The sequence below is a fragment of the Candidatus Nitrosopumilus sp. bin_7KS genome, from assembly GCF_054095835.1.
This window is the reverse complement of the sequence record NZ_JBSWSO010000004.1, coordinates 1-57,671: the sequence shown is the minus strand read 5'-3', so window position 1 is coordinate 57,671 and position 57,671 is coordinate 1. Positions and strand designations below refer to the sequence as shown.

Annotated in this window: 59 protein-coding genes, 2 tRNA genes and 1 pseudogene (1 of these 62 running past the window's edge); 24 read left to right on the top strand and 38 right to left on the bottom strand. The window is 33.0% G+C overall.

Annotation, left to right across the window (positions count from 1 at the left end; translation table 11 throughout):
* Positions 1–481 carry the 5' end (the start) of a redox-regulated ATPase YchF gene (locus tag ACW9W4_RS03560; protein WP_457761139.1) on the bottom strand. Its footprint begins 707 nt before the window's first position, so only the first 481 of its 1,188 coding nucleotides appear in the window; it begins with the start codon at positions 479–481; the stop codon falls past the left edge of the window.
* A gap of 73 nt (positions 482–554) precedes the next feature.
* Here ACW9W4_RS03560 and ACW9W4_RS03555 point away from each other — a divergent pair, with 73 nt between their 5' ends.
* Both ACW9W4_RS03555 and tgtA read left to right on the top strand, forming a co-directional pair.
* Positions 555–1,103 (top strand): adenylate kinase family protein, encoded by a 549-nt coding sequence (locus ACW9W4_RS03555; RefSeq protein ID WP_457761138.1) that lies wholly within the window; start codon positions 555–557, stop codon positions 1,101–1,103.
* A gap of 31 nt (positions 1,104–1,134) precedes the next feature.
* A complete protein-coding gene (tgtA, locus tag ACW9W4_RS03550; RefSeq protein WP_457761137.1) occupies positions 1,135–2,646 on the top strand; it encodes a tRNA guanosine(15) transglycosylase TgtA in 1,512 nt (503 codons plus the stop codon).
* Positions 2,647–2,684: 38 nt separating this feature from the next.
* Here tgtA and ACW9W4_RS03545 read toward each other — a convergent pair whose 3' ends face one another.
* Both ACW9W4_RS03545 and ACW9W4_RS03540 read right to left on the bottom strand, forming a co-directional pair.
* Complete coding sequence (locus tag ACW9W4_RS03545) at positions 2,685–2,987, bottom strand: ATP-binding protein (protein ID WP_007403030.1); 303 nt, start codon at positions 2,985–2,987, stop codon at positions 2,685–2,687.
* Positions 2,988–3,128: 141 nt separating this feature from the next.
* A complete protein-coding gene (locus ACW9W4_RS03540) occupies positions 3,129–3,341 on the bottom strand; it encodes a hypothetical protein (RefSeq protein ID WP_179362500.1) in 213 nt (70 codons plus the stop codon).
* A 113-nt stretch (positions 3,342–3,454) separates the two neighbouring features.
* Between ACW9W4_RS03540 and ACW9W4_RS03535 the strand changes: the two genes are divergently transcribed.
* The 4 genes from ACW9W4_RS03535 (at position 3,455) to ACW9W4_RS03520 (ending at position 6,062) form a co-directional block, all read left to right on the top strand.
* Complete coding sequence (locus ACW9W4_RS03535; RefSeq protein WP_457761136.1) at positions 3,455–4,720, top strand: MBL fold metallo-hydrolase; 1,266 nt, start codon at positions 3,455–3,457, stop codon at positions 4,718–4,720.
* A gap of 1 nt (position 4,721) precedes the next feature.
* Positions 4,722–5,564 (top strand): DNA-3-methyladenine glycosylase 2, encoded by an 843-nt coding sequence (locus ACW9W4_RS03530; protein WP_457761135.1) that lies wholly within the window; start codon positions 4,722–4,724, stop codon positions 5,562–5,564.
* Positions 5,565–5,597: 33 nt separating this feature from the next.
* A tRNA-Arg gene (locus tag ACW9W4_RS03525) sits at positions 5,598–5,672 on the top strand.
* Between the two features lie 39 nt (positions 5,673–5,711).
* Positions 5,712–6,062, top strand: a complete 351-nt coding sequence (locus tag ACW9W4_RS03520) for a hypothetical protein (RefSeq protein WP_457761134.1) — start codon at positions 5,712–5,714, stop codon at positions 6,060–6,062.
* On the opposite strand, the gene ACW9W4_RS03515 is transcribed toward ACW9W4_RS03520, so the two are convergent.
* The 8 genes from ACW9W4_RS03515 to ACW9W4_RS03480 form a co-directional block, all read right to left on the bottom strand.
* Positions 6,059–6,520: a cupredoxin domain-containing protein gene (locus ACW9W4_RS03515; RefSeq protein ID WP_457761133.1), complete on the bottom strand. Its 462-nt coding sequence runs from the start codon at positions 6,518–6,520 to the stop codon at positions 6,059–6,061. The genes ACW9W4_RS03520 and ACW9W4_RS03515 overlap by 4 nt on opposite strands.
* Positions 6,517–8,112 carry a cytochrome b gene (locus ACW9W4_RS03510; RefSeq protein WP_457761132.1) on the bottom strand — a complete coding sequence of 532 codons (1,596 nt, stop codon included), beginning with the start codon at positions 8,110–8,112 and terminating at the stop codon, positions 6,517–6,519. The genes ACW9W4_RS03515 and ACW9W4_RS03510 overlap by 4 nt, the downstream gene beginning before the upstream one ends.
* On the bottom strand, positions 8,096–8,701 hold the full coding sequence (locus tag ACW9W4_RS03505) for a twin-arginine translocation signal domain-containing protein (protein ID WP_457761131.1): 606 nt from the start codon (positions 8,699–8,701) through the stop codon (positions 8,096–8,098). Before ACW9W4_RS03505 ends, ACW9W4_RS03510 begins: the two co-directional genes overlap by 17 nt.
* Before the next feature lie 42 nt (positions 8,702–8,743).
* Positions 8,744–12,535: a S8 family serine peptidase gene (locus ACW9W4_RS03500; RefSeq protein ID WP_457761130.1), complete on the bottom strand. Its 3,792-nt coding sequence runs from the start codon at positions 12,533–12,535 to the stop codon at positions 8,744–8,746.
* 31 nt (positions 12,536–12,566) lie between these two features.
* Entirely contained in the window at positions 12,567–13,493 is a 927-nt protein-coding gene (locus ACW9W4_RS03495) for a methyl-accepting chemotaxis protein (protein ID WP_457761129.1), read from the bottom strand.
* A 159-nt stretch (positions 13,494–13,652) separates the two neighbouring features.
* On the bottom strand, positions 13,653–18,842 hold the full coding sequence (locus ACW9W4_RS03490; RefSeq protein WP_457761128.1) for a hypothetical protein: 5,190 nt from the start codon (positions 18,840–18,842) through the stop codon (positions 13,653–13,655).
* Positions 18,843–19,057: 215 nt separating this feature from the next.
* Positions 19,058–20,389, bottom strand: coding sequence for a ThiF family adenylyltransferase (locus ACW9W4_RS03485; protein WP_457761127.1), 1,332 nt, complete (start codon positions 20,387–20,389; stop codon positions 19,058–19,060).
* Positions 20,389–21,603: a threonine synthase gene (locus ACW9W4_RS03480; RefSeq protein WP_457761126.1), complete on the bottom strand. Its 1,215-nt coding sequence runs from the start codon at positions 21,601–21,603 to the stop codon at positions 20,389–20,391. Before ACW9W4_RS03480 ends, ACW9W4_RS03485 begins: the two co-directional genes overlap by 1 nt.
* A gap of 211 nt (positions 21,604–21,814) precedes the next feature.
* Between ACW9W4_RS03480 and ACW9W4_RS03475 the strand changes: the two genes are divergently transcribed.
* Positions 21,815–22,390 (top strand): hypothetical protein, encoded by a 576-nt coding sequence (locus ACW9W4_RS03475; protein ID WP_457761125.1) that lies wholly within the window; start codon positions 21,815–21,817, stop codon positions 22,388–22,390.
* 1 nt (position 22,391) lies between these two features.
* On the opposite strand, the gene hisI is transcribed toward ACW9W4_RS03475, so the two are convergent.
* From hisI to ACW9W4_RS03420, 11 genes are read right to left on the bottom strand one after another with little or no spacing between them, the layout of a single operon-like run.
* Positions 22,392–22,721, bottom strand: coding sequence for a phosphoribosyl-AMP cyclohydrolase (gene hisI / locus ACW9W4_RS03470; RefSeq protein ID WP_457761124.1), 330 nt, complete (start codon positions 22,719–22,721; stop codon positions 22,392–22,394).
* Positions 22,722–22,745: 24 nt separating this feature from the next.
* The gene (gene hisF / locus ACW9W4_RS03465) at positions 22,746–23,549 is read right to left on the bottom strand and encodes an imidazole glycerol phosphate synthase subunit HisF (protein WP_457761123.1); all 804 of its coding nucleotides are present in this window, start codon (positions 23,547–23,549) and stop codon (positions 22,746–22,748) included.
* Positions 23,546–24,253: a 1-(5-phosphoribosyl)-5-[(5-phosphoribosylamino)methylideneamino]imidazole-4-carboxamide isomerase gene (gene hisA / locus ACW9W4_RS03460; protein WP_457761122.1), complete on the bottom strand. Its 708-nt coding sequence runs from the start codon at positions 24,251–24,253 to the stop codon at positions 23,546–23,548. The genes hisF and hisA overlap by 4 nt, the downstream gene beginning before the upstream one ends.
* Positions 24,250–24,855: an imidazole glycerol phosphate synthase subunit HisH gene (hisH, locus tag ACW9W4_RS03455; protein ID WP_457761121.1), complete on the bottom strand. Its 606-nt coding sequence runs from the start codon at positions 24,853–24,855 to the stop codon at positions 24,250–24,252. The genes hisA and hisH overlap by 4 nt, the downstream gene beginning before the upstream one ends.
* Entirely contained in the window at positions 24,855–25,442 is a 588-nt protein-coding gene (gene hisB, locus ACW9W4_RS03450) for an imidazoleglycerol-phosphate dehydratase HisB (RefSeq protein WP_457761120.1), read from the bottom strand. Before hisB ends, hisH begins: the two co-directional genes overlap by 1 nt.
* Before the next feature lie 25 nt (positions 25,443–25,467).
* Positions 25,468–26,442, bottom strand: a complete 975-nt coding sequence (locus ACW9W4_RS03445; protein ID WP_457761119.1) for an HAD-IA family hydrolase — start codon at positions 26,440–26,442, stop codon at positions 25,468–25,470.
* Complete coding sequence (hisC, locus tag ACW9W4_RS03440; RefSeq protein WP_457761118.1) at positions 26,439–27,509, bottom strand: histidinol-phosphate transaminase; 1,071 nt, start codon at positions 27,507–27,509, stop codon at positions 26,439–26,441. Before hisC ends, ACW9W4_RS03445 begins: the two co-directional genes overlap by 4 nt.
* Positions 27,506–28,777, bottom strand: a complete 1,272-nt coding sequence (gene hisD / locus ACW9W4_RS03435; protein ID WP_457761117.1) for a histidinol dehydrogenase — start codon at positions 28,775–28,777, stop codon at positions 27,506–27,508. Before hisD ends, hisC begins: the two co-directional genes overlap by 4 nt.
* Positions 28,777–29,754 carry an ATP phosphoribosyltransferase gene (gene hisG / locus ACW9W4_RS03430; RefSeq protein WP_457761116.1) on the bottom strand — a complete coding sequence of 326 codons (978 nt, stop codon included), beginning with the start codon at positions 29,752–29,754 and terminating at the stop codon, positions 28,777–28,779. The genes hisD and hisG overlap by 1 nt, the downstream gene beginning before the upstream one ends.
* Positions 29,755–29,792: 38 nt before the next feature.
* On the bottom strand, positions 29,793–31,049 hold the full coding sequence (locus tag ACW9W4_RS03425) for a hydroxymethylglutaryl-CoA reductase, degradative (protein ID WP_457761115.1): 1,257 nt from the start codon (positions 31,047–31,049) through the stop codon (positions 29,793–29,795).
* Position 31,050: 1 nt separating this feature from the next.
* On the bottom strand, positions 31,051–32,142 hold the full coding sequence (locus ACW9W4_RS03420) for a PQQ-dependent sugar dehydrogenase (RefSeq protein WP_457761114.1): 1,092 nt from the start codon (positions 32,140–32,142) through the stop codon (positions 31,051–31,053).
* Positions 32,143–32,224: 82 nt separating this feature from the next.
* On the opposite strand from ACW9W4_RS03420, the gene ACW9W4_RS03415 reads away from it, so the two are divergent.
* Positions 32,225–32,299, top strand: a tRNA-Met gene (locus ACW9W4_RS03415).
* A gap of 1 nt (position 32,300) precedes the next feature.
* Here the strand turns inward: ACW9W4_RS03415 and ACW9W4_RS03410 are convergent.
* Entirely contained in the window at positions 32,301–33,629 is a 1,329-nt protein-coding gene (locus tag ACW9W4_RS03410) for a TiaS agmantine-binding domain-containing protein (RefSeq protein ID WP_457761447.1), read from the bottom strand.
* Between the two features lie 82 nt (positions 33,630–33,711).
* Here ACW9W4_RS03410 and dph2 point away from each other — a divergent pair, with 82 nt between their 5' ends.
* The gene (dph2, locus tag ACW9W4_RS03405; RefSeq protein ID WP_179362525.1) at positions 33,712–34,707 is read left to right on the top strand and encodes a diphthamide biosynthesis enzyme Dph2; all 996 of its coding nucleotides are present in this window, start codon (positions 33,712–33,714) and stop codon (positions 34,705–34,707) included.
* On the opposite strand, the gene ACW9W4_RS03400 is transcribed toward dph2, so the two are convergent.
* Both ACW9W4_RS03400 and ACW9W4_RS03395 read right to left on the bottom strand, forming a co-directional pair.
* Positions 34,708–35,307 (bottom strand): tetratricopeptide repeat protein, encoded by a 600-nt coding sequence (locus tag ACW9W4_RS03400; protein ID WP_457761113.1) that lies wholly within the window; start codon positions 35,305–35,307, stop codon positions 34,708–34,710.
* Positions 35,308–35,311: 4 nt separating this feature from the next.
* Positions 35,312–36,388, bottom strand: a complete 1,077-nt coding sequence (locus tag ACW9W4_RS03395) for a zinc-binding dehydrogenase (protein ID WP_457761112.1) — start codon at positions 36,386–36,388, stop codon at positions 35,312–35,314.
* Between the two features lie 87 nt (positions 36,389–36,475).
* Between ACW9W4_RS03395 and ACW9W4_RS03390 the strand changes: the two genes are divergently transcribed.
* The gene (locus tag ACW9W4_RS03390; protein ID WP_457761111.1) at positions 36,476–37,027 is read left to right on the top strand and encodes an exosome complex RNA-binding protein Csl4; all 552 of its coding nucleotides are present in this window, start codon (positions 36,476–36,478) and stop codon (positions 37,025–37,027) included.
* 3 nt (positions 37,028–37,030) lie between these two features.
* Complete coding sequence (pheA, locus tag ACW9W4_RS03385) at positions 37,031–37,846, top strand: prephenate dehydratase (protein WP_457761110.1); 816 nt, start codon at positions 37,031–37,033, stop codon at positions 37,844–37,846.
* Here the strand turns inward: pheA and ACW9W4_RS03380 are convergent.
* Genes ACW9W4_RS03380 through folP form a run of 3 tightly spaced genes read right to left on the bottom strand, consistent with a single transcriptional unit; the run spans position 37,843 to position 40,683 of the window.
* Positions 37,843–38,310, bottom strand: a complete 468-nt coding sequence (locus tag ACW9W4_RS03380; RefSeq protein ID WP_457761109.1) for a hypothetical protein — start codon at positions 38,308–38,310, stop codon at positions 37,843–37,845. The genes pheA and ACW9W4_RS03380 overlap by 4 nt on opposite strands.
* Positions 38,311–38,355: 45 nt before the next feature.
* Positions 38,356–39,786 (bottom strand): IMP dehydrogenase, encoded by a 1,431-nt coding sequence (gene guaB / locus ACW9W4_RS03375; RefSeq protein ID WP_457761108.1) that lies wholly within the window; start codon positions 39,784–39,786, stop codon positions 38,356–38,358.
* Between the two features lie 45 nt (positions 39,787–39,831).
* Positions 39,832–40,683: a dihydropteroate synthase gene (gene folP, locus ACW9W4_RS03370; RefSeq protein ID WP_457761107.1), complete on the bottom strand. Its 852-nt coding sequence runs from the start codon at positions 40,681–40,683 to the stop codon at positions 39,832–39,834.
* A 33-nt stretch (positions 40,684–40,716) separates the two neighbouring features.
* On the opposite strand from folP, the gene ACW9W4_RS03365 reads away from it, so the two are divergent.
* Genes ACW9W4_RS03365 through ACW9W4_RS03345 form a run of 5 tightly spaced genes read left to right on the top strand, consistent with a single transcriptional unit; the run spans position 40,717 to position 44,261 of the window.
* Entirely contained in the window at positions 40,717–41,454 is a 738-nt protein-coding gene (locus tag ACW9W4_RS03365; protein ID WP_457761106.1) for a 6-hydroxymethylpterin diphosphokinase MptE-like protein, read from the top strand.
* 35 nt (positions 41,455–41,489) lie between these two features.
* Positions 41,490–42,095 carry a hypothetical protein gene (locus tag ACW9W4_RS03360; protein WP_457761105.1) on the top strand — a complete coding sequence of 202 codons (606 nt, stop codon included), beginning with the start codon at positions 41,490–41,492 and terminating at the stop codon, positions 42,093–42,095.
* A gap of 4 nt (positions 42,096–42,099) precedes the next feature.
* Positions 42,100–43,623, top strand: coding sequence for a glutamine-hydrolyzing GMP synthase (gene guaA / locus ACW9W4_RS03355; protein ID WP_457761104.1), 1,524 nt, complete (start codon positions 42,100–42,102; stop codon positions 43,621–43,623).
* An 8-nt stretch (positions 43,624–43,631) separates the two neighbouring features.
* The gene (locus ACW9W4_RS03350) at positions 43,632–43,988 is read left to right on the top strand and encodes a hypothetical protein (protein WP_246275329.1); all 357 of its coding nucleotides are present in this window, start codon (positions 43,632–43,634) and stop codon (positions 43,986–43,988) included.
* A 12-nt stretch (positions 43,989–44,000) separates the two neighbouring features.
* Positions 44,001–44,261 carry a DUF2024 family protein gene (locus ACW9W4_RS03345; protein WP_457761103.1) on the top strand — a complete coding sequence of 87 codons (261 nt, stop codon included), beginning with the start codon at positions 44,001–44,003 and terminating at the stop codon, positions 44,259–44,261.
* An 87-nt stretch (positions 44,262–44,348) separates the two neighbouring features.
* On the opposite strand, the gene ACW9W4_RS03340 is transcribed toward ACW9W4_RS03345, so the two are convergent.
* The 3 genes from ACW9W4_RS03340 to ACW9W4_RS03330 are packed head-to-tail and all read right to left on the bottom strand — an operon-like array spanning position 44,349 to position 48,626.
* Complete coding sequence (locus tag ACW9W4_RS03340) at positions 44,349–45,215, bottom strand: ROK family protein (RefSeq protein WP_457761102.1); 867 nt, start codon at positions 45,213–45,215, stop codon at positions 44,349–44,351.
* 43 nt (positions 45,216–45,258) lie between these two features.
* Positions 45,259–46,866 (bottom strand): thermosome subunit beta, encoded by a 1,608-nt coding sequence (gene thsB, locus ACW9W4_RS03335; RefSeq protein ID WP_457761101.1) that lies wholly within the window; start codon positions 46,864–46,866, stop codon positions 45,259–45,261.
* A 44-nt stretch (positions 46,867–46,910) separates the two neighbouring features.
* On the bottom strand, positions 46,911–48,626 hold the full coding sequence (locus ACW9W4_RS03330) for an adenine deaminase (protein ID WP_457761446.1): 1,716 nt from the start codon (positions 48,624–48,626) through the stop codon (positions 46,911–46,913).
* 118 nt (positions 48,627–48,744) lie between these two features.
* Here ACW9W4_RS03330 and ACW9W4_RS03325 point away from each other — a divergent pair, with 118 nt between their 5' ends.
* A complete protein-coding gene (locus ACW9W4_RS03325; RefSeq protein WP_457761100.1) occupies positions 48,745–49,026 on the top strand; it encodes a 50S ribosomal protein L44e in 282 nt (93 codons plus the stop codon).
* Entirely contained in the window at positions 49,023–49,220 is a 198-nt protein-coding gene (locus ACW9W4_RS03320) for a 30S ribosomal protein S27e (protein ID WP_179362541.1), read from the top strand. Before ACW9W4_RS03325 ends, ACW9W4_RS03320 begins: the two co-directional genes overlap by 4 nt.
* On the opposite strand, the gene ACW9W4_RS03315 is transcribed toward ACW9W4_RS03320, so the two are convergent.
* The 5 genes from ACW9W4_RS03315 to ACW9W4_RS03295 are packed head-to-tail and all read right to left on the bottom strand — an operon-like array spanning position 49,203 to position 53,388.
* Positions 49,203–49,787 (bottom strand): NTP transferase domain-containing protein, encoded by a 585-nt coding sequence (locus ACW9W4_RS03315; RefSeq protein ID WP_457761099.1) that lies wholly within the window; start codon positions 49,785–49,787, stop codon positions 49,203–49,205. The genes ACW9W4_RS03320 and ACW9W4_RS03315 overlap by 18 nt on opposite strands.
* Positions 49,784–50,509 (bottom strand): adenosylcobinamide-GDP ribazoletransferase, encoded by a 726-nt coding sequence (cobS, locus tag ACW9W4_RS03310; protein WP_457761098.1) that lies wholly within the window; start codon positions 50,507–50,509, stop codon positions 49,784–49,786. Before cobS ends, ACW9W4_RS03315 begins: the two co-directional genes overlap by 4 nt.
* Entirely contained in the window at positions 50,502–51,473 is a 972-nt protein-coding gene (locus ACW9W4_RS03305) for a cobalamin biosynthesis protein (RefSeq protein WP_457761097.1), read from the bottom strand. Before ACW9W4_RS03305 ends, cobS begins: the two co-directional genes overlap by 8 nt.
* Positions 51,470–52,309 (bottom strand): cobyric acid synthase, encoded by an 840-nt coding sequence (locus tag ACW9W4_RS03300; protein ID WP_457761096.1) that lies wholly within the window; start codon positions 52,307–52,309, stop codon positions 51,470–51,472. The genes ACW9W4_RS03305 and ACW9W4_RS03300 overlap by 4 nt, the downstream gene beginning before the upstream one ends.
* The gene (locus ACW9W4_RS03295) at positions 52,306–53,388 is read right to left on the bottom strand and encodes a pyridoxal phosphate-dependent aminotransferase (RefSeq protein WP_457761095.1); all 1,083 of its coding nucleotides are present in this window, start codon (positions 53,386–53,388) and stop codon (positions 52,306–52,308) included. Before ACW9W4_RS03295 ends, ACW9W4_RS03300 begins: the two co-directional genes overlap by 4 nt.
* 83 nt (positions 53,389–53,471) lie before the next feature.
* On the opposite strand from ACW9W4_RS03295, the gene asd reads away from it, so the two are divergent.
* The 4 genes and pseudogenes from asd (at position 53,472) to cyoE (ending at position 56,019) form a co-directional block, all read left to right on the top strand.
* Complete coding sequence (asd, locus tag ACW9W4_RS03290) at positions 53,472–54,548, top strand: aspartate-semialdehyde dehydrogenase (protein ID WP_457761094.1); 1,077 nt, start codon at positions 53,472–53,474, stop codon at positions 54,546–54,548.
* 101 nt (positions 54,549–54,649) lie between these two features.
* Positions 54,650–54,712 (top strand): annotated as a pseudogene (locus ACW9W4_RS03285) (Lrp/AsnC family transcriptional regulator); the annotation flags it as partial.
* A gap of 15 nt (positions 54,713–54,727) precedes the next feature.
* Positions 54,728–55,087 (top strand): Lrp/AsnC family transcriptional regulator, encoded by a 360-nt coding sequence (locus tag ACW9W4_RS03280; RefSeq protein ID WP_425489622.1) that lies wholly within the window; start codon positions 54,728–54,730, stop codon positions 55,085–55,087.
* A gap of 2 nt (positions 55,088–55,089) precedes the next feature.
* On the top strand, positions 55,090–56,019 hold the full coding sequence (cyoE, locus tag ACW9W4_RS03275; RefSeq protein WP_457761093.1) for a heme o synthase: 930 nt from the start codon (positions 55,090–55,092) through the stop codon (positions 56,017–56,019).
* Here the strand turns inward: cyoE and ACW9W4_RS03270 are convergent.
* Positions 56,014–56,223, bottom strand: coding sequence for a hypothetical protein (locus ACW9W4_RS03270; RefSeq protein ID WP_457761092.1), 210 nt, complete (start codon positions 56,221–56,223; stop codon positions 56,014–56,016). The genes cyoE and ACW9W4_RS03270 overlap by 6 nt on opposite strands.
* A gap of 91 nt (positions 56,224–56,314) precedes the next feature.
* On the opposite strand from ACW9W4_RS03270, the gene ACW9W4_RS03265 reads away from it, so the two are divergent.
* Together ACW9W4_RS03265 and ACW9W4_RS03260 are read left to right on the top strand one after the other, a co-directional pair.
* Entirely contained in the window at positions 56,315–56,470 is a 156-nt protein-coding gene (locus tag ACW9W4_RS03265; RefSeq protein WP_457761091.1) for a hypothetical protein, read from the top strand.
* A 66-nt stretch (positions 56,471–56,536) separates the two neighbouring features.
* The gene (locus tag ACW9W4_RS03260) at positions 56,537–57,025 is read left to right on the top strand and encodes a hypothetical protein (RefSeq protein WP_457761090.1); all 489 of its coding nucleotides are present in this window, start codon (positions 56,537–56,539) and stop codon (positions 57,023–57,025) included.
* 26 nt (positions 57,026–57,051) lie between these two features.
* On the opposite strand, the gene ACW9W4_RS03255 is transcribed toward ACW9W4_RS03260, so the two are convergent.
* Positions 57,052–57,671 (bottom strand): DUF5679 domain-containing protein (locus tag ACW9W4_RS03255; protein WP_457761089.1); only part of this gene is annotated, 620 nt, incomplete at its 5' end.

Below are 57,671 nucleotides of genomic sequence, written 5' to 3'. Positions count from 1 at the left end.
GTTTTTGATCTATTTCTCTTGTAATTTTATCCCATTCTCTTTTTAAAATATCTGCAAACCATTGATCAAATTCATCTTGAACAAAGGCAACATCTTCTAATGGATCATGCGTTCCAACTGGAACTGGTTGTCCTTGAATATCGGTTGTTCCAGCAATATCTACAACATGAATTAAAACTTCAGCTTGTCGTGCATCATCAAGGAATTGATTTCCCAATCCTTTACCTTCATGAGCTCCTGGGACTAACCCTGCAACATCAATTAGTCTAACAGGAATAAAGCGTGTACCATTTACACATAATTCATTTTCATGTTTAATTTCAAAATGTTTGCAAGCACAATCTGCTTTAACATATGCTACTCCTACATTAGGTTCAATTGTTGTAAAAGGGAAATTTCCTGTTGCAACAGGTGTTTCAGTTGCAGCTGAGAAGAATGTGGATTTACCAACATTTGCTTTTCCTAGTAAACCAATTTGCAATACTGTCAAAAATCTAATTCTACTTATTAGTATTGCAGAAATCGTTTAATCTGGTTAATCATGATTTCATATCATGTCAATAGCAATTACAGGTAATCCAGGTGTAGGAAAGCACACAATCACACAACTAATTGCAGATAAAATGAAACTATCAATAATCGATATTAATAAAATTGCAAAAGATTCTGGACTATTTGAAAAAAATGGAAATACAAATGATGTAGATGTTGAAACGCTTGAAAAAATTCTTGAATCAAAAACTTTGGAAAATAGTATTATCGTCGGGCATTTGGCACCATATGTTTTAAGAAAAAACCAAGTAAAAATAATGATAGTATTACGAAGGAGTCCCTATGATTTGATTTCAGTTTACGAAGATAGAAAATATGATGATGATAAAATCAGAGACAATGCAGGTAGCGAAATTTTAGGAATTATAACAAATGATGCAATGGGTAAATTTCAAGAAAAAACATTTCAGATTAATGTCAGTGGGAAAACAGTTGCAGAAGTGTTTGAAAAAACTATGAGTGTAATTATGAATAAAAATGGAAATGAAGTAGTAGATTGGCTAGAAATAGTGAGAAAAAATAATGATTTAGGAAAATTTTTTGTTGATTGATTAAATAACGCCTTTGAATTTGTGTAATTACTTGTTTGAAATCTCTAAAACTGATTTAGCCGGAAGGATTGGGACCTTGTATACCAATCATGGTGAAATTGAGACTCCAGCTTTTGTACCAGTTATTCATCCAATCAAACAGACAATCCCATCTAAAAAAATTAAAGAGATTGGTTTTGATTTAGTAATTACCAATGCCTACATTACAAAAAATAGCTATGGTGATGAAGCAGTTGAGAAAGGAATTCACAAAATAATTAATTTCGATGGCGGAGTAATGACAGATTCTGGAGGTTATCAAGTTCTTGAATACGGAGATGTTGATGTGTTGCCACCAGATATGGCAAACTTTGAAAGAGGTATCTTAACTGATTTTGCAATTCCACTTGATAAACCAACAGGATATGGAATGCCAATTAAAAAAGCAGAGGCCTACGTAAAACATACTCTAGATGTTTGTAAACAAACTCTAAAGGATAGTGAAGACAATGGTCAAATTTGGATAGGTCCAATTCAAGGAGGAGAACATTTTGATCTTGTTGGAAAATCTACAAAAAGTTTAGTCAACATGGGATTTCAGATGCTTGCACTAGGAAGCCCAGTTGAATTTATGGAGTCCTACGAATATAGATTATTAGCACAGATGATAGTGGCTGCAAAAAAACAGATGCCACATTCAATTCCTTTACATCTATTTGGTGCAGGACATCCTCTCACCATACCATTTGCAATAGCTTTGGGATGTGATACTTTTGATTCAGCATCATACATGCTTTATGCAAAACAACTTAGATACATCACAGATGACGGTACACGATATTTATCAGATATTTCCACATTTCCATGTAATTGTGAAATATGTTCAAAATATACTCCAGCTGAATTTCGTCAATTAGAAGCCACTGAAAAGATCAATCAATTAGCAGTTCATAATTTGTATGCAATTAAACTAGAAGTTGACAAAGTAAAACAAGCAATCTATGAGGGAAGGTTATGGGAGTATGTGATTAAAAAGGCAAGAGCACATCCAAAGTTATTTGAAATGATTGAGGTTATGACTGAAAACTATCAGTTTTTAGGTTTAGGGACTCCCAAATTTAAAGAAAAGGCAATTTTCTTATTCAGTAAAGAGGATCAATATAGACCAGAAGTTCAATCATTCCATAAAATAGTTAGAAAATTCAAATCAAAGAAAAAGAAATTGATCATAACCAAAGAATCAAGTTCAAAACCAGGATATCTTTCACATGAATATGCTGGACTAAAAAAGAAAACTAAAGATTTTGAATCATTTCAAGTTTGCCAATACAATCCTCTTTTAGGATTAATACCAATTGAGATTTCAGATATTTTTCCAGCAGCACATCATGAAACTTCTAGAATAGATTTTGAACCAAATGAATTCCCTGTATTTGAAAAAACATGGAATGAGTTTTTTGCAAACAATAAATTTTCTGAAATTTATTTTGATAAAGAAGATAAATTTCTAAAATATTTTGTAAAGAGTTTACCAAAAGAGATCAAGAAAAAATCTCAAGAGTAATTAAAAATAAGAAAAAAGAATGTGCTAAAAGATGCTGCTTATAGAGCGGCGTCTTCTGCCCAACCTTTAATGAAGATACCGTTTTTGTGAAGAGGTACTGGTTGTCCAGCGGTGTAATTCATTGGTCTCATCCAAAAGATTGATTTTGTTGGACATACACCTATGCATGCACCATCAGAAATACATCTTTCTGGGTAGAAAACAAATGCTTTACCTCTCTTCCAGCCTTCAACAGGTTTGACTCTAAGGACATCAGGACCAAGAGTTGTACAGATTTCTACACATAGTGCACATCCGATACATCTTTGTTCATCAATGTCTGGAAGTATTGCTATTGGCATTACAATGATTAGATTGCTTGATACCTATTTAAACCATGATCAAAATTCATAACCCTGTTATGAAAATGATCGACTCAAAATGTATGCGCAGAATCTAGATTAAGGAATTTAAAAAACAAAAAGACAACGTGTTGTGCACGTTTATTTTCTCATTGCATCTATTTGACCAGAGGTTACCCAGTCAAGTAGTTCTGCTGAAGAAGGATTAAGGTCTGCTTTCTTATTCATAAGATTGTTTACCCAAATCCAGTTGAGTTGATTTAAGAGTGGTTTGTTTGCTTCATCACCAGCACGTGTCTTTGAGACAACGGCTTGGTCTTGCTGTGCTAACCAATCTGCGAAACTTCTTCCCATGAGGATCGGATCTTAGCTTACACTAATTAAAGCTTTTGTAGATTCCACGACAGGCGTTATGATCGGATCGCTGCTAAGAAGGTTTTAAGGTAGATAAAAAGTCATTTTAATTCTTGGATGTTAAAGTTTTAGGTGCTGCAAACGAAGTAGGCCGATCAGGATTTTTAGTCAACTGTAATGGTACAAAACTACTACTTGATTATGGAGTAATGTTTGGAAGAAGAGGTTCACCTCCACAATATCCGCTTCATGTAAAACCAAAGGATTTGGATGCTATCATTATCACGCATGCACATTTAGATCATTCAGGGAACGTTCCATCTCTATTTGTTAGTGGAAATACTGACGTATACGCTACACCTCCAACATTTGACCTTTCAAAATTATTGATTAATGATATGTTAAAAATTGAAAAAAATGCACATCCGTTTGATTTACCTGAATTAAACAATATGATGAAAAATGCAAAGGAAATTGGATTTAAACAAAAAGTAACTAAAGGAAATGCAACTTTTGAGTTCAGAGAATCAGGGCATGTGATTGGTGGAAGTACTGTATTAGTAGAATCTGAGAAAAAACGTCTTTTCTACACAGGCGATATCAAAACAAACGGTTCTCGAATGCTTAGAGAGATGGACATGGATATTGGAGAAATTGATATGCTGATCACTGAGAGTACTTATGCAAAAACACAACAAAAATCAAGAAAAGAGTCAGAAACTGAATTAATAGAATTTGCAAATGAAGTAATGGATAGAAAAGGAATTTTGTTTATTCCATCATTTTCTGTAGAGCGTTCTCAAGAAATAGCATGTATTTTGAGAAGTTCTAACTTTAAACATAAAATAATCATGGATGGAATGGCACTAAAAGTTAATGAAATAATGTTCAAACATCCAGAATATCTAAGAGATCCCAAAATATTTTCTGAAGCTATCAAAAGTGCAACTGCAATAAGAGAACATGCAGAAAGAAAACGTGCAATGGGAGAACCTTGCGTTGTAATATCTCCAGCCGGTATGTTAGTTGGAGGAAATGCTGTGTATTATTTACAACAACTATCTTTTGATAGTAAAAATGGGATAGCCCTTGTATCGTATCAAGGAGAAGGTACACCAGGTAAAAAACTACTAGACACAGGAATGGTTTCAACCAGAGGTAAAGATCTACATGTTAAAGCAGAAGTTAAACAATTTCAATTTTCAGGACATGCAGACAGAAAAGAGTTGTTTGAAATGATGAAGAAAATAAAAGGAAATCCAAAGGTGTGGACAGTGCACGGGGATTCAGAATCATGTGAAATGTTTGCTCAAGAAATTCATGAAAAATTTGGTTTTGAAACACATGCACCTGCAGTTAATGACGAAATAACTGTGTGAGATGCAAAATAACTGTACAATAAATGTCGAAAATTCAATTAATAGTGGCCAAGTATTTCTTTGGAAAAAAAACAAGGATATGTGGTATGGGGTTAATGGACAAGATATTTTAAAAATTTCAAAAACAGGAAAAATTAAATCATATCAGAATACAAAACCAGATTTTTTCAGAAAAAGAGATGATATTGAAAAAATAATTAAATCAATTTCTAGAGATAGTGTTACCAATAAAGCTGTAAAACAATATTTAGGATTGAGAATTCTAGAGCAAGATCCATTTCAATGTTTAATTTCTTTTATTGTATCATCAAACTCTAATATCCAAAAAATTAAGAATAGTTTGGAAAAAATATCAAGAAAGTTTGGAGAAAAAGCTGAATTTGATGATCAAGAGTTTTTTTTATTTCCAAAACCAGAAATAATTGCCAAAGCATCAATAAATGAAATTAAAAGTTGTGGGGTAGGTTACCGTGCCAAATTTATCAAAGAAGCTGCAAATATGATGGCTTTAAAAAAAATAAATTTTGAATACTTGAAGAAATGTAATTACCTAGAGGCAAAGAAAGAGATTTGCAAAATTCCTGGTGTGGGAAACAAAGTTGCAGATTGTATTTTATTATTTTCATTAGACAAATTAGAATCCTTTCCATTAGATAGATGGATGATCAGGATATTAGAAAAATATTATTCTGATAAATTTCAATTAGAAACAAAATCAATTACTGAAAAACAATATGAAATTCTTCATGAAAAAATTGTAAATCATTTTGGGCCATATGCAGGATATGCACAACAGTTTCTTTTCAAAATGGAAAGAGAAAATTACCAAAAGAAGTGGCTGTAAACCCTTAAAATGGTAATTAATTTCTAGGTTTTTGGGCCTATGGCGCAGCATGGATAGCGTGTTGGACTTCTAATCCAAAAGTCAAGGGATCGAAGCCCTTTGGGCCCACTTAACAAAATTATTATGCCAATTTAAAAAGAAAATTTTGTGAAAGATTTAGAATTCAAGTTAAATTCAACAGATATTCATCAAGATTCTGAAATTAAAGGAACCATATTAGTTTCATATCCAGGACGATATGATGGAGTAGTAGTTAATACCACAATTTTAGATTCAAACGAACATATTATTTACAAATCATATAATGAAAAAAAAATATCACAAAATGTTTCAAGGTTATTCATAAACAAAGATGTAATGCCTGAAAATAAAGCAGAATTTACTGCAATAATTAATTTTGAACCAAGTCAGGAATATGAAGTAAAATTTAGAGTATCAATTATTGAGCAACATAAAGAAATTGAAAGTCAGATAATTTTTGCAAAATATTCTAACTAGAATCTACTTAATTCCACAGAAATAGTTCCTTCCATCCATGGATGTGGTGTACAGTGGTATGGTACATCTTGTGGTTCAGTAAATAAGAATTCATAAGTTTCTCCAGGTTTCATTACTCCAGGAGAACCAAATTCTCCACTGAAGCTATCTGTTTGTCTATGATCAGGAGTTACAGTGTGAGCAGTATCATCATTATTCTGCCAAATCACTTTGTTGTTTATAGTCAACGCCACTACAGCCTTGTTTGGAACATAGTTTGGATTTCCTTCTACAACTGCACCAGGGACAATTTCAATAATAAAATCATCTTCCGGATGTAAAATATGATCAGATACAGATGGCTTTGCCAATGATTCTGGAAGATAAAATGAGGTGTAAAATACAACAGATGCAGACATGCCAATGATTAATGCAATCATCCCAATTCCATATGCATGACTTGATGTGGGACCACTCATAATTTTTTCACTCCATCAACATCGTTAGAGCCAATATTTGAATTATTATTTGCACCAACACCCATATCTGCTTGAGTTTTTGGTACTGGTACTTCAGGAGCTAATTCTTTTGCATTAGGTTTTGCATCAGATATTTTTTCACCTTCTGGAAGTTTACTCTGCTCTACAGATACTTCAGGTTCTGCAAGTTTTGGTTTCTCCTCAACTACAGGTATAGGTGCAGGTGGGGGTGCATTCTTTTGTTGACTCATTGCATATCTGTACACATGGAAGAATGCTGCAAATACTAGCAGTATAATTCCTATAAAGAACAATGAAACATTCTTCATTCCCGTCAATGCTGCATTGTATGCTGCAATATTTAGGAACACTTGGAACGCCAATAGTGCAATTAGTAACCAGTTAATCCATTTTTCAGATAAATTGATGGTAGCTACTTTTTGTGGACCATTACTTTTAGCAAGTTTTGATTTTCTTTCAGCTTCATTTGCTAATTTAATCATCATGTATGTGAATCCAAACCCTAGAGGTACCAACAATATCATTGTGGAATAGAAGAAGATTGGATCAATTACCAAACGCTCAACTAACGGTAATTTTGTATCGGGTGAGATATAGAATCCCCAATAGGTCGTAACCATAATTTGAGCAAGGCTTGTAATTCCAAATGCAGTGATGATTGGTCTATCTCTCCAAGAGAATTTCTTGTATCTATCGATAAATGGAATCAATACAAACGATATGATGAATAATAATGGCCACAGTAAACCTGTAACAAATTTGTCATATTGCGTCCTCATGAATGCATAGATTCCTGTAAGATACCATTCAGGAACTGTAACACCGGGCGGTACCGTGGGTTCAAACTTGAATCCCATATCAATTGGGAATACACCACCAGTGATCAAAATAGCACCACCAATTGCCATCACCATAGGAACATCAAATACCAAGAATCTTGGGAAGTGCACTGCCATTAATCCAAGCATAACAATAGGTAGCAAGAATACATGTTGTGCATAGAATCTTAATACAAAGTCCGAGAAACCACTTCCCAGCGCCGCATCACGAATTGTAGGCCCCACTACAGGGATAGATGTTGTTAACGACGCCGCAATACTAATCGCAAGCTCTGCTCTTTCACTAAAAATTACATCATATCCAGTAAATGCTTCAAGAATAGTAACAGTTCCAAGAATAACACCTGTCATCCATAAAACTTCATTTCTGATTTTGTATCTTCCACTAAAGTATTGGTAATACATGTGAAGAACAGCAAGAAGCACCATAGCATTAGAGCCATGGTAGTGAATGTTTCTAATGTGAAAACCAAATGGAACATCATCATTAATGAATTGAACACTGTCCCAAGCTCTATCTAAAATCGGTTGATAGTAAAACATCAGTAAAGCTCCTGACACACCAAGAATAATGAAAACGATGAATGTGAGCATTCCTAAAAATCCAAATGGACTTACAAATCTTGCAGGGAATGAAAATTTAATTGCAGTAAAGATAGTTCTGTCTACACCATCCCAAAGCCAATAAAGGAATGCTACAACCCCAGTTCTTCTCTCAAGCGAAACGGCCATATCCAATTACTCCATTTTCATTTGCGTTAAACTTTGGTGGCATGATGAATACAAAGCCATCTGAATCAATATCTAAAGTTAATTTAGGTAACGTGTTTGATGGTGCTGCTTGCACTGATGCAGGACCAACAAATGCCGTTCCAGTCATTGGATCATACATACTACCGTGACAAGGACATTCACCTCTCTTTCTTCCTTCATCAGGCCAATATTTCCATAAACACCAAAGATGCAAACAGATCATACTAAAAGCTCGTAATGAACTAGTATCTTTTTTATCACCACCTAGTTCTTTTGGTAATCTAATGAATTGCCATTTACGAAATGCTTCTGCATCTAGTGCTGCATCACCAGTTGCCGGATATGTAATTACTTCGGCATGATTAATTGGATAAGTATTGATATTTGCTTGAGTGCCATCAGGTAGAATTACTGGGACCCTTTCAAGAGAGGCCTGATTTGGATTTGGCATGAAATTACCAAATGGGACAAATGGAGCAAAAGCCAATCCTGTGCCTGCTGCTCCTATTAATTTTAGAAAGTCTCTTCGGGATAATCCGCCAGACTTTTTTGTCCCCAGTTCTGACATTCAGCTCTCGTACTCGACAAATTGCTTATAAACCTTATTCAGTTAATTTGGATGTTTTTGTCTAATGATAAAAATGAAAACTAACCCGATCGCAATTCCAATGACTATTCCTACTGCAATTCCAGTACCAAATGGAAGATCAGAATTCATATTATTTGGATCTTTGATTTCTATTTTAGATATAATTTCAGATGTATCATCGATTTTTGCAGGTATTGGTTTTACTTTTACATTGACAGATTCTTGAGAATCAAACATTTCAGCAGAAATATGTGTGAATTTAGCTGCTAGTGTGATTGGTTCGGTAGTTGATGAACCTCCAAATAATGTAGAGTGTGTCAATAGTGTGTAAGTACCAGTTTGGTTAATTGGAACATAGAGAACAGTTGAAGTGTCATCTTTATTTTTCACAGGATAGAAACCTCCACCTTGACTAAAAATTGAACTTCCTAACCAATCAAGTGAAGCCCATCCCAGAAAATGACCAAAGACCCCAGATGGAACATTAGTTTGTATTATTTCTCCTAAAGGATTCATTACAAACACAGATAGGTTTGTGTCATTACTAGTCCAAGAAAGTTCAATTGCTGCAGCGTTGATAGATGGATTTTGAATATCAAAATAGTACTGTCTCCAATCTCCTGCCATGTATCTATTAGCCATATCAAATGCACCTTTTGTGTAACCATTTCCATAAAGAACATCATCACTTTGTGTTCCTTTAATCAAAACAGTAGAATCATTTTCAATTATAGGTTGTTTAATTACAAAAGATATTGGAACATTTGCAATATGTTGTTCACCTTCAAAAGTTAAAAATCCTTGATACACACCTGTTTGAAAATCAGTTGGTGTTACCAAAGTAACATCAACAGTTGATGAACTTTGAGGAGAAACTGAAATTGTTTCAGATTCAGACCAAAGGATAGGCCATTTTTCTTTTTCATAATGGCTAGCAGAAATTGTATAATCCATGGAAGTGGAATTTAATTTAGTATCACCAAGCCAGTAAGAATAACGTGTAGGAACAGGGTAAACTCCAACTAATGGAACACCATCAAATTTTTCATTTGGTTGTGAAACTCTAAGTTCTTGAACAGTTCCCCAAGAACCAGCTCTATTCACCAGAGATAATTCATTACTAGTAATTTTTGTATCGTTATTGTTATCAACCCAATCATAAAGATAAAGAGAAGAGATTTTGAGATCATCGGCATAAATATCTGAAGTATTATTCATAAAATCACTAAATTGAAAATTTAGATTTAATATCATTAGTGATGATTCATCAGGAATTGGATCATCATTGTTAAAAAATCTTCCAAGTTCATCTTGATTTGCAAGTTCAGATAATTTAACATAATTTGGAATGAATGTATCAGTTTTATTCATCAAAGTATCCTGTTGTCTTACAATTGTTGTTCCATTAAATTGAGATTTAGAAATTAATGATAGAGTTTGAGGCTTTACATTTATTGAAAGAGTGTCATTGGTCGGATTGTCAATTGTAAAAGTTGTTGTAGTTCTATCTCCAGATAATAATTGGCCTGCATACCAACTTGTCATTGGAAATGATTTTGAAGGTAGTTGGAACTTTTCAAATCCTATTTTAGTAGAATTAACTTTTTGAATTGCAGGTTCTAGAATGTTTTTGATATTATCATATGAACCATCATTGTAAACAATAAAAGTTCCATTTTCACCATTAACATAATTTAGTGCAGATTCAATATTTACCAAACCAGAACCTTGAGTAAATGGATCATTTTGCAAATCATTTGCAGTGGACATGAGAATATTTTTGATCAAAAAGGAATCATAGTCTTTAGATTGTTTTTTTAATTCTTCAATTAGTATTGCTGCACTTCCAGATACAAGTGGTGCAGCCATGCTAGTGCCACCAAATAATGAAAAAGATTCATTTTTAGAATCTTTATTTATTTTTAGTACATTAGATGGTACAAAACCATGGGCACCTATACTCATTACATCAGGCTTTGGATCTCCTATCGTACCTGGTCCTCTGCTAGAAAAATCAACTACATTATTTGAATGAATTGTTGTGTTTCCAAATCTAGGTTGATCCTTGAAAGGGCCATAGCCAACAAAGACATTGTTTGTAGTAGCACCAACAGATATTCCAAATGGAGAAGCATTTGGCAACCCGATTGTACCATAACCATGACCTGAATTTCCTGCACTAGAAATTATAGTAATGCCAGGATAATCATCATCTAAAGAAGTAGGTGTTGCAAGTACACTCAAAATTAGAGATAGTATATCCATTCCAGGTGATGCTTTAAAGGATGGGAAATTAGATACGCCCCAACTATTAGAAATGATATCAGCTCTTGGATTCCCAGTATATTCCCAAGCATGTTCATTGTTTTCAAATCCTGCAGACCATAACCAAGCATATACAGTATCTCCAAACCATAATGCCTTTACTGGTAGAATTTTTGCATCAGGAGCTACACCAGTAATAGAATATTTTTTTGAGTTGTTGTAAATGTCATAGGTTTCTTGACCACGTGAGGTTACTGATGCAGCACTAGAAGTTCCATGTCCCATAAAATCAGTCATTAAACCAAAAAATTCACCATTAGAATCCAAAGGAGGTAAAAGAGTTCCATTGATTGCCTTCAAAGTATCATCAATGTCAGTTGAATTATTTCTAATTACACCATAAACATCAAGAACTTGTGCACCAAATGTTCCTGCACTATAATCATTTTTTCCATCTTGATTAGAATCATAAACAAGGAATTCTTTTCCACTTCCTAAAACTATTGGTTTCTCATCAGTAAAATCAAAATCATAATTTGGTTTTTGTCCAGATTTTAAATCAAATCTTGTGTAATCTTCCCAAGATGTACTCAAGTCAGGGATTATTGTATCATATACTCCAGGAATAAATGAGTCAACAACTAATACTGGAACAACTTGTATTCTAGCTAATGATCCACTTAATCCGCCTTGATAGATCACACCAAGATGATAAACTCCACTTTTTGATTTGATATAATTTCTATTATCATCACCAATTTTCATATCAGTTGTAAGTGTTCCATTAAATATTACAGATGAACCAATTTGTGGAAAAAATGAATTGTAAATCGGTATGTCAGTACCTTTTCCCCCTTGGGATACATCAAGGAATACACCATCTCGTGTAACATACGCAGATGATGTCATGTGAGAGGGGATCGGGTTACTATAATTTCGAATTATTTCATTTTTATCAATATATGCAAAAAAAGTTGCATTTGTTAAAACAATGCCTTGTCCATCAGGGTCAAGCATTACAGGATGATTGAGATCATTTCTTGCCAGTGAATGTTGGATATCAGGATTTGAAAAGTCAACACCTGTATCTACAATTGCTATTACAGTACCATTTCCTGATGAATTATATTTTGTTTTAGCTAAACTTGATCCAGTGATTTCTCCAATTCTAGAAGCGTCTTGAATTTTATTATTTTGTGAATGAAAATCTAATTTAAAATCTTCAACAACATAGTATCCTTGAGAAACCAAGTTAGATGCAGAGTTTTCTGTAAGTATAGCAACAGAAAAAAATCCAGTATCCGACTGAATTCCATATAATGAATTAGTTTTTGAAAAATCATTTTTTACCAATTTGTCTCCAAAAATTAAATATCTTTTAAAATCATTTTCAGTAAAAAAATTAGAATCAATATCCACAATATCAGAATCAAAAACTAAAGAATAATCATCAATTTCAGATTTTAAATCAACTGGAATGAAAGCATGTGAATTAGTTATCATCGGAGAAAATAATAATATTGAAAAGAGTATAGCCACTTTGGGCATTGATTTGTTTTCTATTCTTATCTTATTATAACTATCTTCTTCTAGCTAAAATTGCTATTTGAAGTGCAACAATTAGTCCCACAGATGCAATGATTGGCAACAATAATGCATTTAGTTGTGCAGAAGATTCACTGATAGATTTTGCAGAAAGTGCAAACGTACCAATATTTTCATCAATTTGGGTACTTGCATATTTTAGAGTAGTGTCAAATCCATTTATTTCAGATTTTAAAATTTCAAGTTCATCCGATGTTTGATCTAAAATGGAATTTAATTTAATTATTTGATTTGAAATCCCCCCAAGATCTTGACTCAACACAGTTGTAGCTGCTGACCCATGTGATGTTGTTCCTTGACTAAATGCAACCACATGAAACACATGAGTTCCTTCTTCTATTGGAGTATAATCAACATAGTATAATCCCTGATGCAATGTCTTAAATGAATTAGATAAAGTTACAGAAACTCCAGAAGGTAGGTGGACGTGAGTTGTGCCCAATAATTTGCTAGGCTCATCTCCAATCAGCAATCCATCACTTGTTGTCTGTACAAAAACTCGAATAGGATGACCTTTTGCAGCAGTTTCAGGAGCAAAAACTAGTGTATTTACAAATCTTTCAACAGTTACATCAAGTAAATCAGTTGTAGATGAAAATTTGATATCAATTTTTTTTGAAACACCGTTTTGTTCTGTACTAATTACTTCAACAGTATATGTTCCATATGGGAAATCAGTAGAAGGTTCAGGCCATGTTAACAATGCATAGTTGAATGTGCCATCAGAGTTTGTGGTAATTTGATCAAATTTTGTAATTGTTTCATCTGGAGCAAAAACTCTAATAATTAAATTTTCTTCAGGTAATCCTTTACCATATACTTGTAGATTATGTGCAGGGGAATAGACCTTGCTGTTTGTAAAAAGTTCAAGTTCTTCTGCAAATGAATTTGGAATATTCATTAGTATAATTAGGAAAAAAATAGAAAGAATAATTTGAAATTTCAATTTAATTTATTCTCAATCTTCTCCTAGATATTACTTGTGAAAAAATTGTGCATAACTTTCGTTAAGAGGTATTCAAAAAAAAGAAAAAAAGGAAAATTAGAACTAGTTTCTTACTTATTGTACAGTTACGGTTGTACTGACTGGTGGTGATAATGCCGTTGGATTATCTACTGATTCCCATACAAATGCAGTTGCTGTGTAAGTTCCTGCTTGTGTTGGAATCCATGATAATGCCGGGCTGAATGATTGACCAGCAGATAGTGAACCTGTAATCCATGCTAGTGAGACTGTAACACCGTTACCATCTTGAATCTGTACCAAGTATGCGAATGATTGCTCTCTATCCTGACCATTTGCTAAGTCAGCGCTGATTTGTACCTGTTGGTCAACGGAGACAGTATCTAAACTGTTACCGAATGCATCAACGGTTCTCAAGTTAGCAGCTGGTGCTCTCTCGAGAGGTGGTACTACAGTGCCGATTAGTGAAGTGGCAGTAATATCAAGTTCATCTGCAGTTGTGTACGGATCTGGTAATGTATTGTCCTCATATTCTGCGGTGACAGTGTCACCTTCTGCGACTCTGAGTCTGTGACCAGAAGATTCATCAGAAACTGTAAAGAATACAGTACCCTCGAAAATTCCAGTTGCCTCATTAGTCTCAGTTACAGTAAGGTCAATACCTCCGGCATCGGAGTCAGACCACACATCGACATCGAAGTTGTCGACTGCTTCTGGATCTAAGTTCATGTCTGGATCAATTACTCTTATTACACCTGTTCCGCTTGCTGGATAGCTTGCTTCAAGCCACTGAACTTCACCAATATTCCATCTGATAAGTGATGAACCAACTACAGTTTCATCCTCTGAAAATTCAAAGGAGACAGTAAGTCCGTCATCATCGTCAGTTTGTAGGAATCCATCAGTTGGGCCGGAGCCGTCTGCTGATGTTCTTGGATTAGTATCACTACCTGTAACGCCATCTGCATCGTGTTCAAATCCTGTTAGGATAATCTCACCTGTGAAGATGCCGGTGTCAGTACCAGTTTCGACGAGTTTGTAGTTGTCAATATCGAATCCTCTGGTTGAGACCTTTATTGGGTCTTGATCAGTGTCACCGATTGAGTCAACTAGATCACCGTCAAAGTTGTGATCTGGTGCGACAATGGTAATGTATACTTTATCAGTCCATGTGTAAACTTTTTGGTCAAGCTCTACAGTTGCGCCAAAGTTAGAAGTGAATATTGTCAAGTTGACATCTTCATCTTCGTTACCTACATAGTCAGCTCCTGATGGACCCCAATCTGTATACTCGAGGCTAATTTCTTCTCCTCTTTCTAAGTTATCACCATCTAAAGTTTGAGGAATCTCGATGACAATCTGGAAGATTCCAGTGCTGTCACCTGTCTCTCTAAAGTTTAGTGGTTCTGGGTCAAATGCGGCTCCTGAACCATCAGCGTCACCCATGGTGACGGTTGCGGCATCAGAGTCCCATTCAATTAAGTCCAAGTCATATGTCTCAGCCTGATCATTGTCCAAATCTAAGTCTGGTTCAATGAGGGTCAAGATCATATCGGATCCGATTATATACACAGATTTGTCAGATTGTAATACACCGTTTCTTAGGTCAAAAGTAGCAGAGTCAGTTACAGTATTGACATCACCTGAAGCATCGGCTGGATCAGTGTATTCTACTTGGAGAATGTCTCCTTGTAAGATACAATAATTTGTGCCTGATGCTGGGGCAGAGTCAAATCTGTTGTCATAACCATTATTACCATTGTCGGCAGTGCCGTCAATTGGAATAAAGTTATTAGTAACTGGACATGTGCTGCTTGCTGGACCATCGGTATATCTAATTAAGATATCAGATTCGAATATTCCTGCATCTGGTGCGATTTCATTCATTGGACCAAATTGTCTAACGTTGCTTGCTGTAGCATTGTTGCCACCGACATCAATGTCACCTGCAATAACAGTTGGACCGCCTGCATATCCTAAGACTACTGTTGAAGCACCTCTGATAACAGAGAGCTTAACAGGTCCGAATGATGTGCCGGCTTTATTTGTTGCAATGGAATCTTCACCACTTGCGGAAGTATCAAAGTCTGGATCATTAACTCTAACGTGGACAGTTAAGCCACCTTTTGCCAAGAACTCACCTGCTTGTAGACCTGCAGAGGACCTTGTGGTACCTGCTGTATCCATTCCAGTTTGGTGGATTGGGAATACGGATCTACTGGTTGGTGTTGTTTTGGAATTGGTGTCATATCTATCTGGAACCCCAAATGGTACCGGATAGACTGTTCTGTCAAGACTTACTGATCCTGTGTTTGCACGAACTCCTGCGGAGTCGCCAACTTCAATGATTTCACCAGATGCATCTCTAAAGTCAACATAGTTAACTTCAATATCGAGACCGGTGACAGATTCAGATGTTGTTGCATCTTCTCTGCACCATGCTCCTGGGATTTGGAAGTCACCAACAAATTTACCGGTTTCAGTACCAGTTTCAATTAATGTGAAACCAGTTGCTGCTAAACCTGCATCAATTGCGGAATCTAATCCACAAGTGTTGGCGGCAGTCCATAATTGATCATCAAATGTGACATCTAGTAATCTACCAAGTTGATCACCGTTGGTGAGTGTAACAGAGGTACCGCCAGATGTAGCGTTTCCGCTACCGACGACATCTCTATTTTGATCACCTGCGGTTGAAACTGTGGTATAGATATCAATAAGATCAGAGTCTACGTTAAGATCTAAGTCTTCTAGTGTGATTGTAACTGTGTCAGCATTCTTGTATGAATCTGCATTAAATGATACGATTCCTGAATGGGATGGGGCTTCTTCTTGATCAGAAACTTGTGTTGTAACGCCGTCTGCACCTAAGTCGTTATAGTTGACTCTTGGTGAATCTTCATCTGTCAAATCTTCAATTACAATGAAACTTGGGTCATTGGCAATTGGAGATAATCCTAGATAGGTAGATTCGTCGTTAATGTTAAGTTGGTTGATCATGACATATTCCAAGCTACCTGTAAAGGTACTTGTATTATCACCTGTTTCTTCAGCTTCAATTCTGATGATTTGGTTAGCAATTCTTTCGTCTGCTTCTAAACCATCATTACTGAAACCAAATGAGAAAAAGTCTGCGACAATTGGTTCTGTTGCATCAAGTGCTGCAATTGCAGTGTTAAATTGGAATAATAATCCAATGTTTTTACCTGATGCGCCAGTTGTATTAAACAATGCTGCTTCAACAGCAGAGTTGTTTAATGTTACCAAATCTTGTGCGCTTCCACCATCAACTATCTGAACATAGAAAGGAGCGCTAGCACTAAGTGTTAGGCTATCTCCTGACGTTGTTAAGATGGATGAAGTTGAGTTTACCACAAAGATATCTACAGAGTTGGCAGTTGGAGAGAGAGATCTAATATCATAATTGAATAAGTTCCAACCGGTGAAGGTTGTTGATCTTTTATCATTTATTGATGCTTGAAGTTCTTCCAATGTTGTCTCTAGATCAATCAAAATAGATGATACTGTACCTGTTGAGTTTACAGTGTTAGCTGCCTTTAGAAGGCCTCTTTGACTGAATTTCTCAACATCTACTGTACCTGTACTATTTCCAAGTAGATTACTACCAGTTGGGGTTGTAATTTGGCCTGAGCTACCTACGCCTGTGGCGATGGTTGCTAAGGTTACATTAGAAGCCAAAACTTGTATTGATGCTGCTATGGTGCTTCCTGATGGATTTACACCACTCTCACCCAAAGTAAATGGGTCTCCTGTACTAAGTGCAGGAATGAGAGTTATATTTGGATTGTTTACATCCAAATCTTCATCAGCTCTACTGTTTTTGTTTTGATCTCCATCAACGATAACTATTGGAATCTCTTCACCAGAGTTCCATTCGTCATCTGTTGCTTGGATATCTACTGTTGCAAAGTCAAATCCTACAAGAATAGTCTTGGCTGATTCATTGTAATCAATAGTTGCAGAGGTTCCCCTTGCTGCATTGCTAGTGATTTTTAGTACTGATACATCTGATTCATCATATGTACCAAATACCCCACTGTTTGGACCTTGTTCGACGATTGTTACTGGAACTGATCCTGATCCTAATGTTGCTGTTGCAGCTGTTACACCAAATGCTGTTGCATTATTGGCGCTTCTAGTTGAATTCAACTTTGTTAAGATAGAATCATCGTTGTCCTGTATTGTGAGTACTGGATTGGCTGCACTTTGTGCATTAGTATTAACAAGGAGTCTACAATTGTCCTCACACATGAGGTCATTTAATGTATTTTCAATGTTAATTGCTGTACCACCAGAGGCTCCATTTTCATCGAATACTTGATAATGCGGACCAGGTCCGGCATTAGCTGTTACATTGGCAACGTTAGTTGCAAATGTCCAAGAGTCTTCATCAGTTGGGTCAATGTTTAGCCATAGATCAGTAATTGTTGCGTGGACTTGTGATAATTGCGGATACTTTACTCTGTCTAAACCTACATTGGCAAATTGATCAACAGTATCAAAAGTAAGTGTTGTTGATTGAACACCACCACCTTTGTTGTACTGTACGACAACGTTACCAGTTGGGTTTAGATTGTAGAGTTGTATGAAAGGCCATACACCGTCACCACTTTTAAGGCCGATTTGACCTCGGTTGACGCTGCCTGAAGATGCTACTGGTTGTTTTGCTTCTCTAACAACATTGATTGTACCATTTTCGGTAGAACCAGCTACTGTTAGTGCTGTACAGGTATTGGTGATAACACCACCTGTTGAGCTACCAGTTTGTGTACCATTGGCTGTTACACCAGAAGTTACGTTTGCACTGATTGGAAGGGCTATTCCGGATGTTTGAGATGTCTCAAATCCTAGAGCAGCTGTACCAGAAGATGCAGCACAGAAAGCACCAAAGTCTAATCCGGATCCAATGTTTGCTATTGCAACTGTTGAATCTGCGATTTGAGCTTGGTTACGGTCTGCAAAGTAACCATACCAGTTACCGTCAACTGCTTGTACCATTCTCAGGTCTTTGCCGTTTACGGTTACGTCTGGTTCACCTTTTGCTTGGTCTGTATCGTTAATATCTGAGTCTATCACAACGACCTCAATTACTTGAGGTCCTGACATGTAGTTATCAAACTGTGAGTTTTCTGCGGAAACAAATAGGTTAGCGTTGGCTGCATGTGCAGCTGGCATAAAGCCAGGGGCTGCAATTGTCATACCGCCTGCTAACATAATTGTCATTAATGTAAGACTAGTTATTTTACGTCCTATTTCGTTATTCATGTTATTGGCTTTTTTCGTAAAAATTAGTATAAAAGACTAATGGACGAATTGTCCACAATTATTGGATTTTTTGTAATTATTTTAGTAAATATTCAAATTTAATATAATATTTGGATAGTTGGATCATATTAATTATAATTCAACACATAGAATGGTAAATGATCGTTAAATTTTTTATATTTTATGTATAATTTATGAAATTTTTGTAGGCTATTTTACGCCTTGATCTTTTTACCAAGTAAGGTTTTGTATAAGGATATGGCATCAGATTCATCTTTTGGTCCTACGACAACTGCTGAACCCCTTTTCATAAAACTAACAGATAATTCGTCAGTTCTCAAAGATAATCCCAAGTCTCCTTGATTATCAATTATGAATCCTTTTTGTTTTCCAATTGCGGTTACACCATTAACATCAAGATCAAATGTTTCAGTTGGAGTAATAGAGTAAGTTCTCTTTCCGCGATTGCGTCCACATAACTCTTCTAAAATTAATTCTTCTTTTTGTACAACTTCAAGTTTTCCTGTACCACATATTGGACATTCTTCAGCTCTGAATGTTCTAGTACTGTTAAAGTCTAAATTTTCCAAATCAATATGTAAAATTCTTTCAGAGAGATTAGGAATTTTTCCAGTAATTATTTTTACAGCTTCTGTAACTTCAATTGCACCAACAATAGAAAGTATTGGCGGATGAACACCTTCAATACTACATGTTGGCATTGAATCTTCATCTAATTCAGGAAACATACAAAAATAGCATGCAGATTTTTTTGGTAAAACGGTAAAGACTTGTCCTGACGTTCCAACTGCAGCTCCTGTTACAAATGGGATTCCAAACTTTACACATGCTTTGTTTAACGCATATCTTGCATTAACACTGTCAAGTGCATCAATTACAACATCACATCCTTCAACGACTTCTAATGCAGTATAATCATTTACAGATACAGCTAGAGCTTCAATTTTACAATCAGGATTTAATTTCTGTAATTTTTTTGCAGCCACTTCAACTTTAACTTGACCAACATCATCTTCATCAAACAGCATTTGTCTATGTAAATTAGATAATTCTATTACATCGCGATCAACAATACGTAAAGCCCCAACACCCATTGTAGCTAATCTAGATATTATTGGATGTCCTAAACCACCAGTTCCAACAACACAAACTTTGGCATTTTTTAATTTTAATTGTCCTCCATATCCAATTTCTTCGAGCATCACTTGTCTTGAAAATTTATCTAGTTCTTTGGGAGTTAATTCTTCAGAGCCACCTGCAACTGCAGGTAAGATGTAAACTTCATCACCATCTTTTAGAATAGTTTCCATGCCACTAGAAAATTTTGCATTCTTACCATTGATGTAGATGTTAATTAATGAACGTGGGGTTCCATCACCCTCCAAAACTCTACGCTTAAAATCATCGCCCATAATTTCTGAAATCTTTGCAAATGCATCAGTTAGAGAATCAGCTGAGATCTCAGTTTTCTTCTCTCCACCGCTTTGATTTAACACAGATGGAATTGTAAATGTAATATTGCTCATTAGTTAACTACCGCCGATATTTCTCCAACGTCTGCCTTCATTACAGTTGGTTTTTCTAAAACTTCCATGATTGATTCAGTGGCCTTTAGACCATTACCAGTAACATAGCATACTACTTTGTCATTTCTATCAATTTTTCCTTGTTCAACCATTTTCTGAAGAACCGAAATGGAAACTCCGCCTGCAGGCTCTGTAAATATTCCTTCAGTTTGTGCAAGAAGTAAAATTGCATCAAGGATTTCTTTGTTATTGCATTCTTCTGCAAATCCATTATACTGTTGTAATCGTTTCAAAACATATCGACCATCACCAGGATCACCTATTGCTAAACTCTTTGCAACAGTGTCAGGATGTTCAACCGGAATTACTTCTTTACTATTTTTCTTAAATGCATCAACTATCGGAGCACATCCATGTGGTTGTGCTGCAATCATATGCATGTTTGAAACATCATCAAGTAATGAGACAGTTTGTAATTCTTCAAACCCTTTACAAATGGCATTAAGCATTGCACCACTTCCTACTGGAACTATAACTTGATCAGGAACTTGCCAATCAAGTTGTTCTGCTACTTCAAATGAAAATGTTTTAGAACCTTCTACATAATGTGAACGCATGTTAATGTTTACTATACCAATTCCTTTACTGTCACCAATTTGTGCAGCTATTGTGTTTGCATCATCATATGTTCCATCAACTGCAATGTAATTTGCGCCATAAGATAGTGCTTGTGCAATTTTTGCCATCTCAATATTACTTGGGGCAAATACATGGCATGGTAAACCTGCTTTTGCTGCATGTGCTGCAGTTGCAGACGCTAAATTACCAGTTGATGCACAACCAACAGATTTTAATCCAAATTCTTTAGCTTTAGATATTGCAACTCCAGCAGGTCTGTCTTTGAATGAAAATGTAGGATTTACAGAGTCATTTTTTATGTAAAGATTGTTTAATCCCAGTTTTTTTCCAAGATTATCAGCCTTGATAAGAGGAGTCATTCCAGCACCAATACTTACAATATTTGATTTTTCTTCTATTGGTAGTAATTCAAAATATCGCCAATAGGTATGCTCACGATTAGAAAATGTATCCTTTGTAATTGTAGGAAAATTGTATTTTACATCAAGTGGTCCAAAACACTCATCACAGATATACTTGAAAGCAGTATCATACTCTTTTTTACATTCTCTGCATTGTAATGAAGTTCTAGTCAAGATCAATACATCCTTTAAGAAAATACATAAAAAATCCTAATATCAAGTTAAGTAATACTTAATTTTAGCTATTAAAAAATATAATGAATAATAATGAACATAAGGTGAAAAATAGGAAAAGCAGGATTTGAGTAAAAAAAGTAAAACGATCAAATTTTATGTAAATTGAATTATGAGGAAGGTTTTTAGATATTTTTGAAAGAGTGTTTGTGTGAATAGCAAGAGCGTAATTCCAATTGTAATAGGAATAATCATAGCAATAGGAGGAATTATTGTAATTTCAAATCAAGAATCAAATACAATGGAAGTTGAAGATACATTGAATAAAGAATTACAACCAAATGAAAAAGTCACTCCAGAGGTTGAAGAAAAATTAAATGAAATCGAGAAAATAAATCTAGAAAATGAATATTCACCAAAAGAAAGAGAATGGATAACGTCAGGTCCATTTCAAATTGATCGTAGTGAATATGTTTTAGGAGAGAAAATTTTTCTCAGAATTGGTGGATTAGCATATGATGAGAAGGGTCAAGTTGCATTTCTAAGACCATTAAACAGTACACATTATTCAGTATTTATTACAATTCCATTTGATGGTGAAGATAAACCTGCTTTCAACTATTATGTAGAACCACAACTTTCAAAGACAAAGGGATATTGTACTGCAGATGATTTTGTAGGAGATTGGAGAGTTGTGTTTAGAGGAACAGATTATCCTAATTTAGAATTTAAAATTATAGAAGATATTCTTCCAGGGGAAGAAAGTGATTTTGAACCAATCTGCTGATTTATTTCTCTAATGAATTATGAAAACAAACTTTGTCACCCAAATGGCATGCAGGGCCAGATGGTTCAACAAGATAAATTATTGCATCAGAATCACAATCAACTAAAATTTCTTTAATTTTTTGAGTGTTGCCAGACTCTTCTCCTTTCATCCAAAGTTTATTTCTTGAACGACTCCAAAACCAAGAGTTTCCAGTTTTTTTTGCAAGTTCTAAAGATTCTTTATTTGTATAAGCCAATGTAAGAACGACTTTTGTATTTGCATCTTGGACTATTACAGGCACAAGGCCCCCACTTTTCTCAAAATCTATATCATCAATAGTTTTTTCCATAATTAAAAATATAAAAAATAGCTATTATAATCTTACAGAGATATCTCTATCTTTCAAATAGGACTTCACACCATTTACGCCATGAGTTTCATAATGAAATATTGAAGCAGCTAGTGCAGCATCTACATTTGATTCCTTGAAAACGTTAATCATGTCATCAGGTTTTCCACAACCTCCTGAAGCAATAACAGGAATAATTACTGAATCAACGACATTTTTAGTCAGTAAAATATCATAACCATCTTTAGTTCCATCTTTATCAATACTTGTAAGAAGAATCTCACCTGCTCCTAATTTTTCAGCATATTTAACCCATTGAAGGACATCTATTCCAGTACCTTCTTTCCCACCATAAATGAAAACTTCAAACCAGAATTGTTTTTCATTCTCAGTAAAAATATTTTTAGAATCATCTATGTTGTAATTTCTTTTTGCATCAACTGCTATCACAACACATTGACGTCCAAATAATTCCATTAATTCTGTGATGACTTTAGGATTTTTTATTGCTCCAGTGTTAATTCCAACTTTATCTGCCCCATTTAGTAAAATATTTCTAGCATCTTCTAATGATTTTACTCCACCTCCAACAGTAAATGGAATATCAATTACTGATGCGACTTTTCGCACCAGATCTTTGAGGGTTTTTCTCTGTTCATCTGATGCAGTAATGTCTAAAAAAACTAGTTCATCTGCTCCTTCATTGCTATATTTTTTTGCTAACTCTACAGGGTCTCCAGCATCTTTAATTGATTCAAAATTTAATCCCTTTACCACTCTTCCATTTTTTACATCCAAACATGGAATAATTCGTTTAGTTAATGTCATGATAATTTTTTTGCCTCCTCAATTGAAATTTTTCCCTCATACAGTGCCTTACCAAGTATTACTCCAAAGGCATTTTTTTCTTTTACATCTTTAACATCACCAAGATTGGAGATTCCTCCACTTGCAATGATATTTGTTTTAGGTAAATTACATGCTTGTTCTAAAAATTCTAAATCCGGACCTTCCATAGTTCCATCACGACTAACATTTGTTAGTAAAAATTCAGTAAAACCCATTTCAAGGAATTCATTAATTGCAGGAATTAATTTAATTCCAGTATTCTTTTGCCAGCCATTGATTACGATTTCACCATCTTTATGATCAACTGAAATTACAATTTTTTCAGATCCTAATTCAGACAACAGTGATTTCAATAGAGGTTTATCTTTGAATGCCAAAGTCCCCAAAACAATTCGTTTTGATAATTTTGCCACTTCTAAAACAGATGATTTATCCCTTAATCCACCAGCAACCTCAACTGGAATTGAAACAAATTCAAGAATTTTTTTAATCATATCAAGATTGGAACCAATCCCAAGAGTTGCATCTAAATCAACTAAATGTAGAATATCTGCACCTGCAAATTCCCATTTTTTTGCAATTTCGATAGGATTGTCACTATACACAGTCTTTTGGTCAGGATCCCCTTTGTACAATCTAACAACTTTACCATCCATAAGATCAATTGCAGGTATAATTTTCATTTTTTACACTCTCTAAGAAAATTCTCTAACATTATTTTTCCTACAGTACTTGATTTTTCAGGATGAAATTGAGTACCATAGAAATTATCTTTCTCCACTACAGCAGGAACTTTAATTCCATAATCAGATTCAGCAGTTATAACATCATTAGAATTAGGTTTTACTCTATACGAATGAACAAAATAAACCCATGAATCATCTTCCACACTTTCAAGTATTTTTCCAGGTTTTTTTATTTCAAGATTATTCCATCCCATATGTGGCACTTTCATTCTAGATGGAAGTATAACCACCTCACCATCAATAACATTCAGACCTTTCTCTTTACCTTCTTCACTTTTTTCAAAAAACATCTCCATCCCAAGACAAATACCTAATACAGGCATATTTCCGACATATTCTTTAAATTGAATTTTAGATAAATCCCTAATACTATTCATTGCAGGATCAAAATTTCCTACACCTGGAAGTATCAAGCCAGAATATTTATTTTCATTATCAAAATTAGTTATTACATCAACTGCAGCCCCTACTTTTTCAAGTGAATTTTTTAGACTGAAAATATTTCCAGCTCCATAATCAAAAATTGCAACACTTACCATTACATTGAACCTTTTGTACTTGGAATTCCTTTTTGTTTTTTATCTAGTGATGATGCATTTCTTAGTGCAACAGCAAGTGATTTTATGGCAGCCTCAACCTTGTGATGATCATTGTCTCCATACTTTACAGTGAGGTGAATGCAACTATTGAGATTTTGTAATAAAGATTGAAAGAAATGCTCAAGATCCTCTTTTGATATATCTTCAATCTTATTACGTTTAATCAATAATGTTAATTTCCAAAATGGACGTTTGATCAAGTCAATTGAAGCCTCAGCAAGAGATTCATCCATTGGAACAGAAGCATAACTAAATCTAGTAATTCCACGTCTAGAACTTAGTGCCTTGTCTATTGTTTGTCCTATTGTAATTGCAGTATCTTCAATCAAATGGTGTTCTATACCATCATTAGATTTTGCGTCAACTTTGAGATCCATCATCCCATGTTTGCCAAAGGATACAATCAGGTGATCAAGAAAATTTATTCCAGTTTTGATAGATGTCTTGCCTGTTCCATCAAGATTTACAGTTACAGAAACGCTTGTTTCTTTTGTATTTCGTTTAATTGATGCCTTTCGTGGTGTCATTTTTCTCACAGATTATGTAATTGTATTATTCTAAATTTAATACCTTTGGTAATAGATTAATTGAATCTAATACCAATATAGCATCATTTCGCTCAAATAGTTCCAATTTTTCTTGAGGGTTTTTACTAGTTCCTACAATTCCACAAAATGTAGTTTTATGACCTAAATCACTAGTTCTTTTGGCCATAATGAAATCTTCCATAGAATCTCCAACATAAAGAGTTGAAGTGCAATTCATTCCTTTAATTGAATTTAAAAGTGATTTTGGATTGGGTTTTGCAAGTTCACGTGGTTCATCCTCAAGAAACATAGAATTATCTAAATTAAATTTTTCAAGCAGTGATTTTAAAGAATAACTTACAGATTTTTTTCCTCTTCCAGTTACCATAGCAATTTTTGAATCAAACTTTTTCTGTAATTTTTTAAATAAAATATCATTTAGAAGTACATCATCTTGTTCGATTAAACCAGGTTCAGAAAAGTTTGATGTGTTATTAAATAATTTTTCATATAATTCAGGTCCATAAAAAATCTGATCAAAAATTTGGTACAGGGGATTATCATGATGAGTTCCAGGATAAGATAATTGTTTTTTGATATCTGAAATATCAATTTGATCTTCAATATATTTTTCTACAGATACAATACCAGTAGAATCAGAATTTTTAATTACATCAAAGATAAAATTAGTTGGATCTTTTTCTAATTTTTTTGCAGCAACAAGTGAAATTATAGCAGCATAAGTTAAATCAACTTCATCATTAAATCCCCCAGTAGATTTGAATCCATCAATAATTTTAAAATCAACATCAATAGAGGAATTAATTTTTGCCAGATGTTCTAATACATATCTAGTAGTTTTGATGATAGTAAGATCATATGATTTTGTAATATCAATTAACACCCCATCACAGTCAAAGATTATTGAATCTATTTTATTTAGAATTTGAATTTTAGAATCATCTGTATAGATCCCATCAGATTTTTTTGTTAAAGTCATCCCAATAGATCACGAATAGCCAACAAGAATTTTGAGTTCATTTCTTTTGTTCCAATAGTTACTCTAAGACATCCATTATGATTTCCAATTTTACCCAATTTTCGAATTGAGATTCCCTGTTCAGCAAGTGCAGAGTAGATACGTTTGTAGGCACCATGCGCATCAAATAGTACAAAATTAGCCTTGGAATCAAACACATCAAAGGCATCAAAAGTTTGTAATGTTTCAACAATTCTTTTTCTTTCAATTTTGATAATACCAATAGTATCTTTCATTTGTTTTGATTTTTCCAAAGCATGAATTCCAGATTCAATTGTGATTGTGCTAATAGGATATGGATATTGTAAAACATTCATAAAAATTTCAGTGAATTTTTTGTTTGCAATAAAATACCCAAGTCGTAATCCTGCTAATCCAAATGATTTTGAAAGAGTCTGTACAACAATTAAATTATTTTGAATCTTTACCATACTTGATAGCGAATATTCACTAAACTCACCGTATGCCTCATCAATTATTACAAGACCCGAAAAAGATTTTACAAGTTTTTGTAATTCACTTTTTGTAAATTGAAATCCAGTAGGATTGTTTGGAGAATCTAGATAAAGAATATCTGCATTTTTTAATTGTTTTAGAAAATCTTCAATATCCAATGTCATAGTATTAGAAAACGGGATTGTGATTAGAGGTATATCATATAATTTACAACGCTCTTCAAAAAATCCAAATGTAGGATTTGATGTAAGAACCTTTGTTTCTTTTGATGCAAAATTTGAAAGAATCAAATCTAAAATTTGATCAGATCCATTACCTACACCAATCATAGATGATGGTATTTTGGTAAATTTTGATAGTGTAGCAATTAATCTTTCAATTCCACCTAGTGGGTATTCTCTAATGTCAGAATTTTTTCTGGAAGAAGAAATTATATCGTTTTGAAATTGTTTTGGAATTACATAATTTTCATTAGAATCAAGTTTTACAGAATCTTCAATCAGTTCAGGTTTTTGATAGCCACCTAGTGAACTAAATTTCTTAATTTTTTCTTCAAACCAATTTTTTTTCAATTTAATCTACCTCTTACGGCTTCAAAGTGGTTTGAAAGCCCTTCAGCTTTTGTTAAAACTTCAAGATGTTTTGAAATCTTTGACAAGGATTTTTTAGATGATGTAATCTGTGTGTTTACTTTGATAAAATCCAAAACAGAAAGCGAGCCCCTAATTTTTCCAAATCCATTAGTAGGAAGGATATGATTTGAGCCTAGAATGTAGTCACTTGCTGATGATGGGGTATTATTTCCAATCAAAACAAGCCCAGAGGAAGTAATTTTTGAAGAGATAGATTCTGAATTTTTGGCCATTATTTGCAAGTGTTCAGGGGCTAAAATATTTGCAAGTTTTATCATATCAGAATTAGTTTTACATATTCCAATAAAGCCATTATTCTTTAAACTGGACTGGACTATTTTTCCTCTTTGAATTTTTGGAATTAATTCGGATACAATTTTGTTTACAGATTTTGCTATTTTCTCAGATGTTGTGATCAAATAACAAAATGTATCATTACTGTGTTCAGCTTGAGAAATTAAATCTAATGCCACAAATTTTGGATTTGCTGAACTATCGGCTATTATTCCTAATTCAGTAGGACCTGCAAGCATATCAATTCCTGTTTTATCACTTATCATGGATTTTGCAGTTGTAACAAATGCACCACCAGGACCTACAATTTTATCCACTTTGGGAATTGATTTTGTTCCAAAAGATAATGCTGCAATGGACTGAACACCACCTGTTTTGTAAATTTCATTTGCACCACAAATATCAGCACTGACAACTGTTAATGGATCAATTTTTCCAGCAGAATTTGGAGGAGATACAACTACAATTCTTTTTACTCCCGCAATTTTAGCTGGAACTACAGACATAATTGCAGAGCTTGGATATCTTGCCAATCCACCAGGAATATAACACCCAACACTTTGAATAGGAATAAATTTTTTGGAAATTTTTATTCCGTCCTGTCTAATTATTTTATTTTTGAAAAGAGATTTAATTGAAGATTCTGTTTTTCCAAGTCTATCTTTTGCTAATCGTAATGCATCAAGTTCTGTTTTTGATATTTTAGAATATGCATTTTTTATTTCATTTTGAGTTAAATGTAATGAAGATATGTTTGCTTTGCTAAACTTTTTTTCATATTTGCGAATTGCTGCATCTCCATTTTTTCTAACATCATTTAGAATAGATTCAACTATAGTTTTGTTATTTTGAGGCTGTTTTGGAAGTATTTTAGCTGCAAACTGTTCAACATTTGTTACTTTGATTATTTTCATCAATTTTCTTCGTCACGTTTTATTTCCTCAAGTTCAAGTATTTGTCTAGGTTCATGAACTACAAGACCCTGAGCAATCTTTCGTAATTTAGGAATGAGTTTGTGAAATTCTTCTTTCTGAATTACTGTATTTACACCAAACCAACCTTGTTCGCTTAGTGGGCTGATGGTAGGTTTTTTGAGAGATGGTATCTGTGTCAATAGTTTTTTCAGATTTTTTTCTTCAACATTTAGATAAATGTGTAAGAATTTCTTGCCTTGAACTGCACCCCTCATCAAAGTTACTATATCAAAGATTTTTTCACGTTTTTTAGGATCTTTTAATGATTTTTTATTTGCAATCAAATGTGCAGTTGAAGTAAGAACCTCATCTACAATTTTGAGTTTATTTTGTTTTAGAGTAGTTCCAGTTTCTGTAACATCCATGATTGCATCTACATCCTCAGGTGGCTTGGCTTCTGTAGCTCCAAAGGATAAATGAATTTGAACACTTTTGTTATTTCCCAATCTAACCCAGGGAGTAACAATTAGAGGATCTTTTGAACCATAATATTTTTTGTAAGATTTTGATTGTTTTAGAAATTTTGATGCTGTTGTAAGATATTCAGATGATATTCTAAGTGTTTTCTTCTTTTTACCATAATCTGCAATCATTTCATCAAGATTTTTGTATTTGTATTTATCCGGAAATGCAATTACTAGTCTAATTTTTCCATATTCTAAATCTAAGATTGGTTCAACATCAGAATTTGTTTCCCCTACCCAATCCTTTCCAGTAATTCCTACATCATACAATCCTTCTGCAACCATTGTTGGAATTTCTTGAGGGCGAAGCATTTTGACAACAATGCTAGGATCATCTAGATAAACTCGATATGTTCTACTTTTTCGATTTACTTTAGTAAACGATCTTTCTAACAATTTGAAAGTAGCTTCTTCTAAACTTCCTTTTGGGATCGCAAATTTTACTTCAGACATTTTTAATTTTTTCACTTTTTAGGTATATAATCGCATGTTTAAATTTGCTCAAGTAATTCTTTAGCTCTATCAAGTGAAATTTTCTTTTCTTCAATCATTTTTTGAACAATTTCATCAATTTGATCAGGTGTAGCACCTGCAGCAGCAGCTAAATTCCTAGCATGAAGACGCATGTGTCCTTTTTGAATCCCTTCAGTTGAAAGAGCTCGAATTGCACTATAATTTTGAGCCAATCCAGTAGCAGTCATTACACATGCAAGTTCTTGTGCAGATGTTGCTCCTAGAATCTTTGTGCACACTTTGGCTACTGGATGAACATTTGCAATACCACCTACAATTCCTACAGAAAGTGGTATTTCCAAAATCCCAACTAAATTTCCCTCACCATCCTTGCTCCATTTACTCAAAGAACGGTATTTTCCAGTATGTGCAGCATAAGCATTTGATGCTGCCTCTATTGCCCTACTATCCTGACCTACTGCATTTGCAACAGCTATTGTTCCATTCATGATACCTTTGTTATGAGTAACGGCTCGATACACATCATTATCAGCAAACTCAAATGCAGAAATAATATTATCAACAACTTGCTCTCCACCTACAGCTTCTTTTTCAAATACTGCTTTTGCTTTTACCATTCGTCTAGTAGAATAATTAGATAGTATTCTCAGTAATGCTCTTCCACCAGTAATTTTTTCAATTAGAGGAGAGATAGCTTCGCACATGGTATTTGTAATATTAGCACCCATTGCGTCACCTACGTCAATAAGTAATTCAACAATTAGCATTTTTCCAGATGATGTATCAATTTCTTTACATGAAATTTCTTTAGCACCTTTTCCCATTTTAGATAAAGTGTTACTTTTTGAATTTGCAAGTTGTATTATTTCGTTTGTAGAATTTTTTATTTCCAATATTGCTGATGGGATATCAACATCTAACATTTGTATTTGGCCAATACTAAAAGATTCATCAGCAAAAACTTCAAATCCGCCTTTAATTCGTGCAACTTTAGCTCCCTTTGATGCAGCAGCTATTACTGATGGTTCTTCAATGACCATAGGGACAATGTAATCTTTACCGTTTATCTTAAAATTCGTAGCAATTCCTAAAGGAAGAGAGAAGGTTCCAATGGCGTTTTCAACCATTTTGTCGGCTTTATCAAAAGAAATTCCTCCATTATCATTTTGAAGGATTTCTAATTCTTCATTTGAGAGATTTGCAAAATTGGCAACAACATCTAATCTTTCTTGTCTAGATTTTTCAAAAAATTTTGAAATTGATGAATCAGGCATTTTATTTTAATATCCTCAATAGTTTATCATCCATACTATCTGGAAAACCTTTTCCATCTGTATTTGAAGTAATTACATACAGACTACCATCAGGGCCTTGTACTACATCACGTACACGTCCTATACCACTAAGAATTGACTTTTGTGAACTCAATCCTTCTTCAAAATCTAATTGGTATAGATTTGCTGCCCTCATGGATGCCATAATAAATGAGGATTCAAAGTCTAAGGAATCCCCAAAATAAAATAAGATACCTCCAGGTTCTATACTTGGATCATAACAAAGAAGGGCATCTTCAAAAATTTTATCACCTGAGCATTGCTCTTCAGGCCATCCATAATTTTTCCCTGCTTGAATTAGATTAATTTCGTCATTTTTTTCTGGACCAAATTCTGCAACAAAGAAATTTCCATCGTCATCCCAAGTCATTCCTTGAGGGTTTCTGTGTCCTAAAGAATAGACAAGTGAATTTGAAAAGGGATTATCATCAGGAATTGTACCATCATCATTTAATCTTAAAATTTTTCCAGATAGAGAATCAAGATCTTGTGGTAAATGAGAAGCATCAGAAATAGTACCTGTGCCTACATACAATTTTTCATCCGGACCAAATTTTAAAAAACCTCCATTTGTAAATGTAGAGCCAGGAATTTTATCTAAAATAATTTCTGCATTTTGTAATTTATTCTCTGATTCAGTAATTCTTAAAATCTTATTCCATAAATTATCATCTTCTTCATAGGTCAAAAATACATACATGTAATGATTAGTTGAAAAATCTGGATGTAATGCAATTCCTAACAATCCGCCATCAAACACATCAGCTCCACGAAATGTAGCTAAAGGAGATTCTAACAAAGTATTATTTTGAATTACTTTAATCATTCCATCTTTTTCAGTAACAAAAATCCTATCATTAGAAACAGCAATGGCTCTAGGCTTATCGAGATTTTTAGCTAAAATAGTTACAAAGTCATTTTCAGAATTAGAATTTGGAAGAGGTAATGGAATTGGATCTGTAGGTGATGTTAAAACTAATGCTGAAAATACAATAGCAACAACAATTGCAGCAACTTGAATTTTTTTATCCATGAAAACAAGAGTTCTTCAAATCCTATTAATTACTTTCAAGAATTTGATAAAGCGTATATACGGCTCAACTTTATTTATGTTCAGCGGGGTGGGGAAGCCAGGTCATCCCGGCGGGCTCATAACCCGCAGTTCAGTAGTTCAAATCTACTCCCCGCTACTTATTTTTCATATACACAAAACCATGAAAGAGATTTGTCAAATTTTGATGATTTGTTAATTGTTCCAATTCTTTGTAAAGGCCTACTTAGATGCCTATGTGCAGATATTTTTGGAAGATATAGTTGTTTTTTGATATCTCTTGAAATTTTTGTAGTAATTTTTTTAGAAGCTTTTTTTCCACAACGAATACACTGAAATCCTTGATTGATGCCTTTAGATTTCATTTTTTTGTGGCATTTATTGCATTGGGGATTTGATAGTATGGTATTCTTTTCTAATGAAATAACATTAATAAATTCAAGATTAAGTATTCGTGGGAAATGTTTTGAAGCTTTTCTAACTCCTCCGCCAACACTAATTTTATCTCCTTTTAGCAAATTTGATGCAACCATAGTCATGCCTGTTGGTTTGTAAACAGCACACCAAAATTCATGATTATTTGAAATAATTTTAAAAAATACATGCCCACCCTTTACAATTTTTGGCGTATTAGATACAATCCCAGAAATTTTTCCAGATGCGTAAGGTTTCATATTTTCAAAAGTTAATTCATTTTTCAAATGATCACCAGTTCCTTGATTTGATTTGAAGATCATATATCCATCTAATTTTTCAGTTGTTTTGAGAATTTTAGTAGCATAAACCAAAGAATCGACATTTTCACCTCTTACGCCATAAAAAACAGGATCTGGACCATGTGGAGTAATTAAAACTCGACCTTTCTTTGTATCAAAACTGTTAAACGTGTTAGGAGAAGTTTTTTCCTGCATATGTTTTACACTTGCAGTAGAAATTTTTCTCTCTTTTCCAAATTTTGATTTTTTACGGTAGCTTAAAAGTTCCAATGTGTGATCTTGGAAATCATAACCTATTGCACCTATAGCACCAACTAATCCTTGGCCATTTCCTTGGAAATGAATTTCAAGATTATTTTTTTTAGCAAATGTTTTTGCATTGTTTCGATTAATTAATTGCCATAAAGCTAATTTACTAAATTTAGTAAATTCAGATGGGATACTATCACTTTCAAAAAATACTAATCCAGGGTTAGCACCATTTTTAGTATCAGAGTATTTTGAAACAAGATTTTTAATTTGATTTTTAATTTTAGATGGATTTTTTGTCTTTATTTTAAAAGAAACTGCTCCATTTCCTCTAGTTTTCCACGGGATATTAGGATTAAATCTAATTAATCGTGGAAAATCTAAAAATTCTGTTTTTTGCTTTTGAAGTGAATCAACAATTTTGTAAGCAAGAAATGTGGTACACATTCCTTTAGGTGAATCAGTATCATCAAATCCAACATTTAAGATGGTTTCCTTTTCCATGACTTTTTTTAATTGATCAGACATTTTTAGTTGTTGTACGCTTCAGTTGATTTAAATTAATAATGAGTTATTCCAAGCTGAATTGATCATAATAGATGAAGCAAGAATTTTCAAAGAAATAGATGAAAAAAAGCCAGCATCAGTTTCATTAAATGGTCCAGATGGCATGTTGCCTCAAGTTCAAGATATGGCAATCAAAATTTCAGCAAAGTATGATATTCCAGCATATGTTTTAGCAGATACCACATGGGGAACTTGTGATTTGAATACAACAGGTTCAAAAATACTAGGAGCTGAAATTCAATTTAATATTGGACATACAATTAATACAGAATCATTAGAAGAAAATTTAGTTTTAATTGATGCTTTTGATGATGTTGGATTTGATAATGTTGCAGAGCAATGTACAGATCTCTTAAAGGGAAAATTAATTTCACTTGTTACAGACAGTCAACATTTACATCAAATGGATAGAGTTGAAAAAATTTTAACAAAAAATGGAATTAAAGTAAAAATTGGAAAAGGTAAAGGGCAATTAAATGACGGCCAAGTGTTTGGTTGTGAATTTTATCCTGCAACAGAACTAAAAAAAGAAGTTGATGCCTATGTATTTTTAGGACAAAGTAATTTTCACGCTGCAGGAATTGCATTATCTACAAATTTGCCAACATTTGTGTTAGATCCTTATTTTAACGAAGTAAGAGAAGTAACAGAATTTGCACGTTCACTAAAAAAGAAAGCATCTCTAGCAATATTCAAAGCTGCTGAAGCAAAATCATTTGGAATAATTATTGGATTAAAAGAAGGGCAATTATCAAAAGTATTTGGTTTAAAATTTAAAAAAGAATTAGAAAAAGAAGGAAAGACAGTTCAGTTATTTGCACTTACAGATATTACAAATGAACGATTAAACAATCTTAGAGGAATTGATGCATTTATTCAAGTTGCATGCCCAAGAATTTCTACAGATAATCAATTTGACAAGCCAGTTTTGTCCACCCCACAAGCTAATGCACTTCTAAAAGTTTTACGAAAAGAAAGTATTGGGGAATATTTAGAAATTCCACATTGGTTATAATTACAAAATTAATTTTTCAAATCGAGTATTAGTAGAGAGTTTTTTAAATATTTTTGATTTTTTAGCTTTAATTTTGTATTGTATTCCTTGAGAAATTGCATGCTCAAGCAAATCTAATGCCTCATCATCTTTGGACAACATAACATAACTGCAAGATTTATCAAATAAAACATCTCCATTTTTAGGATAATCATTCAAAATTTGATCACAGCATTCAATAGATTCATCATAATTTCCCATAGAAAATAAAATTCTCTCTTTATGGTATAACGCAATGTTATATTTTGAATTATTATCTAAAATATTATTACATATTGACAATGCATCTACAAATTTTCCTTGCTTACGAAATGAAGAGATTTTATTAACTAATAAAGAAAGATCATCTGGAGAACTCTCTAAAGCAGCATCATAGCATATTATTGCATTTTCAAAATCTTTTAGTTTACTGAGAGCATATCCCTTATTGTTAAGCGAGCTTACATGTTGGGGATTTTCAGTTAGAATTTTATCATAATATGTAATGGCCTCACGTAATTTGCCTGTTAAAAATAATCTATTGGCTTCATCTAAAATTGAATTTGTTTTTGGATCTTCCATATCATTAAGATCCTGGCTTGATCAAGATTTTTCCAAATAGACCTTTACCCTTGAGCATTTTTGTATGTGCATTAGCAGCTTGCTCTAATGGATATACAGAATCAATAACAGACTTGATTTTGCCTTGCGACATCCAATACAGACCTTGTTCTAATTCAGCTCTAGTTCCTTGAGTGGAACCCAAAATATTAATTCCCTTAAAGAAAATATGACGTAAATCAGTCTCAGCATCATAACCTGTTGTAGCACCAGTTGTTACAATTGTTCCACCATAATTTAGTAAAGTAAGTTCTTTGTTCCAATGAGAACCACCAATATGTTCAAAAATAACATCAACCCCAGGTACATCTCCCAAAGGTTTAGGAATTTTTTTAGCAATTGATCTTACCTCTTTATGCCAATCTTCTTTTCTATGATCAACAGCATAATCAGCACCCAGTTCCAATAATTTATCTAATTTATCAGGACTAGCAGTAGCAATTACGATACATCCAAAAAGTTTTGCAATCTGTATTCCATAATTTCCAACACCAGAACTACCTCCCATTATCAGGACGATTTGTCCAGGTTGAATTTTTGCTCTACCTACTAACATATGCCATGAAGTTAACAAAGTCATTGATGCAGCAGCTGCTTGATCATATGAAACACCTTCTGGAATTTTTACAACATTGACTTCTGGAAGATGTGTAAATTCACAATAACCGCCCCACAGAGGTCCTGTCTCAAAACCCCAAATAGTTCGTTTTTTACAATCAAATTCTCTCCCAGCAGTACATAATTTACAAACTCTACATGACATATTTCCATGTGAGACTACTCTATCTCCAACTTTGATATTTTTAACATCACTACCAATAGCAGTTACTTCACCGGCAGCATCAGTTCCAGAAATATGAGGTAATGGAATTGCCAAGGGTTTCCCTCTCATACCCCAGATATCATCATAGTTGAGAGCAGCTGTTTCTACTTTGATTATGACCTCATTAGATTTTGGTTCAGGTATAGGAATATCTTTAATTTTTAAGATTTTAGAAAAATCATCATCAACAGAATATTGATCATATACTAGGGCTTTCATGATTTTTGTCTAATTTTTGAAGATATATGATTTATCAAGATCCATTAAACCACAAACAATTATAATCATAAATACCAAATTCTCAATATGTCTGAAAATGCAATATTTCTAGGAGACAAAATAGCATCTATTGAAGAATATGAGGCAGGAAATAATGCTTTTGACGACGGAGATATGGTTAGAGCAGCAACTATTGGAGAAAAAGACATTGACAAGATATCACGAACTGTAAATGTAAAACATCCAAAATTATTATCGATTCCAAAGGTAGGAGACATCATTATTGGAACAGTGGCAGCAGTGATGTCATCAATGATTGCAGTTTCAATTGATTACATTAATGGAAAACCCACAACATCAAAAGTTGAATGTATTTGTGGGACACGAAATTTAAGAATAAGAAATGTTGCACTAGTTAATGATATAGTTACATTAAAAATTCTTAATCATCTTAATGGCACTATTCATGCATCTATTAGTGAACCAAATTTAGGTATTTTATTTACAAAATGTAGAAAATGCGGTGGGAAAGTTATTCCAATGCGTGATGCAATAAAATGTACAGATTGTGCATGGATTGATGAGAGAAAACTTTCTGCAAACTTTGGAAATAGTGACTTCGTAAATTTAAGAGATTAAGAAATGATTCATGTTTCGTTCCAAGGTGAACGAGGTGCTTATAGTGAGGCTGCAGCAAGATCATTTTTTAATGAAAAAATTCAAACTATACCTCAAACTACATTTGCAGAAGTGTTAGAAAGTACTTCAAATGATAAAACACAATATTCAGTTTTACCAGTAGAGAATTCTTTGGAAGGAAGTGTTGGTGAAAGTTATGATTTATTGTATTTAACATCTCTAAATGCAACAGGTGAAATCTATCATAGAATAGAACATTGTTTAATTGGAACCGGCAATATTAATAAAATAGATACAGTTTATTCACATCCTCAAGCTTTAGGTCAATGTAGAGAATTTATTGAAGAACACAACATGAAAAAAATTCCAGCATATGATACTGCTGGAAGTGTAAAGATGATTAAAGAATTAAACAAAGATAACTGTGCATGTATTGCAAGTAAAGATGCTGCAGAAATTTACAATATGCCCATAATTTTAGATAATATTGCAAATAATCTCAATAACTATACAAGATTTTTGATTCTATCAAAAGAAAATAGTTCTGAAACAGGAAATGATAAGACATCAATAATCTTTTCAATAAAACATGAACCAGGTTCTTTATTTAGAATTATAGAGAATTTTCATAAAAATAACGTCAATCTAACTAAGATTGAATCCAGACCAACTAAAGCAAACACCTGGGAATACAATTTCTACGTAGATTTTGAAGGACATCAAACTAATTCTAAAATTTCTGAAATGCTAGATACAATAAAACAAGATACATTATTTATGAAAATTTTAGGATCTTATCCTTCTGCAAAATTAAGCTAAAATCCTTTAGGCTTTCTTAGGGTGAACCCCATACTAAATCCAATGATAACTACACCTGATGTAATCACCATTAAATCATATGTGAACCAAATGGGATCAGAACTTCGAATTATTTCTCCAGTAATGTGTAATTCAGAATTGCCAGTATTTTGAATTAGGATTTTTGTTTCCCCATCTTCTAGATGAACCCAATCTAAGTTTAATTCATTTTTGTATGAAGTGAGTGGAATTTGTAATCCTGTTGCAGGACTTGTAAGTTTTAGATCAAATGCATCTCCTACAATCATCATATGTTGTGGAGTATGATTAGGTGCAGGAATTGTATATGGTATGGTATCGCCAATTCCTAAGGTATAATCTTCATTTATCGTAATGGTACCAATATGTGTAAGTAAAGAATACCCGCCAATTGCAATGATTGCACTTCCAACTATCAATCCAATGATAGTTCTTTTAGAAAGCATAATAGAATAGTTTTAAATCCTGCTTAAAAAATTAGCGCCAACAACCTACATCAATGAAACATCATGAGGCTGACTCTCTGCAAATCCGGCTCTTGACATTTTGATAAATTCTGCATTCTCTTGCATTTGTAAAATTGTATGTGCACCACAATAGCTCAAACCAGAACGTACACCACCAGTTAGTTGTTTTAGAATATCAGTTACAGTTCCTTTGTATGGAACCATTGCTTCAACTCCTTCTGCAACATAATCGTTCAAATCATCATCAAGGGACATTGAACCTGTTTCTTTAGATTTTCTACCAATTGATGCAGCTAGTGATGCCATGCCACGATAAACTTTGAATCGTTTTCCATTTTTAGTTAAAACTGTACCAGGGGATTCATCAGTTCCACCAAGCATACTACCAACCATCACTGTTGAAGCACCAGAGGCTAATGCCTTTGTTGCATCACCAGAAGTTCTTGTTCCACCATCAGAAATTATTGGAATTCCATGATCCTTTCCAATTTTAGCACAATCCATTACTGCAGTTAGTTGTGGAACTCCAGAGCCTGTAATTACTCTAGTAATACAAATTGAACCAGAACCTACACCTACCTTTACAGCATCTACACCGGCTTTAATCAAATCTTCTGCTCCTTGAGCAGTTGCAATATTTCCTGCAATTAATTCACAATCAGGAAATGCTTTTTTGATATTACGAACTGTACTAATTGCATTTTCACTATGTCCATGAGCAATATCAACAACAAGTACATCTGCACCTGCTTCTAAAAGAGATTCACTTCTTTCTAAAAAGTCACCCTTAACTCCAACTGCAGCACCGACTAGTGGCCTACCTTTCTTATCTTTAGATGCATTTGGAAAATCTGCATTATTTGTAATGTCTTTACTTGTAATCAAACCTTTGATAAATCCAGAGTCATCAACAATAGGTAATTTTTCAATTCTGTGTTTATGTAAAATTGCTTTAGATTCATCTAATGTAACTCCAAGTTTTGCAATTACAACATCTTTTGTCATCACATCTTGAATTGTACTAGTTTTGTTTGCAAATAGTAAATCCCTTTCAGTTACTATTCCAATTAATTTTGAACTAGAATCAACAACCAATAGACCTGAAATTTCTTTATCATGGGCATAATCTAAAGCATTTTCAACTGATTTATCTGCAGAAATTGAGTATGGATTTTCAATCATTACACTACCTGATCTTTTAACTTTGAGAACTTCGCTTGCTTGTTCTTTAATGGTCAAAAATCTATGAATAATTCCAATTCCTCCAGCCCGAGCCATGGCACTGGCCATAGAAGATTCAGTTACTGTATCCATATTTGCGCTGACAAAAGGAATGTTTATTGTAATATTTCGAGATAATTTTGTAGATAGATCTGTCTGACTTCTACTTGTAATATCTGAATATTTGGGTACAAGAAGAACGTCGTCAAATGTTAATCCTTCTTTGAATTCCAATGAAACCTTGTTAAGAAAGTAAAATATTGATTATAAGCCTTTGTGTTATTTTGATAATTTAGAAGCGATCGTTACAGCATCTTTAGTTGCCTGTACATTGTGAGTACGAATAATATCAGCACCATTCATCACAGATACTACTTCTGCAGAAATCGAGCCAAATAATCGATCATTTGGATTCTCTTTACCCAAAATTTTCCCTATGAACGATTTGTTTGAAACAGAGACAAGGATTGGATGATTTTTCTTGATGGTATTTAGATTTTGTAATACGTGTAGATCTCTTTCTAACCAATCTAATTTAATTTTTGTAAAAAATGGCCCCTTTCCAGTTTTTCTAAAAAACCCAATAGCAGGATCTAATACAATTTTTTCAGAAGAAACATGTGATTTTTTTGCTATCTTTATACTGTCTTGAAGTAATTTTTTGGTAACTGTTATGGCATTGCCAGAAACAGAATTTGGACTATATGCACATAAAATTAGAGATGGATTGTATTTAGAAATAACATCTTGCATATTTTTATCATATTTTAACCCAGAAATATCATTAATAATTTCAACTCCATATTCTAAAGCGTCTTTTGCAACTGTTGCTCTACAAGTATCCACAGATATTGGAAGATTTGTAGAATTTTGAATTATTTTAATTGCATTTTGAATTCTTTTTGATTCTATTTTTTCTGAAACTGATGTTGACAGATATGGTGCAGTAGACATCCCTCCAACATCAATAAAATCTGCTCCCTGATCTTCCATTAGTTTAGCAGTATTTTTTATCATAGTTTTACTAGTATTAACAGACTTTTTGTAAAATGATTCAGGACTAGTGTTCATAATTCCCATTATTCGCACTGGATTCTTTCCACCCACACCTATATTCCCAATTTTTGCCACATGATTTATCAAATCTAATACAATTTGAGTGATATGATGATTTTAGGTTGGAAAAAGAGATACAAGGAGATTTTAAATGAATTCAAGTATACTGAAAAAAAGGACAGAGAATCAGCCATTATTTTAAATTCAATTTTAAAAAAAACTAATGTTAACAAAAAAATCATTGGTTTAATCAAAGGAAAAACAGTTTTGGTGATTGGTTCTGGACCGTCTTTAGCATCAGCCATTCCAAAATTAAAAAATTACAAAAAAACAATCAAAATTGCTGCTGATAGCTCAATAAAGGCACTTGTGGCAAATGGCATCATACCAGACATTATTGTAACAGATTTAGATGGAGATGTAAAAACACTTGAAAAAATTGGAAAAACTAATTCTGTTTTTGTTGTACATGCACATGGAGATAATATTGAAAAATTAGATTTTGTAAAAAAATTTAAAAATTGTATTGGAACAACACAGTCTACACCTTTTGATAAAATAGAAAATTATGGAGGTTTTACAGATGGAGATAGAGGAGTTTTTCTAGCAAATCATTTTCAAGCAAAAAAAATTATTTTGATGGGGATGGATTTTGGAGATCGAATTGGAAAATATTCAGAAACCAGAAGATCAGATAGAAAAAGAAAATTGATGAAATTGAAAAGAGGTGAATCTCTTTTGAAATGGTTATCCTCGTTTACAAAGGCAGAATTGTTTACCACATCAAAGGCAATTGAAGGGTTTAAAAAAATATCATACAGAGAACTGGATATTATAATTACCTAGAATGCATTTAATACCCATTCCACATTAATTAAATTATGAAATTCTCTGAGGAGCAAGTAAAAGAAATTGTTGCCTTAAAGGAGAGTTTGATTGAGCAAATTGACAAACATCAGGAAGGGATAGAGACGTTAGAAAAAAATATTACAGTTTTAGACTTGTTCTTAAAAGGCTCGAGTTTTACAAAGGCATCTCAATTAGAAATAAAAAAAGAGAATGTATCAAAACCTGAGATTATAGAAGAAGAAAAGATAGAATCAAAACCTGAGATTATAGAAAAACCAATAGAGAATTCAATTCCAATTAAAAGAGTCAATGATGGTAAAATTATTGCCAATGCTTTTGTTACAGCAGATCAGGTCTCTATAGTTTTAGATAATGAAATTATAATTAATGCAGATACACCACCTTTCAAATCATTCTTTTTAGATAGAATAATTGGAGAAATGAAAAAGAAAGATGTCGTTGAAGCAGAAAATGGAAAAATTCAGAAAGAATCAGTGATAGATTACATTGTTAATAAAAACGGGGCAGATATTAGAGAAATTATCATTAAAAATTATAGACAAAAAGAAAGAGTAAACGAATTAATTAACACAGCAGGATGGTCATTAACTAGAATGCTTGAGAACATAAACAAGTGATTATATGGACAAAATTGTAGTTTTAGATTTTGGATCTCAGTACAGTCATTTGATTTGTAGAAGGATTAGAGAATTTTCAGTTTATGCAGAACTTGTCCCATATGATATTAGTTATGAGGAATTGCAAAAACTAAATCCTACAGGGATAATTTTTTCTGGTGGTCCATCAAGTGTTTATAGTTCAGATGCTCCAATTCCAGAAAATAAAATTTTTGATATGAATTTACCACTTCTTGGGATTTGTTATGGACACCAATTGATTGTTAATAAATTTGGAGGAAAAGTAAAAAGAGCAAACAAAGAATATGGTTCATCATTACTAACAATTGATAGCGATAAAGATCTTCTAAACGGAGTTGGAGAATCAGTAAGGGCATGGATGAGTCACGGAGATGAAGCAGAGCAAATTCCTGAAGGTTTTAAAGTTATTGGGCATACTGAAAATGCAAAAGCAGCGGCGATTGCATCTGAAGAAAAATCAATTTATGGCATTCAATTCCATCCAGAAGTAGTACATACAGAACAAGGTACAGAAATTCTAAAGAATTTTGTTTTGAAGGTTTGTGGTGCAAAACAAGATTGGACCATGGAGGGTTTTATCGATACAGCTGTTGAGAAAATTGCAAAGATAGATGGAAATGTACTTTGTGGAGTAAGTGGAGGCATAGATTCTACTGTTGTTGCATTATTAATTCACAAAGCAATAGGTGATAGACTAAAATGCGTTTTTGTAAATAATGGATTGTTACGATTAAACGAAGAAAAAGAGATAGAGGATATGTTTAGAGATAATTTCAAAGTGGATTTTACTTCAATTAATGCTGCTGAACAATTTCTTGGAAAACTCAAAGGAGTGGAAGATCCTGAAAAGAAAAGAATGATCGTTGGAGAAGAATTTATTCATGTTTTTACAGATTTTGCTAAAAACAGCGGTCCTTTCAAATGGTTAGCTCAAGGTACATTATATCCAGATGTAATTGAAAGCGGAGTATCAAAAGGGCCTGCAGCAGTAATCAAATCTCATCATAATGTTGGAGGATTACCTGATTGGCTTAATTTAGAAATTTTAGAGCCCTTAAGAGAATTGTATAAAGACGAAGTAAGGAAAATTGCTAAAATTCTTGGAGTTCCAGAAAAACTTTTCATGAGACATCCATTTCCAGGTCCAGGATTATCGGTTAGAATAATTGGAGAAGTAACTCCAACAAAACTCGAAATTTGTAAAGTTGCAAGTAAGATTGTAGAGGAAGAATTGATGACTGCAGGTTTGTATGAAAAAGTATGGCAGGCATACGCTGCAGTAGGTGATGATAGAGCAGTTGGAGTTGTAGGGGATGAGCGTAGATATGGAAATATTGTTATGATCAGAGTTGTAGATTCAGTTGATGCAATGACTGCCGATTGGACAAGATTACCACATGGGTTATTAGAAAAGATGAGTAATAGAATAACAAATGAGATTGAAGATGTTACTTGGGTTACGTATACCATTTCAAGTAAACCACCTGCAACAATTGAACCGCAATAGTGATTAAAATGGAATACGAAAAAATCTGTGATGAAATTTTAGAATGTGATAAAGATATCCGATATGTTGGGATATACGATTACGGAGAGCTTTATGATAAAATGAAACCGGGACTAAAAAGTCATTTATCAAGGGAAGAAACTGAAATGTCCTTATCTCAAGCAGTGTATCGCTGGTCTACACGTAAAAAAACTGCAGACAAAATTGGAAAACCAATTTACGCATTGGCAAAATATGAAAAAATTTATCGAGTTACAGTTCCAATCGGCGGTGCAGGATTAATTTTGATTAGTATTGAATTAAATGCTGATGTAAACATGATTGCAGAAAAAATTATAACAATTAAAAATAAACATTCTTCATAATCTGTGATTGATATGGATTTTCATGTTTTTGATTCTTATGTAAAAGCAAAAGATGGGCATACAATGCATTTTGATGTTGTTACAGATACAAGTGATTTAGAAAAGGCAATTTCCTATGCTAAAGAATGGCTAAAATCTATAGGTGAAGAATCATCAATAGTTACTGCAAATGAATGTAAATTTTGTCATACTCAATCAGTACCAGAAGATATGGAGATTGAAATAATGACTAACGGATATTCTATTTCAAAAATGGAAGGATGTCCAAATTAATCCACATCAATAATTTCTTCTGAAATTAAATATGGTATAGCAGATAATAGACAATTTTTTTAACAAATAGATTCCGATTTGGAAATATCAGTCAAGCATACATGCACCAAAAACACCTGCTGAATCTCCTAATTTATTTTTCAAAATAGGCGTATCAACCAAGTCAGAAAATACTTGATTGTAAATCGATTCTTTTCCTTCAGTATACAAAAAATCAATGTTTGATAAACCGCCCCCTAAAACAATTGCATCCGGATCTAAAATATCAATAACATTTGCAAGACCATACCCAAAATTTTCTAGAAATTCATCTTTCCATTTATTCCAATGTTTATTCTCTATACTAGTAAGAATTTCAGGAAGATGTTGATACTTTCCTGTCAGATAAGTCCAATGCTTTTCTAGTGATGGACCGCTAATGTATGTCTCCACGCACCCATTTTTTCCACAATAGCATGAATTTCCATTTCGATGTAGGGTGTGATGGCCCCACTCACCTCCAATGTTAGTTCTTCCTGGATAGAGTTTTTTATTAATCACTATTCCGCCACCGACACCAGTTCCTAGTATAACACCAAAAACTAAATCAAAATCTACAGCAATCCCCATAGTTGCTTCAGCCAATGCAAAACAATTGGCATCATTTTCCATGGAAATTTTTTTATCAAGTTTATTTTCTAAATCTTCTTTTAATGATTTTCCAATCAAACATTGTGTGTTACTATTTTTAATTAATCCAGTTTGTTTAGAAATTGCACCTGGAGTACAAATTCCTAATGAATAATCAGATTTGTTTTCAGATACTTCCATCACTAAAGATGAGATAGAGTCTAGAATTTTTTGATAATCATTTTGTGGTGTGGGAATTCTTTTTCTTTTAATTACATTAAAATTTTGATCTAACAGAGCCGCTTCAATTTTGGTGCCACCTAAATCAACACCAAGTTTGTACATGAATTATTTATAGAAATTAAAACGCTTAAGCTTAACTAAAATTTTATCCCATTCCGCCAGGGGCACCAGATATTGCAATAACATCATCAATTCTAAGTATCATACATGCAGCTTCAGTAGCAGATTTAATTATCTGTTCTTTGACTACAATTGGCTCTACAACGTTAATTGCCATCATATCTGCTATCTTCATATTTCTAGCATCAATTCCAGTCCATTTTTGACCTTGATTTTGTTTTGCTCTAAGATTAGCCATTGTATCAATTGGATCCATTCCTGCATTTTCAGCGATAGTAAGTGGAATTGTTTCTAATGCTTCTGCATATTTTTTAATTGCAAGTTGTTCTCTTCCATCAAAATTATCAGCCCAGTCTTTGAGTAGTGATGCTGCAAATGCTTCAGGTGCACCACCACCAGCTACAATTGCTGGTTTTTCAATTACATCTTTTACAACCATTAAAGAATCATGAATTGAACGGTCAACTTCATCAATTACTCTTTGAGTCCCACCACGAATTAACATTGTAACTGATTGTGGATGTTTACATCCTTCAATGAAGACCCATTTATCAGATTCAACTTTCTTTTGATGAGCTAAATTTGCAATACCAAGATCATTTTCTGAAAGATCATCAATATTACTAATTACACGTCCTCCTGTTGCTTTTGCAAGTTTAATCATATCACTTTCTTTAACACGACGAACTGCCATGATTCCATATTTTGCAAGATAGTGTTGTGAAATATCATCAATTCCTTTTTGACAAATTAATACATTAGCTCCTACATCATGTAGTTTATCAACCATAGCTTTCAACATTCGATTTTCTTCTTCTAAGAACATCTGCATTTGAGTTGGGTCAGTAATTCTAATTTCTGCACTTAATTCTGTTTTCTCAATTTCTAATGCTGAATTAAGCAATGCAATTTTTGCATGTTCAATTTTTGTAGGCATTCCACTATGAACAATTTCTTTATCTAAAACAATTCCTTTGATAATTTGTGTATCATCAATTGAACCACCAGCTTTCTTTTCTACTTTAATATTTTCAAGGTCAACAGAAAAAGTATCACCTTTCTTTGTTGCAATACTTAGAATAGCATCAACTATAATTTTAGAAAGGAATGTACTATCTTCAGAGATTAATTTTGATTGCATACTAGTAGTAGCGATTTTTAATAGTGATGCTCGATCATCAGGCTGGATTTTTTTTGCCATGTCTGAATAAATTTCAAGGGTTTTATCAGCTGCTGCTTGATATCCATCAATAATAGTTGAAGAATGAACATCTTTGTTTAAAAGATCTTCTGCTCTAGCCAATAATGCACCTCCAAAAATTACAGAAGATGTTGTACCATCACCTACTTCATTATCAACAGTTTTAGAAATTTCAACCATCATTTTGGCTGCAGGATGCTGAACATCAATTTCTTTTAGAATTGTAGCACCATCATTTGTAATTGTAACATCACCTAAGGAATCAACTAACATTTTATCAAGACCTCGTGGTCCAAGACTACTTCTAACTAATTGTGCAACTAGTTTTGCTGCTGCGATATTATTTTGTTGAGCATCTTTGCCTTTTTGCTGTAATGCACTCTCTTTGAGAACTAAAACAGGTCCATTTGGTCCTTGTTGAATTGATGCCATTTAGATTCAGCTTCAATCCACTGAATCCCCCTTTTTAACATTACTTAGTAGATCGGTGAAATGTAACTACGTTTTTTCACATCGACAATTCCACCACAAAGAATTCGAATGGATGGTAGAGCTAAAAATGGCAAGAATAATGGAATCAAATGTGGTCTAGAAAATTTAGAACCTGAATCTACAATAGTATTATTGATTTTTTCAAAATTGGATGAAACTTTTTCAAAAGAATCTGTGGAAATGATACCTCCAAACTGTAAAGGTAATGAAGCAGTAATCTTTCCAGATTTTACTACAACAAGTCCACCTTGATTTTTGATGAGATGGTTTGATGCAATTGCCATATCAGAATCATTTGAACCAATTACGATCATGTCATTTTCATGAAAACTCCATGTTGAAGCAAAAGCACCAATGTCTGCACCAAAATTTTCAAGAAATCCTATAGAATGTTTACCAGTTCCATGAATTCTATCAAAGGCTGCAACTTTCCAAATATCTGAATCTAATGAAGCAGAAACATGACCATCTTTGGTATGAAGTTCAGCAGAACCTAACTTTGTAATAATTTCAGTTTGCATATAGATAGTATTTGCAATTACATCTTTCTTTTTTGATTTTATTGCAAAGTCATTTTTAGAGAAATTTTTCAATTTTACAGTTTTTTTAATCCAAGGTGAAATCATTTGTTTTTTAATTGTAGTAACTATTTGTCCATTTGATACAACCAGTTTACCTCCGACAAAGACTTTGTTTGGTTTGAATGATTTCAAATCATCAAACACTAGAATGTCTGCTAATTTACCAGGAGCGATTCCCCCTAGATCTTTTCCCATATTATAATAATCAAAATTATTCTTTGATGCCATGGTAACTGCATCTATTGGTTTTAGACCAAGATTGATCGATTCTCTAATACAGTGATCTATATGACCAAATTCAGAAATATCTAGAGGATCAAGACCATCTGAACAAAACATTAATCGATTAAGATATGTCCCATGAGACAAAACATGTGGAATTATTTCCTTTAAATCACGTCTAATTGAACCCTCTCTAATCATTATCCACATTCCAAGACGTAGTCTTTCTAAAACTTGATCAAAATTGATTGGTTCATGACAAGATAGAATTCCAGATGAGACATATGCATTGAGTTTTTTCTCACTTGCTCCAGCAGTATGTCCATTAATTATGCAATCACCTTCTAACATTGATGAAAGTGATTTCATTGTTTTTGGATCACGTGAAGTAACTTTTGTCCAAGAAAAAACTTCCCCCAACCCAAGTACATGCGGATGTTTGATAGCAGTTTTTTCTTGTGATAACGATAACGATTTACTACTACTAAATTTTGCATCTACTGGAAGACCACCAGGAACTACTTGAAAAATTCGAATTGGGAGATTCTCACTAAGTTTTAAAAATTCTTGAAAGCCTCGATATCCTCCTACACTAACGATATCAATAGGATCAGAAAATAGAGATGTTACACCACAGAGTAAAGCCTTTTTTGCAAATTCAGATGGTAAGACAAATTGATCAATATGTAAATGTGGATCTGCAAAACCAGGACTAACATATTTTCCTTTTACATCAATTGCAATAGTTTTTGGACCAACTGTATGTGTAGCGTCTGGACCAACGTATGCTATTCTATCTTTAATAATTGCAATCTGAATCTCTGGAATAATTTCCCGGGTATAGACTGACATTAAATTACAATTTTTTAAAACCAGATCGGCTTTTTTATCACCCATCGCTACAGAGTTAAGAGACAAGATCGAATTTGCTAGGCTCGAATTCACTTCTTTTAATTAGGATTTGCGCCTATTATAGATTCAATGTATAAATTACGGTTGAAGAGGTTTTTGTGATATGAACATTCCTAAGGTGATCAGGAAGTATTGTGCAAAATGTGATGCACATACTGAACAAAAGATCTCCATTTACAAGGCTGGGAAAAGACGTGGTTCTGCTGCTGGTGAACGCCGACATGCAGAGCGTAAAAAGGGATATGGTGGACAAAAATTCCCAAAATTAGCAAAACCAGCCAAAGTTACAAAGAAAGTTACTCCTATTATGACATGTACTGTATGTAAAAAGAAATACAATAAAAAAGGCGTTAGAATTAAGAAATTTGAGTTGATAGCAGCATGAAGAAAGATCATATTGAAATTCCAAAGCCATCTAGTAAATTTCAAAAAGTCAATTGCAATGAATGTGGTGAACTTCAAGTAGTTTATTCACATGCATCAACTAAAGTAGCATGTAATTCCTGTGGAAATACTATTTCAGAACCAACAGGATCTAAAGCACAAATCAATGGTAAAATCTCAGGCAGTGCCGAGTAAATCATAATCCTGTTTAGAATTTAGATTAAATGCAATTCTCTTATCATCAATTATGATATAATTTTCATCCAAATTTTCTAAAGAAGAAATTTTTTCAGAATTTACCAAAGAAATTCCAGTGTAATGACATGTTTGACCATTAAAATCAACAGAGAAATCAGATTCTAGACAAAGAGCGGTTAAGAATTTGTTAGTTACAAGAATACTAGTCCAAATTTTTTCAGGATCAAATTGATTAGTGATTTTTTTAATTATTTCTTCATCAAGTAAAGGCAAATCACCAGAAATTACTAAAACATGATCATTGATGGTTCTTAATGCTGAATTCAGATCTTCCACATAACCATTCCCTGATGTATCAAAAGTTTCAATATTATTTTCTTCAAGTAATTTTTTTGTCTTAGGGGAATTACAACTGGTAACGGCTAGAATTTTTGAAAAAGAATTTGAGTTTTGTAATGAATCAATGACATGTAGAATTACAGGCTTTTTGAATTTGAGTAATAGTTTTTCATCATCTAAATTCATTCTAGTCCCTTTGCCGCCAGCCATTACAAGACCGATCATATTGAAACAAACACCATCAAAGAAGCTAATCGAGTGAATTCATTGGTAGCCCCTAGTACATCACCAGTAATGCCACCAAAACTACGAGTTGATAAAGCCAACAAAAACATTGTCAAAACAATAGTCACACCAAGCATTATCAAGCCTGTTGTTTCACCAATTACAATTACAGGGATAAGCATTATGAGAAATGCTGCTGTAAGTTTTTTCTTATCTTTCATGAATTCAACAAAAGGAGAATTTGAGCCTAATGAAGCTGATTTACCCAAGCTAGCCATCAAAACCATAGAAAATTTTGCCAAAATTTCACTAATCAAAATTGCCTTAAACAAATCAAATCCACTTGTAAGAGAAATAGTAATTATCAAACCAATAAGATATAATACAATTGTAACAATCCCTGCCGAACCTGTAGAAAGATCCTTCATCGCTTTGAGTTTTTTATCTTTTGATCCTTTCACCATCAATCCATCTGCAAAATCTGCTAAACCATCTGCATGATGTATTCCTGTAACTATTGCAATGGATGCAACAACTAACAAACTAACTAACAATGGTTCCAAAAAGAAAGATAACCCAAAACCTAATGAACCAATTAAAAGTCCAATAGCTATTCCAACTATAGGAAACATGAACATGTATTTTGCAATATTATCTAATGAAGCATTCGTTGATGGGAATATTGTTAAAAATGAAAAAACAGATCCAATTTCTTTAAACAAATACCCACCATCCTACAATAGACAAAATAGAAATTATTGGAATAGAAACAATTCCAAAGAAGAGTATAGAAGTAAGTTTCATTATAGAAATTGCAGAATGTACATCTTCTTTCGTTAGAATAGTTTTACCATCGCCTAATTTGTAATGATTAATTTTTTCAAATTTTGTTTCTAATGCTCCAGCTAAAGCAGCCATAGGATATCCAGCATTATGACTTTCAGTTTTTTTACCATCTCTAATCATTATTTTGTAAGATTCTCTCCAATTATTTTGTAAAATTGCAGCAGAAATTATCATTATAATTCCTGTTAGTCTAGATGGAATATAATTTAGAATACTGTCACAGGTTGCTGCAAACCAACCAACATTTTTGAAAATATCAGTTTTGTATCCAATCATAGAATCTGCGGTGTTAATTACACGATATACAAAAGCTCCAGGCAATCCAAGAAGAGCATAGTAAAACAATGGCCCAGTGATTCCATCAACTGTGTTTTCACTAATACTTTCAAGGACGCCTGAAAGTACATGATTTTTGTCTAAATTTTTGGTATTACGCTTAACAATCATAGATAAGTGAGTTCTTGCCAAATCTAGATTGTCATCATCTAAGGATTCTATAACAGATTTTGCATGTTTTTCCATTCCACGAATAGCAATTGTAGTTTTTAATAATAATCCACCAACAATTATAGAAACAATCAGTGATAGATAGTCAATAGTTATCAAAGTAATTCCAATATTCAAAACAAAAAGCAGTAGAATTACTAGAGTAGAAGTAATAGTAACAACACAGACACCTCCAAATTTTTCTATCATACGATGTTCATTTTTAGCCATAGGAGTAAGTTTAGCAATCAAAGTTCCAATCCAAGCTGTAGGATGATATTTATTTTTAGGATCTCCAAACTTAAAATCAAGTAAAATTGCGAAACCAATTACAAAAATAGATTCAACAATCATTTCAACATCTTCTCAATAGATTCTACATTGAGATTTGATTTGACAGTTTTTGCCAATTTATTTAATTCATTGTCAATTTTTGAAATATTTCTCTTAGTCCATTGAATATCTTTAGGAGTGACATTAAGCGAATCTTCTTCAGGTAAGTCTAAGGGGATTAAGGGTATAGTACCTACAACAGGTATTTTTGTAATATTTTTTAGTTTTTTAAATCCAGGTTTTAGTACGTCTAAATCTCCTCTGAATTTGTTAAAAATGAAACCTTTTACAAGTTTTTGATATTTTTTTTCAATTAAAGCCATGGTTCCTACTAGACTTGCAAAAGAGCCACCTTTGTCAATATCTGAAACCAATAAAACAGATGCATTTGCTTTTTGAGCAATCCTCATATTTGCAATATCAAATTTTTGTAAATTAATTTCAGCTGGAGAACCTGCACCTTCTAAAATAACTAAATCATATTTTTTCTGTAATGTTTTAAGAGATTTAATTGCAACATCAATTCCTTTTTGATTTACAAATTTTTCATAGTATTCTTTTGCGTGCATTTTCTTGTATCGTTTTCCATTTAGATACACAATACTGTTGTAATTTCCTATTGGTTTTAGTAAAATTGGATTTAGATCAGGAGTAATTTCACATCTAGAACCAATAGCCTGAATTGCTTGAGCACGAGAAATCTCAAATTCAGGCGTAACATATGCAAAATTGGACATATTTTGAGATTTGTAAGGTGCAACACTGTAGCCTTTATCAGAAAAAATTCTGCAAAGCGCTGCTACTAACGTTGTTTTTCCTGCTCCAGAAGAAGTTCCTTGAATCATCAAAGATTTCATTTTATTTTCTCCATTACATTTACAAGTTTTAGATTGTCTTTATGGGATTTAACAGCAATTCTAATATGATGATTATCTAATCCTCTAAAATTTTTACAATCTCTGATCAAAATTTTTTGTTCAAGTAATTTCTTTTGTAATTGGGTTGAATCTTTTTTTGTTTTAATTAAAATAAAATTTGTTGAAGAATTATAACAATCAAATCCTTTTAATTTATTAATTTTATTTCTTAAAAAAATTAATTCTTTTTTAATTATAGAATTAGATTTAACAAGATGAGATTTATTTTTAATGGCAGTATTTGCTGCATCTTGAGCTAATGAATTTACGCTCCAGGGTATTTGTATTTTTTTTAAAACATCAATAATTTCTTTTGAGCCTGCTGCATATCCAATACGAATTCCGGGTAATGCATATGACTTAGTTAACGAGCGTAAAACAAAAAGATTTTTGTAATTTTTAACATATAATATAATTGATTCATTGGATTCTGGAACCATTTCTATAAAACATTCATCCAAAAATACAATTGTAGATAATTTTTTTGCTTTTTTAATTATTTGTAATAGTTCTTTTTTTGATAATAATTGTCCTGTTGGATTATTTGGATTACAGATGAATATACATCCATTTTTTGGAATTTTTGAAATGAATACATCAAGATTTTCAGATAAATTCATTGTTTTAAAATAAGAAATTTGACATTCATTGAGTTTAGCTACTGCTTCATATTCTTGAAAAGTTGGAATTGGAATCAACACTTTAGTTTTTTTAGATAAAAATGCAAAACAGAAATTATAAAGAATTTCAATTGCACCATTCCCAACTATTAGATTTGATTTTTCTAGTTTTGTGTATTTTTCTAGGCTTGAAATCACCGTTGATGAACTAGAATCTGGATAGTGTTTGATATTTTCAATATTTTTTTTAAGTGATTTTTTTACAGTTAAAGGGGTACCTGCAGGCGATACATTTGAACTAAAATCAGTGATTTGTGAATCAATGCTTTGTAAAGGATTTCGTCCCCCATGAATCACTGGTATATGATTAATGATCGAGGATTTTGTTCGTATTTTCACAGTTCCAAATAGAATTAGTCGATTTAGTATGTTTGGGTAATACAGAAAACGATTATTAGTTGAAACCGATCAATATTCAAAATATGAGTAAAAAAAGAGTGGCAATTATTGGAGTTACAGGCTCTGTAGGTCAAGAATTTGTTCAGTCATTAAATAACCATCCATGGTTTGAAGTTACTCAAATTGCAGCATCCTCACGTTCAGCAGGAAAAAAATATCTGGATTCAATTAAAGATGCAAGTGGAATTATAGCATGGGATGTGGATGGAGAAATCCCAGAATATATCAAAGAAATGACAGTAAAATCAGTTGATGAGTTAGATATTTCTCAATTAGATCTAGTATTTTCAGCAGTAGAATCAGAAGCAGCTAGAGCTATAGAAACTAAAATGGCTGCAGCTTTACCAGTTATCTCTACAAGTTCTGCTTATAGATATGAAGATGATGTACCAATATTGATCCCAGGAATTAATGATGAGCAAACAGAATTACTTGAAACTCAAAAAAAGAATAGAAATTGGAAAGGTTGGGTAGCTCCGTTACCAAATTGCACTACAACGGGTTTAGCAATCACATTAAAACCATTACTTGAAAAATATGGAGCAAAAAAAGTCATGATGACTTCAATGCAAGCAATATCTGGAGGTGGGAAATCCGGAGTATCAGCAATGGGAATTACTGATAACATCATTCCATATATTCCAAAAGAGGAAGGTAAAGTAAGATTAGAAACAAGGAAAATTTTAGGCAAGCTAGTAAATGGAAAAATTGAAGATGCAGATATCCGAATTAGTTGTACTTGTACCAGAGTTCCTGTAATTGATGGACATACAGAATCAGTTTTTGTTGAAACTACAGAAAAAATTGATCCTGCAAAAGCAAAAGAAACCTATGATCAATGTAACAAAGACACCTCAGTAGCAGGATTACCATCAGCTCCTGAAAAATACTATGCATTTCATGAAGATCCAACTAGACCTCAACCAAGAATGGAAAGGAATGTTGGAGATGGAATGACTACAACTATTGGAAGAGTTGAAACTGAAGAATTATTTGATAACGGTTTGAAATACATGTTATTTTCTCACAATAAAAAAATGGGTTCAGCAAAAGGAGCAGTTTTGTTGGCAGAAATGTTATACAAAAAAGGTAAGATTTAGAGAATTTATTGCAATTTTTACAATAATAACTTTATAAGATCCAGAAAACTAGATCGACTCAGGTGTTTTAGACGGCAAAAGTAGATGACTTAGATTTACAAATTTTATCAGAATTATCCAATGATGCCTCAATTTCAGTTCCTCGTTTATCAAAAAAAATTAATGTTAATTCATCTGTAGTGTATTCAAGAATCAAGCGATTAGTTAAGAGAAAATTAATTGAACGTTTTACTATTGTTGTTAATGATGAAGAACTGGGTTACAGTGTTAAAGCATTAACTGGAATCAATATGGATACAAAAAAACGAGATCATATAATTGAAGAATTATTTAAAATAGACGGGGTCAGAGAAGTTGCTGAAGTTACAGGTAGGTTTGACATTCTAGTTACAATGTATTCAAAATCATTAGATCAAATGCATAAAATGGTCTCTGAACGAATTGGCAGAATTGAAGGAATTCAATCATCGGAATCGTTTATCGAAATGAAATCACGAATGAAAGCAATGCCATATATGCCATCAAAGGATAGTGACTGATATTGCAAAAGCAAAAATCTGAATCTAGAGTAGCAGTATATTATGAATTAACAAAGCCAAAAATTTGGTATTTACTAGTTTTTACAGCATTTGGTGCAGCATTAACAGCTTCCAATATTTACGACATAGAAATATCTCCAGCAACATGGCTGCTAATGTTATTTTCAGTAGCAGCTGGTTCAGCAGCAGCAAATACTTTGACAAATTATCATGATAGAGATATTGATGCTATTATGGAAAGAACAAAAGACAGACCTCTACCATCAAAAAGAATCTATCCTGCAGTAAAGGCAAGGAATTTTGGATTAGCATTAGCAGGCATCTCTTTGGCTCTAGCATTTGGGATTTCTTTCACAACTACATTAGAACAAGGAGCATGGGCAACTGCTTTCATTGCATTTGGATTAGTAAACAATATCATAATTTACTCATATGTTTTAAAACGAAATTCTAGAACTAATATTATTTTAGGTGGATTATGCGGAGGCTCACCTCCAATGATTGGATGGGTAGCAGTAAGTATGTCAGATTTATGGACAATGGGTCTTGCTATGGCAGGTTTAGTGTTCATTTGGATTCCAATGCATATTTGGGCACTTACTTTGCATTTTAAAGAAGATTATAACAAAGTTAATGTTCCAATGTTGACTGCAGTACAATCAGAAAAAACTTCTGCAAGAGCTATTGCAATTTCAACAGTCGTAATGGTATTATTTTCAATTGCCCCATTTTTCATTACAACTCAAAATGGTGAAGAAATGGTTGGAGCAGTGTATCTATGGACTGCAATTGCATCAGGTGCATTAATGGTAGGATTATCAATATGGGTCATAGTCAAACCAATGGAAAAAGCAGCCTGGACACTGTTTAAATTCTCTAGTCCTTACTTGGCAGTGTTGTTTATTGCACTAATGGTTGATTCTGCATTATAAAATACTCCCTTTATCATCTAAGCTATTCAATTCTTTAGTGATTTCAGAATGATTTTCTACCAGATTTTTGAGATCATTTTTTAATTCTTCAGAATTCCATTCAGATGAAATTAGAGATGTTAATTTTGCAACAATTTTCCACTGAATATTATTTTGATCATCAATTAATTTTAAAAATTGTTCTCCTTTTTCTTGATCATTCATAATTTTTTGACATTTTACAATCATAAAAAGTTAGCATTGGTAATTACATAATTTCAAAGTTTTATTAGTAAATAATATGTATTTTTTTTAAATGCAATGCAGTATATCAGAATGTAAAGAAAAAGCCATAGAAACTGTAAAAATTAGTTTTAGGGAAACAAGGAATCTATGTAAAGTGCACTATAGATTATTTGAAAACAAGGATAAAAAGCACAACCCAATATTTTCCAAGGCATCAGATGTTTAGTACTAAGTTATTTTTACATGATAAAATTATTGAAAGATTTAACATCTACTATTTTCAAAGTACAATATGGCAGCCAAGAAAATGAGTAAGCCTAAAAAAATTAGCAAGCCTAAGAAGACAGTAAAAAAAGCTGCTTCTAAACCTAAAAAACAAGTTTCAAATTCATCAAAAAAACCAGAATTTGAAAAAGCTTGGAAAGACTACAATTCTGCTTTGAGTGGTTGGAAAGATTCACTTGCACAATGGCAAAAAGCCACAAACGAAACTTTGATGACATATCATGATGCATGTCAAAAAGCATTAGAATCAGATGCAGAAATGTTAAAAAAAGTTAGTTCAAGTTGGGAAAATACTTGGGAAGAAATTGGACCTGAATATATTAAACAGCAAACAAAGATGATGGAAAATATCTTTAAAGAAACTAATATTGAATCAATTAAAAAATTCAATATTCAATGGGAAAAATTTCTAAAATCCTCTGGAGATGATTCAATTATAGCATATCAAGAGGCCATCAAAAAATTCAATCAGGCGTGGCAATCAGGACAAATGTAATTATTTCCAAGTGTACAAAACAAGTTTTATTTTTTCATTTTAGTTATTCTAAAGACTTTACACCCACATACTGAGCAAATTCCTTTAATTGCGGGTCTACCATTTTTCATGATAGTCTTTTTTGGATTTTTGATAATTCTTTTTGTTTTACACCTAACACAGTATGCTTCTTGAGTAGAAGATTTAGGAGTTTTAATTTTAATATTTTTTGGATTATCAAGTTTATTTTCTATATCATCAAGTTTCTTATTTTGTTTTAGTAAAGTTGGAATAATTTTATGTTCAACATCCATCGCCTCTAATTTTTTGATTTCTTTTTGTAATTTCTTAACTTTCAATAATTGTTCAGGAGTAGCTTCTTCTTCCTCTGGTTCAGGGAATTTTTGATTTAATAGAACATTTTCTAAATCATCTATTTGTTGTTGAAGATCATTTACTTGTGATAATTGTTCAGGAGTAGCTTCTTCTTCCTCTGGTTCAGTTATTGGTTCTGGTTGTAATTCTAATTCTTGAGGAAGTTCTTCTGCAGATTCTTTTGGTAATGAACCTCTAGGACTAGAAGGTGGTTCTGGTTCAGTTATTGGTTCTGGTTCAGTTATTGGTTCTGGTTCAGTTATTGGTTCTGGTTCAGTTATTGGTTCTGGTT

What these genes read in the sequence shown, in the direction of transcription:
- hisA (WP_457761122.1), bottom strand. Translation starts at nt 24,253, where the DNA reads ATGAAAATTATACCTGCAATTGATCTTATGGATGGTAAAGTTGTTAGA.
- ACW9W4_RS03350 (WP_246275329.1), top strand. Translation starts at nt 43,632, where the DNA reads ATGGAATACGAAAAAATCTGTGATGAAATTTTAGAATGTGATAAAGAT.
- ACW9W4_RS03340 (WP_457761102.1), bottom strand. Translation starts at nt 45,215, where the DNA reads ATGTACAAACTTGGTGTTGATTTAGGTGGCACCAAAATTGAAGCGGCT.
- ACW9W4_RS03265 (WP_457761091.1), top strand. Translation starts at nt 56,315, where the DNA reads ATGCAATGCAGTATATCAGAATGTAAAGAAAAAGCCATAGAAACTGTA.
- ACW9W4_RS03495 (WP_457761129.1), bottom strand. Translation starts at nt 13,493, where the DNA reads ATGAATATTCCAAATTCATTTGCAGAAGAACTTGAACTTTTTACAAAC.
- ACW9W4_RS03325 (WP_457761100.1), top strand. Translation starts at nt 48,745, where the DNA reads ATGAACATTCCTAAGGTGATCAGGAAGTATTGTGCAAAATGTGATGCA.
- ACW9W4_RS03345 (WP_457761103.1), top strand. Translation starts at nt 44,001, where the DNA reads ATGGATTTTCATGTTTTTGATTCTTATGTAAAAGCAAAAGATGGGCAT.
- hisH (WP_457761121.1), bottom strand. Translation starts at nt 24,855, where the DNA reads ATGGTAAGTGTTGCAATTTTTGATTATGGAGCTGGAAATATTTTCAGT.
- ACW9W4_RS03490 (WP_457761128.1), bottom strand. Translation starts at nt 18,842, where the DNA reads ATGAATAACGAAATAGGACGTAAAATAACTAGTCTTACATTAATGACA.
- ACW9W4_RS03445 (WP_457761119.1), bottom strand. Translation starts at nt 26,442, where the DNA reads ATGACTTTAACAAAAAAATCTGATGGGATCTATACAGATGATTCTAAA.
- ACW9W4_RS03365 (WP_457761106.1), top strand. Translation starts at nt 40,717, where the DNA reads ATGATGATTTTAGGTTGGAAAAAGAGATACAAGGAGATTTTAAATGAA.
- ACW9W4_RS03400 (WP_457761113.1), bottom strand. Translation starts at nt 35,307, where the DNA reads ATGGAAGATCCAAAAACAAATTCAATTTTAGATGAAGCCAATAGATTA.
- ACW9W4_RS03270 (WP_457761092.1), bottom strand. Translation starts at nt 56,223, where the DNA reads ATGAATGATCAAGAAAAAGGAGAACAATTTTTAAAATTAATTGATGAT.
- guaA (WP_457761104.1), top strand. Translation starts at nt 42,100, where the DNA reads ATGGACAAAATTGTAGTTTTAGATTTTGGATCTCAGTACAGTCATTTG.
- ACW9W4_RS03260 (WP_457761090.1), top strand. Translation starts at nt 56,537, where the DNA reads ATGGCAGCCAAGAAAATGAGTAAGCCTAAAAAAATTAGCAAGCCTAAG.
- ACW9W4_RS03320 (WP_179362541.1), top strand. Translation starts at nt 49,023, where the DNA reads ATGAAGAAAGATCATATTGAAATTCCAAAGCCATCTAGTAAATTTCAA.
- ACW9W4_RS03505 (WP_457761131.1), bottom strand. Translation starts at nt 8,701, where the DNA reads ATGTCAGAACTGGGGACAAAAAAGTCTGGCGGATTATCCCGAAGAGAC.
- ACW9W4_RS03485 (WP_457761127.1), bottom strand. Translation starts at nt 20,389, where the DNA reads ATGAGCAATATTACATTTACAATTCCATCTGTGTTAAATCAAAGCGGT.
- ACW9W4_RS03395 (WP_457761112.1), bottom strand. Translation starts at nt 36,388, where the DNA reads ATGAAAGCCCTAGTATATGATCAATATTCTGTTGATGATGATTTTTCT.
- ACW9W4_RS03305 (WP_457761097.1), bottom strand. Translation starts at nt 51,473, where the DNA reads ATGATTGTTGAATCTATTTTTGTAATTGGTTTCGCAATTTTACTTGAT.
- ACW9W4_RS03300 (WP_457761096.1), bottom strand. Translation starts at nt 52,309, where the DNA reads ATGAAATCTTTGATGATTCAAGGAACTTCTTCTGGAGCAGGAAAAACA.
- hisF (WP_457761123.1), bottom strand. Translation starts at nt 23,549, where the DNA reads ATGACATTAACTAAACGAATTATTCCATGTTTGGATGTAAAAAATGGA.
- ACW9W4_RS03510 (WP_457761132.1), bottom strand. Translation starts at nt 8,112, where the DNA reads ATGGCCGTTTCGCTTGAGAGAAGAACTGGGGTTGTAGCATTCCTTTAT.
- hisG (WP_457761116.1), bottom strand. Translation starts at nt 29,754, where the DNA reads ATGTCTGAAGTAAAATTTGCGATCCCAAAAGGAAGTTTAGAAGAAGCT.
- ACW9W4_RS03420 (WP_457761114.1), bottom strand. Translation starts at nt 32,142, where the DNA reads ATGGATAAAAAAATTCAAGTTGCTGCAATTGTTGTTGCTATTGTATTT.
- pheA (WP_457761110.1), top strand. Translation starts at nt 37,031, where the DNA reads ATGATTCATGTTTCGTTCCAAGGTGAACGAGGTGCTTATAGTGAGGCT.
- ACW9W4_RS03540 (WP_179362500.1), bottom strand. Translation starts at nt 3,341, where the DNA reads ATGGGAAGAAGTTTCGCAGATTGGTTAGCACAGCAAGACCAAGCCGTT.
- ACW9W4_RS03425 (WP_457761115.1), bottom strand. Translation starts at nt 31,049, where the DNA reads ATGCCTGATTCATCAATTTCAAAATTTTTTGAAAAATCTAGACAAGAA.
- ACW9W4_RS03380 (WP_457761109.1), bottom strand. Translation starts at nt 38,310, where the DNA reads ATGCTTTCTAAAAGAACTATCATTGGATTGATAGTTGGAAGTGCAATC.
- ACW9W4_RS03545 (WP_007403030.1), bottom strand. Translation starts at nt 2,987, where the DNA reads ATGCCAATAGCAATACTTCCAGACATTGATGAACAAAGATGTATCGGA.
- ACW9W4_RS03555 (WP_457761138.1), top strand. Translation starts at nt 555, where the DNA reads ATGTCAATAGCAATTACAGGTAATCCAGGTGTAGGAAAGCACACAATC.
- hisD (WP_457761117.1), bottom strand. Translation starts at nt 28,777, where the DNA reads ATGAAAATAATCAAAGTAACAAATGTTGAACAGTTTGCAGCTAAAATA.
- hisI (WP_457761124.1), bottom strand. Translation starts at nt 22,721, where the DNA reads ATGGAAAAAACTATTGATGATATAGATTTTGAGAAAAGTGGGGGCCTT.
- ACW9W4_RS03530 (WP_457761135.1), top strand. Translation starts at nt 4,722, where the DNA reads ATGCAAAATAACTGTACAATAAATGTCGAAAATTCAATTAATAGTGGC.
- ACW9W4_RS03360 (WP_457761105.1), top strand. Translation starts at nt 41,490, where the DNA reads ATGAAATTCTCTGAGGAGCAAGTAAAAGAAATTGTTGCCTTAAAGGAG.
- ACW9W4_RS03330 (WP_457761446.1), bottom strand. Translation starts at nt 48,626, where the DNA reads ATGGGTGATAAAAAAGCCGATCTGGTTTTAAAAAATTGTAATTTAATG.
- ACW9W4_RS03410 (WP_457761447.1), bottom strand. Translation starts at nt 33,629, where the DNA reads ATGGAAAAGGAAACCATCTTAAATGTTGGATTTGATGATACTGATTCA.
- ACW9W4_RS03390 (WP_457761111.1), top strand. Translation starts at nt 36,476, where the DNA reads ATGTCTGAAAATGCAATATTTCTAGGAGACAAAATAGCATCTATTGAA.
- ACW9W4_RS03500 (WP_457761130.1), bottom strand. Translation starts at nt 12,535, where the DNA reads ATGCCCAAAGTGGCTATACTCTTTTCAATATTATTATTTTCTCCGATG.
- asd (WP_457761094.1), top strand. Translation starts at nt 53,472, where the DNA reads ATGAGTAAAAAAAGAGTGGCAATTATTGGAGTTACAGGCTCTGTAGGT.
- thsB (WP_457761101.1), bottom strand. Translation starts at nt 46,866, where the DNA reads ATGGCATCAATTCAACAAGGACCAAATGGACCTGTTTTAGTTCTCAAA.
- ACW9W4_RS03515 (WP_457761133.1), bottom strand. Translation starts at nt 6,520, where the DNA reads ATGAGTGGTCCCACATCAAGTCATGCATATGGAATTGGGATGATTGCA.
- hisB (WP_457761120.1), bottom strand. Translation starts at nt 25,442, where the DNA reads ATGACACCACGAAAGGCATCAATTAAACGAAATACAAAAGAAACAAGC.
- ACW9W4_RS03315 (WP_457761099.1), bottom strand. Translation starts at nt 49,787, where the DNA reads ATGATCGGTCTTGTAATGGCTGGCGGCAAAGGGACTAGAATGAATTTA.